This window comes from Streptomyces sp. NBC_01808, assembly GCF_035917395.1.
Taxonomy (GTDB): Bacteria; Actinomycetota; Actinomycetes; order Streptomycetales; family Streptomycetaceae; genus Streptomyces.
This window is the reverse complement of the sequence record NZ_CP109072.1, coordinates 3767406-3822706: the sequence shown is the minus strand read 5'-3', so window position 1 is coordinate 3822706 and position 55301 is coordinate 3767406. Positions and strand designations below refer to the sequence as shown.

Annotated in this window: 57 protein-coding genes and 4 pseudogenes (2 of these 61 cut by a window edge); 34 read left to right on the top strand and 27 right to left on the bottom strand. The window is 73.0% G+C overall.

Annotation, left to right across the window (positions count from 1 at the left end):
- The 5 genes from OG946_RS16520 to OG946_RS16500 all read left to right on the top strand — a co-directional run.
- On the top strand, positions 1-14 hold the final stretch of the coding sequence (locus OG946_RS16520; protein ID WP_326796866.1) for a hypothetical protein. Its footprint begins 271 nt before the window's first position; 14 of the gene's 285 nt are visible here — the last part of the coding sequence; its start codon lies off the left edge, out of view; the stop codon is at positions 12-14.
- 76 nt (positions 15-90) lie between these two features.
- Positions 91-507: an STAS domain-containing protein gene (locus tag OG946_RS16515; RefSeq protein WP_326796865.1), complete on the top strand. Its 417-nt coding sequence runs from the start codon at positions 91-93 to the stop codon at positions 505-507.
- Positions 508-678: 171 nt separating this feature from the next.
- Positions 679-1575 (top strand): SigB/SigF/SigG family RNA polymerase sigma factor, encoded by an 897-nt coding sequence (locus OG946_RS16510; protein WP_326796864.1) that lies wholly within the window; start codon positions 679-681, stop codon positions 1573-1575.
- A 203-nt stretch (positions 1576-1778) separates the two neighbouring features.
- Positions 1779-3320, top strand: a complete 1542-nt coding sequence (locus OG946_RS16505; protein WP_442814626.1) for a bifunctional phosphatase PAP2/diacylglycerol kinase family protein — start codon at positions 1779-1781, stop codon at positions 3318-3320.
- Between the two features lie 20 nt (positions 3321-3340).
- Complete coding sequence (locus OG946_RS16500) at positions 3341-3697, top strand: PRC-barrel domain-containing protein (RefSeq protein ID WP_326796863.1); 357 nt, start codon at positions 3341-3343, stop codon at positions 3695-3697.
- A 38-nt stretch (positions 3698-3735) separates the two neighbouring features.
- Here the strand turns inward: OG946_RS16500 and OG946_RS16495 are convergent, their stop codons facing one another.
- Both OG946_RS16495 and OG946_RS16490 read right to left on the bottom strand, forming a co-directional pair.
- Complete coding sequence (locus OG946_RS16495) at positions 3736-4656, bottom strand: YihY/virulence factor BrkB family protein (protein ID WP_326796862.1); 921 nt, start codon at positions 4654-4656, stop codon at positions 3736-3738.
- A gap of 290 nt (positions 4657-4946) precedes the next feature.
- Positions 4947-5816: an alpha/beta fold hydrolase gene (locus OG946_RS16490; RefSeq protein ID WP_326796861.1), complete on the bottom strand. Its 870-nt coding sequence runs from the start codon at positions 5814-5816 to the stop codon at positions 4947-4949.
- A 133-nt stretch (positions 5817-5949) separates the two neighbouring features.
- Here OG946_RS16490 and OG946_RS16485 point away from each other — a divergent pair, with 133 nt between their 5' ends.
- Together OG946_RS16485 and OG946_RS16480 are read left to right on the top strand one after the other, a co-directional pair.
- The gene (locus OG946_RS16485) at positions 5950-6441 is read left to right on the top strand and encodes an SRPBCC domain-containing protein (RefSeq protein ID WP_326796860.1); all 492 of its coding nucleotides are present in this window, start codon (positions 5950-5952) and stop codon (positions 6439-6441) included.
- Entirely contained in the window at positions 6438-6782 is a 345-nt protein-coding gene (locus OG946_RS16480) for an ArsR/SmtB family transcription factor (protein WP_326796859.1), read from the top strand. Before OG946_RS16485 ends, OG946_RS16480 begins: the two co-directional genes overlap by 4 nt.
- Positions 6783-6830: 48 nt before the next feature.
- On the opposite strand, the gene OG946_RS16475 is transcribed toward OG946_RS16480, so the two are convergent.
- The 3 genes from OG946_RS16475 to OG946_RS16465 are packed head-to-tail and all read right to left on the bottom strand — an operon-like array spanning position 6831 to position 10786.
- Complete coding sequence (locus OG946_RS16475; RefSeq protein WP_326796858.1) at positions 6831-8915, bottom strand: iron ABC transporter permease; 2085 nt, start codon at positions 8913-8915, stop codon at positions 6831-6833.
- Between the two features lie 12 nt (positions 8916-8927).
- On the bottom strand, positions 8928-9929 hold the full coding sequence (locus OG946_RS16470; RefSeq protein WP_326796857.1) for an iron-siderophore ABC transporter substrate-binding protein: 1002 nt from the start codon (positions 9927-9929) through the stop codon (positions 8928-8930).
- Positions 9926-10786, bottom strand: a complete 861-nt coding sequence (locus tag OG946_RS16465; protein WP_326796856.1) for an ABC transporter ATP-binding protein — start codon at positions 10784-10786, stop codon at positions 9926-9928. The genes OG946_RS16470 and OG946_RS16465 overlap by 4 nt, the downstream gene beginning before the upstream one ends.
- A 152-nt stretch (positions 10787-10938) precedes the next feature.
- Between OG946_RS16465 and OG946_RS16460 the strand changes: the two genes are divergently transcribed.
- From OG946_RS16460 to OG946_RS16450, 3 genes are all read left to right on the top strand, one after another.
- Entirely contained in the window at positions 10939-11781 is an 843-nt protein-coding gene (locus tag OG946_RS16460; protein ID WP_326796855.1) for a HEAT repeat domain-containing protein, read from the top strand.
- A 185-nt stretch (positions 11782-11966) separates the two neighbouring features.
- Entirely contained in the window at positions 11967-13655 is a 1689-nt protein-coding gene (lnt, locus tag OG946_RS16455) for an apolipoprotein N-acyltransferase (RefSeq protein ID WP_326796854.1), read from the top strand.
- A 9-nt stretch (positions 13656-13664) separates the two neighbouring features.
- Entirely contained in the window at positions 13665-14945 is a 1281-nt protein-coding gene (locus OG946_RS16450) for an MFS transporter (RefSeq protein WP_326796853.1), read from the top strand.
- Here OG946_RS16450 and OG946_RS16445 read toward each other — a convergent pair.
- A complete protein-coding gene (locus OG946_RS16445; RefSeq protein ID WP_326796852.1) occupies positions 14926-15879 on the bottom strand; it encodes a DUF6528 family protein in 954 nt (317 codons plus the stop codon). The genes OG946_RS16450 and OG946_RS16445 overlap by 20 nt on opposite strands.
- 268 nt (positions 15880-16147) lie before the next feature.
- Between OG946_RS16445 and OG946_RS16440 the strand changes: the two genes are divergently transcribed.
- Together OG946_RS16440 and OG946_RS16435 are read left to right on the top strand one after the other, a co-directional pair.
- Positions 16148-16600 carry a phospholipase gene (locus OG946_RS16440; RefSeq protein ID WP_326796851.1) on the top strand — a complete coding sequence of 151 codons (453 nt, stop codon included), beginning with the start codon at positions 16148-16150 and terminating at the stop codon, positions 16598-16600.
- Positions 16601-16717: 117 nt separating this feature from the next.
- Entirely contained in the window at positions 16718-17185 is a 468-nt protein-coding gene (locus tag OG946_RS16435) for an NUDIX hydrolase (RefSeq protein ID WP_326796850.1), read from the top strand.
- Positions 17186-17219: 34 nt separating this feature from the next.
- On the opposite strand, the gene OG946_RS16430 is transcribed toward OG946_RS16435, so the two are convergent.
- On the bottom strand, positions 17220-17654 hold the full coding sequence (locus OG946_RS16430; RefSeq protein ID WP_326796849.1) for an ATP-binding protein: 435 nt from the start codon (positions 17652-17654) through the stop codon (positions 17220-17222).
- A gap of 209 nt (positions 17655-17863) precedes the next feature.
- On the opposite strand from OG946_RS16430, the gene OG946_RS16425 reads away from it, so the two are divergent.
- The 4 genes from OG946_RS16425 (at position 17864) to OG946_RS16410 (ending at position 21058) form a co-directional block, all read left to right on the top strand.
- Positions 17864-18715 (top strand): helix-turn-helix domain-containing protein, encoded by an 852-nt coding sequence (locus OG946_RS16425; RefSeq protein WP_326796848.1) that lies wholly within the window; start codon positions 17864-17866, stop codon positions 18713-18715.
- A gap of 11 nt (positions 18716-18726) precedes the next feature.
- Entirely contained in the window at positions 18727-18921 is a 195-nt protein-coding gene (locus OG946_RS16420) for a hypothetical protein (RefSeq protein ID WP_326796847.1), read from the top strand.
- A 958-nt stretch (positions 18922-19879) separates the two neighbouring features.
- The gene (locus tag OG946_RS16415; RefSeq protein ID WP_326796846.1) at positions 19880-20032 is read left to right on the top strand and encodes a hypothetical protein; all 153 of its coding nucleotides are present in this window, start codon (positions 19880-19882) and stop codon (positions 20030-20032) included.
- A gap of 150 nt (positions 20033-20182) precedes the next feature.
- A complete protein-coding gene (locus tag OG946_RS16410) occupies positions 20183-21058 on the top strand; it encodes an IS5 family transposase (protein ID WP_326796845.1) in 876 nt (291 codons plus the stop codon).
- Positions 21059-21079: 21 nt separating this feature from the next.
- Here OG946_RS16410 and OG946_RS16405 read toward each other — a convergent pair whose 3' ends face one another.
- The gene (locus tag OG946_RS16405) at positions 21080-21820 is read right to left on the bottom strand and encodes a nitroreductase (RefSeq protein ID WP_326796844.1); all 741 of its coding nucleotides are present in this window, start codon (positions 21818-21820) and stop codon (positions 21080-21082) included.
- 102 nt (positions 21821-21922) lie between these two features.
- Between OG946_RS16405 and OG946_RS16400 the strand changes: the two genes are divergently transcribed.
- Both OG946_RS16400 and OG946_RS16395 read left to right on the top strand, forming a co-directional pair.
- Positions 21923-22516 carry a TetR/AcrR family transcriptional regulator gene (locus OG946_RS16400; RefSeq protein WP_326796843.1) on the top strand — a complete coding sequence of 198 codons (594 nt, stop codon included), beginning with the start codon at positions 21923-21925 and terminating at the stop codon, positions 22514-22516.
- Between the two features lie 201 nt (positions 22517-22717).
- A complete protein-coding gene (locus OG946_RS16395; protein ID WP_326796842.1) occupies positions 22718-23134 on the top strand; it encodes a hypothetical protein in 417 nt (138 codons plus the stop codon).
- Positions 23135-23145: 11 nt separating this feature from the next.
- On the opposite strand, the pseudogene OG946_RS16390 reads toward OG946_RS16395, so the two are convergent.
- A pseudogene (locus tag OG946_RS16390) lies at positions 23146-24006 on the bottom strand (IS5 family transposase).
- 107 nt (positions 24007-24113) lie between these two features.
- Here OG946_RS16390 and OG946_RS16385 point away from each other — a divergent pair.
- Entirely contained in the window at positions 24114-24491 is a 378-nt protein-coding gene (locus OG946_RS16385; RefSeq protein WP_326796841.1) for a nuclear transport factor 2 family protein, read from the top strand.
- A 576-nt stretch (positions 24492-25067) separates the two neighbouring features.
- On the top strand, positions 25068-26330 hold the full coding sequence (locus OG946_RS16380; protein ID WP_326796840.1) for an MFS transporter: 1263 nt from the start codon (positions 25068-25070) through the stop codon (positions 26328-26330).
- A 16-nt stretch (positions 26331-26346) separates the two neighbouring features.
- Here OG946_RS16380 and OG946_RS16375 read toward each other — a convergent pair whose 3' ends face one another.
- On the bottom strand, positions 26347-28404 hold the full coding sequence (locus OG946_RS16375; RefSeq protein WP_326796839.1) for a heavy metal translocating P-type ATPase: 2058 nt from the start codon (positions 28402-28404) through the stop codon (positions 26347-26349).
- Positions 28405-28504: 100 nt separating this feature from the next.
- Here OG946_RS16375 and OG946_RS16370 point away from each other — a divergent pair, with 100 nt between their 5' ends.
- The 3 genes from OG946_RS16370 to OG946_RS16360 all read left to right on the top strand — a co-directional run bounded on the left by OG946_RS16370 (position 28505) and on the right by OG946_RS16360 (position 30372).
- On the top strand, positions 28505-28918 hold the full coding sequence (locus OG946_RS16370; protein ID WP_326796838.1) for an ArsR/SmtB family transcription factor: 414 nt from the start codon (positions 28505-28507) through the stop codon (positions 28916-28918).
- 77 nt (positions 28919-28995) lie between these two features.
- Positions 28996-29616, top strand: coding sequence for a DUF6153 family protein (locus tag OG946_RS16365; protein WP_326796837.1), 621 nt, complete (start codon positions 28996-28998; stop codon positions 29614-29616).
- Between the two features lie 129 nt (positions 29617-29745).
- Positions 29746-30372: a DUF305 domain-containing protein gene (locus OG946_RS16360; protein WP_326796836.1), complete on the top strand. Its 627-nt coding sequence runs from the start codon at positions 29746-29748 to the stop codon at positions 30370-30372.
- 36 nt (positions 30373-30408) lie between these two features.
- Here OG946_RS16360 and OG946_RS16355 read toward each other — a convergent pair whose 3' ends face one another.
- Together OG946_RS16355 and OG946_RS16350 are read right to left on the bottom strand one after the other, a co-directional pair.
- Complete coding sequence (locus OG946_RS16355; RefSeq protein ID WP_326796835.1) at positions 30409-30993, bottom strand: hypothetical protein; 585 nt, start codon at positions 30991-30993, stop codon at positions 30409-30411.
- A 24-nt stretch (positions 30994-31017) separates the two neighbouring features.
- The gene (locus OG946_RS16350; protein ID WP_326796834.1) at positions 31018-32061 is read right to left on the bottom strand and encodes a DUF5685 family protein; all 1044 of its coding nucleotides are present in this window, start codon (positions 32059-32061) and stop codon (positions 31018-31020) included.
- A 139-nt stretch (positions 32062-32200) separates the two neighbouring features.
- Between OG946_RS16350 and OG946_RS16345 the strand changes: the two genes are divergently transcribed.
- Both OG946_RS16345 and OG946_RS16340 read left to right on the top strand, forming a co-directional pair.
- A complete protein-coding gene (locus tag OG946_RS16345) occupies positions 32201-32791 on the top strand; it encodes an RNA polymerase sigma factor (RefSeq protein WP_326796833.1) in 591 nt (196 codons plus the stop codon).
- A gap of 11 nt (positions 32792-32802) precedes the next feature.
- Positions 32803-33423 carry a hypothetical protein gene (locus tag OG946_RS16340; RefSeq protein ID WP_326796832.1) on the top strand — a complete coding sequence of 207 codons (621 nt, stop codon included), beginning with the start codon at positions 32803-32805 and terminating at the stop codon, positions 33421-33423.
- Between the two features lie 125 nt (positions 33424-33548).
- On the opposite strand, the gene OG946_RS16335 is transcribed toward OG946_RS16340, so the two are convergent.
- Positions 33549-33941, bottom strand: coding sequence for a nuclear transport factor 2 family protein (locus OG946_RS16335; protein ID WP_326796831.1), 393 nt, complete (start codon positions 33939-33941; stop codon positions 33549-33551).
- 87 nt (positions 33942-34028) lie between these two features.
- Between OG946_RS16335 and OG946_RS16330 the strand changes: the two genes are divergently transcribed.
- A complete protein-coding gene (locus OG946_RS16330; RefSeq protein ID WP_326796830.1) occupies positions 34029-34805 on the top strand; it encodes a helix-turn-helix domain-containing protein in 777 nt (258 codons plus the stop codon).
- 423 nt (positions 34806-35228) lie between these two features.
- A complete protein-coding gene (locus OG946_RS16325; protein ID WP_047016605.1) occupies positions 35229-35432 on the top strand; it encodes a cold-shock protein in 204 nt (67 codons plus the stop codon).
- A gap of 114 nt (positions 35433-35546) precedes the next feature.
- Here the strand turns inward: OG946_RS16325 and OG946_RS16320 are convergent, their stop codons facing one another.
- Entirely contained in the window at positions 35547-35768 is a 222-nt protein-coding gene (locus OG946_RS16320; RefSeq protein WP_326796829.1) for a hypothetical protein, read from the bottom strand.
- 248 nt (positions 35769-36016) lie between these two features.
- Between OG946_RS16320 and OG946_RS16315 the strand changes: the two genes are divergently transcribed.
- The 3 genes and pseudogenes from OG946_RS16315 (at position 36017) to OG946_RS16305 (ending at position 38386) form a co-directional block, all read left to right on the top strand.
- Positions 36017-37204, top strand: a complete 1188-nt coding sequence (locus OG946_RS16315) for a CE1758 family FMN-dependent luciferase-like monooxygenase (RefSeq protein ID WP_326796828.1) — start codon at positions 36017-36019, stop codon at positions 37202-37204.
- Positions 37204-37449, top strand: a pseudogene (locus OG946_RS16310) (MarR family transcriptional regulator); the annotation flags it as partial. The gene OG946_RS16315 and the pseudogene OG946_RS16310, both read left to right, overlap by 1 nt.
- Positions 37450-37705: 256 nt before the next feature.
- A complete protein-coding gene (locus OG946_RS16305) occupies positions 37706-38386 on the top strand; it encodes a CE1759 family FMN reductase (RefSeq protein ID WP_326796827.1) in 681 nt (226 codons plus the stop codon).
- Between the two features lie 29 nt (positions 38387-38415).
- Here the strand turns inward: OG946_RS16305 and OG946_RS16300 are convergent, their stop codons facing one another.
- From OG946_RS16300 to OG946_RS16270, 7 genes are all read right to left on the bottom strand, one after another.
- Positions 38416-38892 carry an SRPBCC family protein gene (locus OG946_RS16300; RefSeq protein WP_326796826.1) on the bottom strand — a complete coding sequence of 159 codons (477 nt, stop codon included), beginning with the start codon at positions 38890-38892 and terminating at the stop codon, positions 38416-38418.
- Position 38893: 1 nt separating this feature from the next.
- Positions 38894-39145, bottom strand: coding sequence for an acyl carrier protein (locus OG946_RS16295; RefSeq protein ID WP_326796825.1), 252 nt, complete (start codon positions 39143-39145; stop codon positions 38894-38896).
- A gap of 48 nt (positions 39146-39193) precedes the next feature.
- A complete protein-coding gene (locus OG946_RS16290) occupies positions 39194-40513 on the bottom strand; it encodes a beta-ketoacyl synthase N-terminal-like domain-containing protein (protein ID WP_442814384.1) in 1320 nt (439 codons plus the stop codon).
- Complete coding sequence (locus OG946_RS16285; protein ID WP_326796824.1) at positions 40510-41796, bottom strand: beta-ketoacyl-[acyl-carrier-protein] synthase family protein; 1287 nt, start codon at positions 41794-41796, stop codon at positions 40510-40512. The genes OG946_RS16290 and OG946_RS16285 overlap by 4 nt, the downstream gene beginning before the upstream one ends.
- A 1-nt stretch (position 41797) precedes the next feature.
- On the bottom strand, positions 41798-42226 hold the full coding sequence (locus tag OG946_RS16280; protein ID WP_326796823.1) for a cupin domain-containing protein: 429 nt from the start codon (positions 42224-42226) through the stop codon (positions 41798-41800).
- A 327-nt stretch (positions 42227-42553) separates the two neighbouring features.
- A complete protein-coding gene (locus OG946_RS16275) occupies positions 42554-43192 on the bottom strand; it encodes a class I SAM-dependent methyltransferase (protein ID WP_326796822.1) in 639 nt (212 codons plus the stop codon).
- Positions 43193-43223: 31 nt separating this feature from the next.
- Positions 43224-43352 carry a hypothetical protein gene (locus OG946_RS16270; protein ID WP_326796821.1) on the bottom strand — a complete coding sequence of 43 codons (129 nt, stop codon included), beginning with the start codon at positions 43350-43352 and terminating at the stop codon, positions 43224-43226.
- Between the two features lie 167 nt (positions 43353-43519).
- Here OG946_RS16270 and OG946_RS16265 point away from each other — a divergent pair, with 167 nt between their 5' ends.
- Both OG946_RS16265 and OG946_RS16260 read left to right on the top strand, forming a co-directional pair.
- The gene (locus OG946_RS16265; protein WP_442814624.1) at positions 43520-44368 is read left to right on the top strand and encodes an MFS transporter; all 849 of its coding nucleotides are present in this window, start codon (positions 43520-43522) and stop codon (positions 44366-44368) included.
- A gap of 29 nt (positions 44369-44397) precedes the next feature.
- A complete protein-coding gene (locus OG946_RS16260) occupies positions 44398-46560 on the top strand; it encodes an MMPL family transporter (RefSeq protein ID WP_326796820.1) in 2163 nt (720 codons plus the stop codon).
- 153 nt (positions 46561-46713) lie between these two features.
- On the opposite strand, the gene OG946_RS16255 is transcribed toward OG946_RS16260, so the two are convergent.
- Together OG946_RS16255 and OG946_RS16250 are read right to left on the bottom strand one after the other, a co-directional pair.
- A complete protein-coding gene (locus tag OG946_RS16255) occupies positions 46714-47613 on the bottom strand; it encodes a M56 family metallopeptidase (protein WP_326796819.1) in 900 nt (299 codons plus the stop codon).
- Positions 47610-48002: a BlaI/MecI/CopY family transcriptional regulator gene (locus OG946_RS16250; protein WP_326796818.1), complete on the bottom strand. Its 393-nt coding sequence runs from the start codon at positions 48000-48002 to the stop codon at positions 47610-47612. Before OG946_RS16250 ends, OG946_RS16255 begins: the two co-directional genes overlap by 4 nt.
- Before the next feature lie 218 nt (positions 48003-48220).
- Between OG946_RS16250 and OG946_RS16245 the strand changes: the two are divergent.
- Positions 48221-48577 (top strand): annotated as a pseudogene (locus tag OG946_RS16245) (HNH endonuclease); the annotation flags it as partial.
- Between the two features lie 66 nt (positions 48578-48643).
- On the opposite strand, the gene OG946_RS16240 reads toward OG946_RS16245, so the two are convergent.
- Together OG946_RS16240 and OG946_RS16235 are read right to left on the bottom strand one after the other, a co-directional pair.
- The gene (locus OG946_RS16240; protein ID WP_326796816.1) at positions 48644-49459 is read right to left on the bottom strand and encodes a hypothetical protein; all 816 of its coding nucleotides are present in this window, start codon (positions 49457-49459) and stop codon (positions 48644-48646) included.
- Between the two features lie 665 nt (positions 49460-50124).
- A complete protein-coding gene (locus tag OG946_RS16235) occupies positions 50125-50997 on the bottom strand; it encodes an SAM-dependent methyltransferase (RefSeq protein ID WP_326796815.1) in 873 nt (290 codons plus the stop codon).
- Between the two features lie 140 nt (positions 50998-51137).
- On the opposite strand from OG946_RS16235, the gene OG946_RS16230 reads away from it, so the two are divergent.
- Entirely contained in the window at positions 51138-52484 is a 1347-nt protein-coding gene (locus tag OG946_RS16230; RefSeq protein ID WP_326796814.1) for a cytochrome P450, read from the top strand.
- A gap of 326 nt (positions 52485-52810) precedes the next feature.
- Here OG946_RS16230 and OG946_RS16225 read toward each other — a convergent pair.
- Both OG946_RS16225 and OG946_RS16220 read right to left on the bottom strand, forming a co-directional pair.
- Positions 52811-53079: pseudogene (locus OG946_RS16225) on the bottom strand (phosphorothioated DNA-binding restriction endonuclease); the annotation flags it as partial.
- A gap of 64 nt (positions 53080-53143) precedes the next feature.
- On the bottom strand, positions 53144-55301 hold the 3' portion of the coding sequence (locus OG946_RS16220; protein WP_442814623.1) for a helicase-associated domain-containing protein. The gene runs 275 nt beyond the window's last position; 2158 of the gene's 2433 nt are visible here — the last part of the coding sequence; its start codon lies beyond the right edge, outside the window; its stop codon occupies positions 53144-53146.

Here is a 55301-nt window from a genome sequence, read left to right as displayed (position 1 = left end):
TCAAACGGTGGTGACCTGACACCGCGCGTCAGCCGCGGGACCGGAGGCGCAGGACCGCAGTCCGCGGGACCGGAGGACCAGGGAGGGACGATGAGGGGACACCGGCTGTCGCTGTACGTGCTCAGCTCCAGTGCGCAGTGCGCGGTGATCCGCGTCGGCGGCGAACTGGACCACGGGGGCGAGCGGCTGTTCCTCGACACCGTGGGGTCGTGCGTGGACTCCGGGCACCGCTACGTCGTCCTCGACCTCACCACGCTCACCTTCTGCGACTCCCGCGGCCTCAACTGCCTCTTCGCGGTGCGCTGGCTGCTGCGCCGGCAGGGCGGCGAGCTGCTGCTCGCCGCCGTCGGCCGGCGGGTGACGTACCTGCTGGAGCAGACGGGCAGCACCGACATGATCGCCGCGTACCGCAGTGTGCGGGAGGCGCTGGAGCACGTGCCGGAGCCGCTGCGGGCTCGCTGGCCCCCCAGCGCGGTCCCGGGTGCCGCGCGCCCCCCTGCGCCCTGATAGTTGACGCGTGCTGCACATGGCCCAGGGACGGGCGGAAATGCGAGCTGGAAGGGATGTTGTCGGACCATGTTGGTTACGGGTGCAAAGTAACGGTCAGGTATAGCCGCCGTGATGACGGGTAGCTGCACACAACGCCTGTCGAGCAGAAGTCCACATCAGGGGGACACCATGACGACATTCGTGACGCGTGACCACGGACCCGGGACCGGCCCCGGCACGGCCGTCGACACGGGCACCGGCCCGGCCACCGACCCGCTCGCCGGCCTCGACCTGCCGCCGCCGCCCGAGCTGCGCGAGGCGAGTACCGCCGACGCGCGCGCCCTGTCCCGGATCCTCTTCGGCAGGCTGGCGGAGCTGGAGGAGGGCACGTACGCGTACTCGTACGTCCGCAACACCCTCGTCGAGCTGAACCTCGCGCTCGTCCGCTACGCCGTCAGCCGCTTCCGGCTGCGCAGCGAGTCCCGCGAGGACGTCGTGCAGGTCGGCACCGTCGGCCTGATCAAGGCGATCAACCGCTACGACCTCGGTGAGGGCACCGAGTTCCCCACCTTCGCGCTGCCCACGATCACGGGCGAGATCAAGCGCCACTTCCGCGACACCTCCTGGGCGGTGCGGGTGCCGCGGCGGATGCAGGAGCGGCGGCTGACGCTGGCGAAGGCGAGCGCGCGGCTGGAGCAGACGCTGGGCCGCGGCCCGAGCGTCGCGGAGCTGGCGGAGCAGACCGGTCTCGACCCGGACGAGGTCGTCGAGGGGCTGGTCGCCGCCAACGCGTACAAGACGTCGTCGCTCGACTACCACGCCGCCGACGAGGAGGGCGAGTCCTTCCTCGCGCGGCGCACCGGGGTGACGGACCCCGACCTGGAGAAGGTCGAGAACCTGGTGTCGCTCAAACCGCTGGTCGAGGCGCTGCCGGAGCGCGACCGCAAGGTGCTCGACCTGCGGTTCGGCGCCGAGATGACGCAGAGCGAGATCGGCACGGAGCTGGGCATCTCGCAGATGCACGTGTCCCGGCTGCTGTCCTCGATCCTCAGACGCCTGCGCGAGGGACTGACCGAGCCGGCGTGAGCGCGGGCGCGCGCCTGCGGCGGGGCGGGCGAGCCGGGCGCCCCGGCCGCGTACGGCACCGGAAGGCGACCGGGATCGCCGAGGCGGGACGCTCGGCGCGGGCCGCCGCCCGGGCCGCGGCCGAGGGCCTCGCCGCCGCCCGGCGGCCCGGCGGGCCCGGTGTGCGGCGGGCGGCGCGGGTGCTGCGGGGCGTCGGGCGCGGCCTGTACGAGGACGTCGCCGCCGCCCGGCGCGGCGGCCGGCCCACGGTGGCCCGGCGGCTGCGCCGGGCGGACCACGTGCTCTTCGCCCGGGTCGCCGCGACCCGCTGGCCCGGCGCCGAGCCGGTGCTGCCACGGCTGAGCCGGGGCGCCGACCACGGCGTCCTCTGGTTCGGCACCGCCGCGGCCGTCGCCGCGCTCGGCGGCCCGCGCGGACGCCGCGCCGCGCTGCGCGGGCTCGGCTCGCTGGCGCTGGCCTCCGCGACGGCGAACACGGCGGGCAAGGGCGCGTTCCGCCGTGCCCGGCCGGTGCTCGACGCAGTGCCCGTCATCCGGCATCTCACGCGCCAGCCGATCACGTCGTCCTTCCCCTCGGGACACACCGCCTCCGCCGCCGCCTTCGTGTGCGGCGTCGCGATGGAGTCGCCGCGCTGGGGGGCGGCGCTGGCGCCGGTCGCGTGGTCGGTCGGCTTCTCCCGGATCTACACCGGCGTCCACTACCCCAGCGACGTGCTCGCCGGGGCCGCGCTCGGGCTGGGCGCGGCGCTCGTCGTACGCCGCCTGGTGCCGCCCCGCGCCCGCGGGACGCACCCGGCGCCGCCGCCCGCCGGGGCGCCCGCGCTGCCCGCGGGAGCCGGGCTGTACGCCGTGGTCAACCCCGCTTCCGGCGGGCAGCAGTACGCCGACCCGGTACGGCAGCTCGCGGCCGTGCTGCCGGAAGCCCGGGTGGCGGTGGCCGATACTCCGGCCGGGCCCGGGGCGGGACCGCTGCCCGAGTTGCTGGACACCGCGGCGCGGGAGGCGGCGCGGCACGGCGGTGCCCTCGGCGTCTGCGGCGGGGACGGCACGGTGGCCGCGGCGGCGGAGGCCGCCCTGCGGCACGGCGTGCCGCTGGCGGTGCTGCCGGGCGGCACGTTCAACCACTTCGCCGCCGACCTCGGGGTGGCGAGCATCGCCGAGGCCGGCGAGGCGGTGGCGCGCGGCAGCGCCGTCGCCGTGGACGTCGGCCGGCTCCGCCCGGGGGAGCCGGGGAAGCCCGCGGGCCCGCCGGTCCTCTTCCTGAACACCTTCAGCCTCGGCGTCTACCCCGAGCTGGTGCGGTGGCGCGAGCGCTTCTCGCCGCCGCTCGGCGGGCCGCCGGGCACGGTCGCGGCGGTGCTGCGCGTCATGCGTACGGCGGAACCGGTCAGCGCGCGGATCAACGGCCGGCGGCGGGAGGTGTGGCTGCTGTTCGCGGGCGCGGGCGCGTACCACAGCGTGGGCATCGCGCCCGTGCGCCGCGACAACCTCGCCGACGGGGTGCTGGACGTGCGCATCGCCCGCGCGGGGGACTTCGCGCGGGCCCGGCTGCTGGCCACGGCCCTGGCCGGGGGCCTCGCCAGGACCCGGCTGTACGCGGCGGGGCGGCTGCGCCGGATCGTCGTCTCGGGGCTGCCGGAGGGTACGCGGATGGCCTACGACGGGGAGGTCGTCCCCGCGCCGACCGCGTTTGAGCTGGATAAGCTCGAAAGAGCGCTGACCGTCTACCGGCCGGCCAGGAGCTGACGCATCCCCGGGAGGTCCGCATGTTCGAGGCACACGACATCCGCGAGTGGCGCGGCCACCCCGTCCGCGGCGCGGACGGCGGCAAGATCGGCGAGATGGAGTCCGTCTACGTCGACACCCGTACGGACGTACCGTCCTTCGCCACCGTCAAGGCGGGCGTGCCCGGGCGCAAGCGGCTGGTGTTCGTCCCGCTGGACGGCGCGTCCGTCAGCCCCGGGTACGTGACCGTCGCGTACGACAAGGGCCAGGTCAAGTCCGCGCCGTCGATCGACACGGACGGGGAGCTGACGTTCGAGGAGGAGCCGGCGGTCTTCAAGCACTACGAGTTGGCGTACGAGTCGGGCGCGGCGGGCGAACGCCGGCTGGCCCGCCGCTGAACCCGCCCCCGGCCCGGTGCGTCAGGGCGCCGCGGTCCTCACCGCGGTACGGCAGGCACCGCAGGGCGCCGCGGCGGGCGTGCCGCCTCCGGCGTGTCCTCGCCGCGCGCGAGCAGCGCGTTGAACTGCGCACCCGCCAGCAGCGCCAGGTTCGAGAACCACAGCCAGATCAGGAAGACGACGACCCCGGCGAGTGACCCGTACAGCCTGCTGTACGTCCCCGCCGCGTACGACGCGTACATCGCGAACCCCACCGACGCCAGCAGCCACAGCACGCCCGCCAGCAGCCCGCCCGGCACGGCGTGCGACACGGCGCGCGACTCCGGCGGCCCCGAGCGGAAGAGCAGCAGCACCAGCAGCGCCGCCACGAAGACCAGGAACGGCCAGCGCAGGAAGTCCCACAGCGCCGCCGTCTGCTCGCCCATCCCCAGCGGCCGCCCCAGCGCCCGCATGCCGGGCCCCGTGACCACGAGCGTCAGCGCGCCGGACACCAGCAGCGTCAGCAGCAGCAGCGCCATCGCGAGGATCGCGGGCGCGCGGCGCAGCACGGGCCGGCTGTCGGAGGTGCCGTACATCGCGTGCAGGGCGCGGCGGAAGACGGAAAGGAAGCTGCACGCGGACCAGACGGCGCTGGCGGTGCCCACGGTGGTGAGGATCCAGGCGGTGGAGTGGCCGCGGGTGACGTCGTGGAGGGCGTCGTTGAGCGCGGTGTCGGTGCCGGTGGGGGCGAGCCCCGCGATGTAGGCGATGAGGGCTTCGGTGCCGGAGGGGTCGGCGAGGCCGATGACGGTGAGGGTGACGAAGAGCGTGGGCAGGACCGTGAGTATGGCGTAGTACGTGAGGGCGGCGGCCCAGTCGCTGATGTCGTCGTTCCAGAGGGCCACCGGGGTACGGCGCAGGGCGGCGCGGTAGCGCGCCCCGTTCGCCCATCTGCCCCGTGCGTGCACCCCACGCTTCATCGGCCCAGACTCCGATCGTCGCTCGCTCCGCCGACGCCCGCCCGGCTCACCGCCGCGGACCCCTCCTGTCTACCGTGTGCCCGGCGCGGGCCCGTAACAGACGGGGGCGAACAGGGGCGGGAGACCCGTGTGCGCCGGTCGTATGCCCGAACATACGCCGCGGCGCGGGCCGGCCCCGTGTCCGGCCCGCGCCGCGGCTGTCCCGGTGCGGTGGAGGTGAGCGGTGCGGGGTGCGCGAGGGAGGCGCACCGCGCGGTGTAAGTGACGTACGGACATGGCGCGGCGTCTGCTCACGCGCTCGCGTCGAGGACCTCCCGCAGCTTCGCGCCGAACGCCTCCGGCTGGCCCGCGTAGCCGAACTCCGCGTCGAGGAAGCCGCCGTGGTGGCTGGGGAAGACCGTCGCCTCCTGCCCGAGCAGCGCGGCCGTGCTGCGTGCCGTACGGGCCGTGAAGGTGTCGCCGGACTCCTCGCCCACCGCGATGACCACGCGCGTCGGCGCGGCGGCGAGCGCGGCCGGGTCCGGGCGGTAGCCGCTGACGGCCCAGGAGGCGTCCGAGAGCAGCGGGTCGTCGCGGTTGCCGTCGTCGTCGGCGGGCATGCCGAAGGCCGCCGGGTCCGGCGCGGGCTGCGCGAAGTAGGCGTCGGTGAACTCGCCCTCCCAGGCACCGAAGGCCATGAACGCCGCCATGCCGGTGCCCCAGCCCTTGGCGTTGTACGCGTCCGTGATCCCCTGCCGGGCCCGCTCCGCGGCCTCGGCGTCGGGGAGCGCCGGGATGATCGGCGGCTCGTGCGCGACGAGCGTGGTGACGTCCTCCGGGTACGCGGTCACCAGCGCCAGCGCCGTCACCGCGCCGCCGCTGCTGCCGAACAGCTCGACCGGGCCCGCGCCCAGCGCGGCGATGAGGGCGTGCACGTCCTCGGCCTGCGTCTGCGGGCTGTGGTCATGGCGGCCGTCCTTGCGGGTGCTACGGCCCAGACCGCGGGGGTCGTACGTGACGACGGTGCGGTCCGTGAACTGCGCCGCCAGCGCACGGAAGCCGCTGGCGTCCATGGGCTGGCCGATGAGCAGCAGCGGGGGGCGGCCGTCGGCGGTCGGCAGGGGGCCGCGCACGTCGTAGACGAGGTCGGCGCCGGGGAGGTTCAGCGTGTGTGTGTCCATGTCCGTGCAGACGGTCTGGCGGGCGCAAACTCATCGGCGCCGGATGCGACTCGCCTAACTGCAACTCTACGGTTGCAGCAAACCGAGCCCATGTGCAATTCTGTGGTTGCAGATAGACCCACGAGGAGGAACCGTGAACGACATCGCGTACACCGACGCGGAGCTGGCGGAGCTCGACCGGGTCGCCCGCCAGATCGACATCGACGCCCCCGCCGCCCGGGTCTGGGACCTGGTGGTACGCCCCGGCTGGTACATCAACGAGGGCGAGGTCGACCCCGAGCCCGACCTGAGCTACGAGGGGGACGTGGCCGTCGTCCGCGGCGACAGGCTCGGCGAGTTCCGGTTCAGCACCGTGGAGCTGGACAAGCCGCGCTACGCCGCCTTCCGCTGGCTCACCGGCCGGAACCAGCAGGGGGCCAAGGGCTCGACCCTCGTCGAGTTCTGGATCGACGAGCGCCCCGGCGGCGTGACGCTGCGCGTCGTGGAGAGCGGCTTCTCCCGCCTCTTCGACGAGCGGTCCGCCTGGCTCAAGGAGCGCGAGGGCAACGACGTGGGCTGGGCCGAGGAGCTGGCGGCCGGCAAGCGGTACGTCGAGAAGACCGCCGCCGCGGCGCCGCGGTCGTGACCGCGGCCGCCGGCCCCGCCGTCGTGTGTGCCGCGCTCGGCGAGCCGACGCGCTGGACGATACTCACCCGCCTCGGCGAGGGCCCGATGTCGGCGTCCGCGCTGGCCAAGGTCATGCCGGTCAGCCGGCAGGCCATCGGCAAGCACCTCGACGTGCTGCGCGAGGTCGGTCTGGTCGAGTCCGAGCAACGCGGCCGGGAGGTCGTGTACGTGGCCGTGGGCGCCCGCCTCAACGCGCTCGCCCGGGAGCTGGACCGGATCGGCCGGGCCTGGGAGACCCGCCTGCTGCGGATCAAGGAGCTGGCGGAACAGCCCGGCCCCGACCCGCAGCCGCCGAGCTGACTCCAAGCGGAACCCCCTCCCCGGGCAACCGGGGAGGGGGTTCGCGCGTCACCGGGCGGCGCGGCTGCGTACCAGGAGGTACAGGAAGTACGGCGTGCCGATGACCGCCGTCATCAGGCCCGCGCCGAGCTGCGCCGGGGCGATCACCGAGCGGCCGATGACGTCCGCCGTGCACACCAGCACCGCGCCCAGCAGCACCGCGACCGGGACCACCCGGGTGTGCTGCCGGCCCACCAGCGCCCGCGCCGCGTGCGGCGCCACCAGGCCGACGAACCCGATCGTGCCCGCCGCCGACACCGCCGTGCCGGCCAGCACGACGCTCAGGATCAGCAGCCACAGCCGGCTGCGGCCGAGGTCGAGGCCGAGCAGCCGCGGCGTGTCCTCGTCCAGCGAGACGAGGTCCAGCTCCCGGCGGCGTACCAGCGCGATGGCGAGCCCCACGACCAGGACGATCGCCAGCGGTACGACGTCCGGCAGCGTCCGCCCGTACGTCGAGCCGGAGAGCCAGGTCAGCGCCATCGTCGCGTTGAACGGGTCGGTCAGCACGATCAGCAGGCTGATCAGCGCCGTCGAGGCGGTGGCGAAGCCCATGCCGACGAGCACCAGTCGGTTCTGCTGGAACCCGCCGCGGGCGGCGAGCCCGAAGACCCCGACCGAGGTGAGCGCCGCGCCGCCCAGCGCGGCGGCCGACAGGCCCCACGAGTTGGGCACCGACACCGTCGTCACCAGCAGCACCGCGCCGAGCGCCGCGCCGCCTGAGACGCCGAGCACGCCCGGCTCGGCCAGCGGGTTGCGGGTCACGGCCTGCACGATCGTGCCGGAGAGCGCGAGCGCGGCGCCGGCCAGCAGCGCGGCGAGCACCCGCGGGACGCGGGTGTCCAGGACCACCTCGGTGGTCGGCCCCGCCCGGCCCTGCAGCCAGTTGGCGACGTCCCCGAGGAGCAGCTTGGTGTCGCCGACCAGCAGTGCGATGACGGTGACGGCGACCAGCGCCGCCACCAGCACCGCCGTGGTGACCACGAACGTGCGGTGGCTGCGGATGCGCAGCTTGTCGGTGTCGGCCGCGCCCGCGGTGTCCCGCAGCCGGGCGGCCATCACGACGAGGAACACCGCGCCGACGAGGCTCGTGACCACGCCCGTCGGTACGGAGACCGCCGTGTCCGACGGCACCATGGCCCGCAGCAGCACGTCCGAGCCCAGCACCAGCGCCATGCCCAGGAGCGCCGCCAGCGGAATGCCCGCCCGCGTCTTGCCGTACGTACGGAACCTGCGGGCGACCGACCGCACCAGCGCCGGCGCGCACAGCCCCACGAAGCCGATCGGCCCCGCGAGCGTCACCGACGCCGCGGCGAGCAGCACCGCGAGCAGCACCGCCGTGACGCGGGTGGCGCGTACCGGGACGCCGAGCCCGCGGGCGGCGTCGTCGCCGAGGGCCAGGGCGTCGATGCGCCGGGAGAGCAGCAGCAGCCCGGCGAGCCCGGCGACCGCGAGCGGCAGCATCTGCGTGACGCCGTCCCAGCCGCTCTGCGAGATGCTGCCCTGGTGCCACTCGTAGAGGCCCTGCGTCTCCTCGGGGAAGAGCAGCAGCATCCCCTCGGTGACCGCGTACAGGCCGAGTGTCAGCGCGCTGCCGGCGAGCACCAGCCGTACGGTGCCCGTGCCCAGGCCCGAGAGCCCCAGCACCACCGCGGCGGCGGCGAGCCCGCCGGCGAACGCGATGCCGGAGGACGCCAGCAGCGGCAGTGACACCCCGGTGGCGGCGGCCAGCCCCAGCGCGGCGTACGAACCGGCGTTGACGGCGAGCGTGTCCGGCGAGGCCAGCACGTTGCGGCTGACCGCCTGGAGGGCGGTGCCGGCGATCGCCAGCGCCGCGCCGACGACCAGACCTGCGACCATCCGGGGCAGCCGGGACGCGATGACGACGGAGGAGTCGGCCGAGTCCGCCTGGCCGGTGAGCGCCTTCCAGACCTCGGCGGTGCCCGCATCCGAGGTGCCCTGGGTCAGGTCGACGACCGCGAGGGCCGCGACCAGCAGCGCGATTCCGGCGGCCACCACCGCCGCGCCCGTACGGGACCGCACGGTCGGCGGCGGCGGGGCGGGCGCGGCGGCGGTGGCCGGGGCGGTGACGGCCATCGAGGCCACCGACTACTTCGTCAGCGCGCCGACGAGGGCGTCGACGTACTGGTTCATGGATCCGACGCTGCCGAACATCCAGATGCCGTCGTCCAGCCGGTGGACGTCGCCCGCCTTGACGAACGGCAGCGACTTCCAGACGGAGTCGTCCTTCAGCTCGCCGGTGAACGGGGTGCTGGCCTCGTCCTCGTCGTTGCCGATGTAGACGAACTGCGTGTCCGCGGGGAGCTTCGTCAGACCCTCGACGTCGGTCGAGCCGAGGCCGTAGTCCTTGTCGCCCTTGACGTCCCAGGCGTTTTCGAGGCCCAGCCGCTCGTTGACGCCGCCGAGCAGGGAGCCGCTGGTGAAGGGGCGGATGGAGACCTGGTTGGAGACGACGTAGCCGTCGGCGAAGGCGATCTTCCCGCCGCCCAGGCCGGCGTCGCCGAGCGCCTTCCTGCCCTCGTCGAGCTTGGCGTCGAAGTCCTTCTTCAGTTTCTCGGCCCGGTCGGTCGTGCCGGTGGCCTTCGCGATGAGGTCGAGGTTCTCGGTCATCTGGCCGACGGGGTCGGAGGCGTCGGCGGAGCGCAGGGTGAGCACCGGGGTCCGCTCGCTCAACTGCTTGACGGCCGACTCCGGCAGGTCGCTGGTGGCGATGATCAGGTCGGGGTTGAGCGAGGCGATGGTGTCGATGCTCGGCTCGCCGCGGGTGCCGATGTCCTCGGGCTCGCCCTTGAGCGGGACCGCGGAGTCCCAGGTGTTGTAGCCCTTGACGTCGGCGACGCCGACGGGGTCGACGCCCAGCGATATGAGGTTCTCGACCACGTTCCACTCGGTGCCGACGACCTTGGTGGCGGGCCCGTCTTCGAGCGTCACCTTCTTGCCGGTGGAGTCGGTCAGGGTGATCGGCTGCGCGGCGCCCTTGCCGGCGCCGCCCTTGTCGTCGTCGTCCGCGGCGTCTTCCGTGGTGCCGCAGGCGGCCAGGGTGAGCGTCGCGGCGGTGGCGACCGCCGCGGTCAGCAGGAGGCGTGTCATGAGGAAGTGCTGAGCCTTTCGCTTCGCTTGTGGTGCCGGCCGATCGCGCGGGTGCGCAGCCGGCCCGTCAGGGGGTCGTCGTCGACGTCGATGCGGATTCCGTACGCCTTGCTGAGCAGTTCGGGCAGCAGGACGTCCTCCGGGCGGCCGTCGCCGACGATGCGGCCGTCGTCGAGCAGGACCATGCGGTCGGCGACGGCCGCCGCCTGGTCGAGGTCGTGCAGGACGGCGCCCACCGCGATGCGGTGGTCGTCGGCCAGGTCGCGTACCAGGTCGAGGAGTTCGACCTGGTAGCGCAGATCGAGGTGGTTGGTCGGCTCGTCGAGCAGCAGCACGCCGGTGTCCTGCGCGAGGCAGCCGGCCAGCCAGACGCGCTGCAACTGCCCGCCGGACAGGTGCTCGGCGCCGCGCTCGGCGAGTTCGGTGACGCCGGTCATCGCCAGCGCCCGGTCGACGGCCGCGCGCCCGCCGGGGTCGGAGGCGCCCCAGCGGCCGCGGTACGGGTAGCGGCCGAACTCCACGACGTCGCGCACGGTCAGCCCGCTGGGCGTGGGCCGCCCCTGGGTGAGCAGCGCGACGTGCCGGGCGAAGTGCCGGGTGGACATCGCGAACCCGTCGGTCTCCTCGTCGATGACGAGGCTGGCGCGGCGGGCCCGTTGGAGCCGCGCGAGGGTGCGCAGCAGCGTCGACTTGCCACTGCCGTTGGGCCCGACGAGGACGGTCACCTCCCCGGGCCGCAGCCGCAGCGAGGCGTCGTGGACGACGTCGACGCCGTCGTACGCCACGGTGACGTCGGCGGCGGACAGGGCGTGCCCGCGGGCTCCCGCGGCGGTGGGCGTGCTCTCTCCGGCTCTCACGGGAGCTTAGGTTAACCTAACCTCACCCCGCCTCGGCAGTCGGTACGCGAGGGAAGATTGCGCGCCGCCCGCCCGGGGCCGTCCCCCTCGCCTTCCGCGGACCGGCCGCCTACGCTTCCCCGCGCCCCCATCTCCCCGAGGAGGCCCGCCCGGTGAACTGGTGGAAGAAGCTCCGTAGGGCCCTGACAGGTGGCGAAAAGCACACCGGCCCCTGGTGCGACGCCTGCCGCAGACGGGTGCCGGGCCCGGTGACGAAGGCGCCGCCGCCCGGGGTGCTGTCCCCGTTCTACGTGGGTGCGCCGGGCCGGGTCGACTCCACCGTCGTCCGGGAAGCCTGCGACGACTGCTGGCGGCGGCACCGCGAACTCACCGCGGAAGGCGAGGCGGACTACCGCGGGGCGCATCCCGTCGAGAAGTACGTCGCGGCGCTGCGGGACCCCGACCTGTCCGTCCGCGAGGACGCCGCGCGCGTGCTGACGACGCTGCGCGACCCGCGCGCGGTCGCGCCGCTGATCACGGCGATCCGGTCGGAGATGCACCATCCCCGGGTGGAACGGTCGTACTACGTCGGCACCCTGATGTTCGCGCTCGCCGACACCGGCGGCGAGGAGGCCCGTCGTCACCTCGACGCACTGCTGCGCGCGCCCGCGTCCTGGCGGGAGATCCACCGCCCGGACTTCTACCCGCTGATCCCGGCCGTCGACTGGGTCGCCCCGGCGCTCGCCGTCCTGGGCGACACCGTGATGCTCCGCCCCCTGCTGGACCTGCTGGCGGAGGACCGGCCCGTCCCGGTGCGCCGCCGGGCGGCGCAGCACCTGGTCCGCCTCACGAACGGCGGCGCGGGCCGGTGGTCGGTGGACGGTCCTGTGGTGTGCGAGGTCACCGCGGAGGGGCGGAGGACGTTCACCGAGGGGATGCGGGCAGCGGCGGACGACGCGGACGAGACGGTACGCAGGTACGTCAGGAGTGCGCTGGCGCAGGTCGGGGCCTGGTAGCCGGGCCGCTTCCGGGCGTACGCGTGGGGCTTCGGCGGGGCCCGGCGGCGCCGGGAGGCGAACCTCACTGGCGCGCGAGGGGGGTGGCGGGGCGAGAATACGGGTGGGCGGCGTGCGGATGCCGGACCCACACGCGGGCGCGAGGCACCCGCGGCGCCCGCAGACGAGCACATCCTGGAGGCTCCGTGACCGCCGCACCACCGCGTACGACAGCCGCCCCCGTCGGCGGCGGGGAGGCCGCGCCGGCCACCGTGCCGTGGGCCGCCGCCGTGGGGCAGCGGGCGCCGTGGCTGGCGGCGCTGAGCCGCCGGGCGTGGTTCCCGCCCGCGCTGGCCGCGGTCGCCGGGGTGCTGCTCGCGCTGGCCTTCCCGCCCTACGGGCTGTGGCCGCTGGCCGCCGTCGCGCCCGCGGCGCTGTTCGTGCTGCTGCGAGGCGCCCGCCGCAAGCGGGACGCGTTCTGGCTCGGCACGGCCTTCGGCGTCGCGTTCTTCGTCCCCCTGCTGTGGTGGCTGTCCAACCTCGGCATCCTGCCGTGGCTGCTGCTCAGCGTCATCCAGGCGCTGATGCTCGGCGGCCTGTGCCTCGCCGTGCCGCCGCTGGTGCGGCTGCCGGTGTGGTGGCTGTGGGCGGCGGCCTGGTGGGTGGCGGTCGAGGCGGTGCGCTCGCGGGCGCCGCTGGGCGGCTTCCCCTGGGGCCGGCTGGCCTTCAGCCAGGCCGACGCCCCGACGCTCGGCTGGGCGTCGGTCGGCGGCGCCCCGGGGGTCAGCGCCGTCGTCGCCCTCACCGCGGGCGCGCTCGCGGCGCTGGTCACCGCGCGGACCGCGCACCGGGTGGTGCCGGCGGTCGCGCTGGCAGGGGCTGTCGCGCTGGGGGCGTGCGGGATGCTGCTGCTGCCGAGCGCGGGCGACGCGGGCGACGAGCGGGCGACCGTGGCCGTGGTGCAGGGCAACGTGCCGCGGGCGCGCAGCCTGGAGGAGCAGGCCCGGGTCGAGATGGTCGCGGAGAACCACATCGCGGCCACCGAGGAACTGGTCGAGGACATCAGGGCGGGCCGGGCGGAGCGGCCGGACCTGGTGCTGTGGCCGGAGAACGCCACCGACCGCGACCCGCGCAACGACCCCGTCCTCAGCGCCCGGATCTCCCAGGTCGTGGACGACCTCGGCGCCCCCGTCGTCGTCGGCGCCATCCTCGACGCCCCCGGCGACCGCATCCGCAACGCGGGCCTCCTCTGGCTCCCGGGCAGCGGCCCCGGCGAGTACTACGCCAAGCGGCAGCTCGTGCCCTTCGGCGAGTACATCCCGATGCGCTCGCTGCTCGGCGGCTTCGGCGACCTCCAGCTCATCCCGCGCGACTTCGAGCCGGGCGAGGAGGCGGTGCGGCTGGACGCCGGGGCCGTGCGGCTGGCGGAGTCGATCTGCTACGAGGTCGCGTACGACGGCCAGGTCCGCGACCAGGTGCGCACCGGGGCCAACCTGCTGGCCGTACCCACCAACAACGCCACCTATATGCGCGACGGCAACCTCGGCGAGCCCGAGCAGCAGCTCGCGATGTCGCGGCTGCGGGCGGTCGAGCACGACCGCTCGACGCTGGTCGCCTCCACGACGGGCATCAGCGCGATCGTCACGCCGGACGGCGAGACGGTCGACGAGACGGGCCCGTGGCGCCGTGAGGTGCTGACGGCGGAGGTCCCGCTGCGCACCGACGAGACGCTGGCGACGCGGGTGGGCTCGGCCCCGGAGTGGGCGATCGTGGCCCTCGCGGCGGGCGCGGTGGGCACGGCGGTGTACCTGCGCCGTCGCGATGCCGCTCCTGCTGAGGCTGCGGCTTCGGCTGCGGCTTCGGCTTCCGAGGCCCGTACGCCGACGGAGGACTGACCCGCCACCGTGACGGGCCTGGGGGCGGACTTCCGGCGGCTGTGGTTATCCTCCGCGGTCTCCAACCTCGGCGACGGCGTCCGCCTGACCGCCCTGCCCCTGCTGGCCGCCGCCGTGACCCGCGACCCGGTGGCCGTCGCCGCCGTGTCGGTGGCGGCCGAACTCCCCTGGCTGCTGGTCAGCCTCCCCGCCGGCGCCCTGGCCGACCGGGTCGACCGACGCCGGCTGATGGTCGCGGTCCAGCTCGTCCGGATGTGCCTGGCCGCGCTTCTCACGGCGACCGTCCTGGCCGACCGCTCCTCGATCGCGGTGCTCTGCGCCTTCGTGTTCCTGCTGGGGATCGGGGAGGTGGTCTTCGACGCCGCGGCGCCCACGCTCCTGCCGCGGATCGTGCCCCGGGAGCAGCTCACGCGCGGCAACGCGCGGCTGTTCGGCGTGGAGCTGGGCGCCAACGAGTTCGCCGGCCCGCCGCTCGGCGGCTTCCTCTTCCGGCTGGGGCAGGCGGTGCCGTTCGTGCTCGACGCGGTGAGCTTCGCGGCCAGCGCGGCGCTGCTGAGCCGGCTGCGGGGCACCTTCCGGCCCGCCGGGACGGCGGAGGCGCCGAAGGCCGGGGTGGGGCGCGCGATAGGGGAGGGCTTCGGGTGGCTGTGGCGCCATCCGGTGATCCGCACGCTGTCGGTCGTCGTCACCTTCATGAACCTGGCGCGCGCGATGACCATGGCCGTCTTCGTGCTGTACGCCCTGGAGACGCTGCACCTGTCGGCGGTCGGCTACGGGGTGCTGTCCAGCGCCGTCGCGGTCGGCGCGGTCGCCGGGTCCTGGGCCGCCGAGCGCATCCGGCCCGCGGCGGCCGGGCCGTGCCTGGTGGCGGCCGTCCTCGGGCACGGGCTGACGACGGTCGCGATGGGGGCGACCTCGAATCCGTGGGTGGCGGGGGCGAGCAGCGCCGGGTTCGGGTTCGCGACGATGACGTGGAGCGTGCTGACCGCGGCCGTGCGGCAGACCGTCGTGCCGGACCGGCTGCTGGGGCGGATCAGCAGCGTGCACCGGTTCCTGAGCTGGGGCAGCCTGCCGCTGGGTTCGCTGCTGGGCGGGGTGCTGGCGGCGGCGTACGGGCTGCGCGTGCCGTTCGTCGCGGGCGGGGCGGCGGTCGTGCTGGCGGCGCTGGTCGCGGCTCGTACGCTGCTGGGGGTCTCGGCGCTGCTCGCCGGGCCGGGCGGGGCCGACGGGCCCGGCGAGGCCGCTGGGCCCGGCGGCGGTGGCGGTGGGGTCAGTGGAAGCGGGTCGTGACGATGCGGGCCTTGTAGATCTGGGCGCCGGGGCGGGTCTTCGACTGGCCGCCGGAGAAGTAGACGGTCGGGCCGCCCCACGGCGGGTCCGCGGGAGTGGGGTCCAGGGTCCACATCGCCTCGCCGTCGGTGTAACGGACGTACGACTTGACGTAGTTCTCCTCGGAGATGATCGTCACCTTCCGCGTCGCCTTGTCCAGCGAGTACACCCGGCCGCTGTCGGTGACCCACAGCTTGCCGGGGTCGGTGTAGTCGGGCTGGATGTCGTGGCCGTTGCCCGCGAACGCGATGTCCGTACCCGACTTCACCAGCCGGGCCGTGGAGTTGGCGCCCGTGACCCGGTAGGTGCGGATGACCGTGCCGCCGGTGACCCAGAGGAGGTCGTTCACGTCGTCCCAGAGCACCGCATGCGGCTTGGGCATGTCGGTGATCGTCTGCACCTCGCGGAGCGTGGAGTGGTCGCTGTTGGCGCCGCCGTAGACGTGGATGCGGTCGCGGGTGCCGGCGACGACGACGGCGGCGACGTTCGGGATGCGCTCGATGCAGTGCGGGTAACTGGCCACGGACGTCTCCCAGATGAGGTCGCCGCGGTCCAGCCGGTTGCCGTTGCCGGTGACGGCCACGATGCCGGCGCGGCCGTTGCCGGGCTGTCCTGCGGTCATCAGCGCGATCGTGCCGTAGCGGGTGGTCGCGCGGAAGCGGATCTCGAACGGGTCGTCCCAGCCGTTCGTGGTGCCGGGGGTGAAGCTCCAGTTGGACGCCCCGGACCAGTCGCCGGTGCGGTCGAAGACCTGGAAGCTGTTGGTGGCCTGGTCGGTCAGCGCGATGGGGTAATTGGCCACCGCGGCGTTCGCCTTCGACGCGCCGAGGGTGACGGCGGCCGGCGCGGCGACCGCGCCGGCGAGGGCTCCGGTGAGCAGGCTGCGTCGCTTCATCGTCCGTCCATCCGTTCGTCGGCTCGTTGGTGGGGGCTCGGCCCTTTTCCGTTGTAATGCACGGGTAATGCACGCCGGTTGCGCCGCGGTTGCGCGGTCTGGGGGACGTACACCGACTTCATGATCCTGTCAGGGGCATGACTTCCCACGGCCATTCTACGCGCATAGTCTGAGCGCCGGCACGGCCGACTGCCGGCACTCCCGCGGCAGTTGGCGCACACCCCCAGGCCGTGCGCCGCGACCCGGCGCACCTACCCGAGGAGTCCCCATGCGCCCCACCGCAAAGAAGGGTCTGGTCGCCGCCGGCGTCACCGCGGCGGCCCTCCTGGCAACCGCCGCCCCCGCCGAGGCAGCCCCCGCCGACAAGCCCCAGGTGCTCGCGAGCTTCACCCAGACCAGCGCCACGAGCTACAACACCTGGGCCGCCGCCGAGGCGAACCGCGGCGCCTGGTCCGCCTACGCGTTCAACTGGTCGACCGACTACTGCAGCAGCTCCCCCGACAACCCCTTCGGCTTCCCCTTCCAGAAGGCGTGCCAGCGCCACGACTTCGGCTACCGCAACTACAAGGAGATCGGCGGCTTCGACGCCAACAAGTCCCGCCTCGACAGCGCCTTCTACGAGGACCTCAAGCGCGTCTGCAACCGCTACTCGGGCGCCACCAAGACCTCCTGCAACAGCACCGCCTGGGTCTACTACCAGGCCGTCCGCGCCTTCGGCTGACCCCGTCCCCACCCCCGATCCGGCCCCGGCGGTGCCCCCATGCCGCCGGGGCCGGACGCCTGTTCGCCGGCACCTCGATGTGGGGGTTGAATAGGGTCCGGCGGTGGGGGTGCGGGGATGAGTTTCCGGCTGGCGGCGTACGCGGTGTGCATCGAGGACGGGCGGGTGCTGCTCGCCCGTTACGTACCGCCGGAGGGCGAGAGCAACTGGACTCTTCCGGGCGGCAGGGTGGAGCACGGGGAGGATCCGTTCGATGCGGTGATCCGGGAGGTCGCCGAGGAGACAGGCTGCGCCGCGGTGGTCGATCGTCTGCTGGGCGTGGATTCGAGGGTGATCCCCGCGGCCGTCGCACGGGCGGGAGTCGAGCACCAGAACGTCGGCATCTTCTACCGGGTCCGCATCGCGGGCGGCCGCCTCCGGCCCGAACCGGAGGGCGACATCGCGGAGTCGGTGTGGACCGCGGTCCCTGATGTCGCCGGGCTGCGCCGTTCGTCGCTGGTGGACATCGGCCTCGCACTGGCGCAGACCCTTCCGGCGACCGGCCATGTCGCTCCTGTCCGCGTCGGCGGCCTGATCCGGCACTGAGGCGGTCGCCGCGGCCGTCCGCGGCCGTCCGCGGTCACCGGACGCCGAGGGGAAGCCCGGCGACGACGGCTTTGCCGCAGACGCGGCGCGGGACGACGGCCCAGGCGGCGGTGAGCGCGTCGACGAGGAGGAGCCCACGGCCGCCGCAGTCGGCGGCGGCAGGTGCGGTGAGGAAGGGCGTGCCGGGGCCGGGGTCGGAGACGGCGAGCCAGTAGTGGCCGTCGGCGGGCCAGAGGAAGAGCTCGATGAGGTGGTCCGAGTCGGGGCGGGCGCCGTGGCGTACGGCGTTGGTGACGAGTTCGGAGGCGAGGAGCTGGAGGTCATCGCCGAGGCGGGGGTGATGGGGGCGGGGCAGGGCGTCGAGGACGGCCCGGCGGGCGCGGGGGACGGAGAGGGGATGGGCGGGGAAGACGCAGCGGACGGGGAGGGGCGGGATGGTCGGAGTGGGGGCGGAGGGGTGTGGGGGCATGGCGTACTCCCGGGCGGGGGTTGGGCGTTGACTTGCCGGTGGCATGCCTCCCTGGACGCGAGCACGCCCACCCCAGGGAGAGCGGGCATGCTCGCGCGGTGCGCTTCCGGCGTTGCTGTGAGTACCTTTCGCGCAACCGAGAGTAGCCATAGGTTGGCATAATTGCTACCTCCCCTCGGAGAATCTCTCTTGTCGCAGGAGGCACGGACATGGCCGTCAGGAAGACACCCACCCAGCGGCAGCAGCGCCTGGGCAGCGAGGTGCGGAAGATCCGTACGTCAGCCGGGATGTCCACCACGTACGCCGCCGGATTACTGGGACTGGACAGCGGAAAAATTTCCTATATGGAGTCTGGCCAGCGCACGATCAGCGCGGAGCGGCTTCGGACGCTGGCCTGCAACTGCCACTGCACCGACGAGAAGTACGTCGAAGCGCTGGTCGAAATGACGCAGCGCGAGCCGAAGGGCTGGTGGGAGCAGTACCGGGGCGTGCTCCCGCACGGGCTGCTGGACATCGCGGAGTTGGAGGCGCACGCGGTCCGGATGCGTGTCGCGAACACCGTGCACGTCCCCGGCTTGCTGCAGACCTCGGACCACGCCCTGGCCATCTTCCGCAGTGCTGTACCGGCTCTGCCCGAGCACGAGGTGGGCCTCAGGCTGGCTCATCGCGCGAAGCGCCAGGAAGTGCTCGCGCGAGACGACCGCCCCGACTACGTCGCCGTCGTGCACGAAGCCGCACTGCGTATGCAGTTCGGCGGCCGTCGCGTCGCGCAAGCGCAGTTGCACCACCTTCTCGACATGTCCGAACGCGAGAACATCAGCATCCAGGTCATCCCGTTCACCCACGGGGCGTTCCCGGGGGCAGGACAGACCATCCTCTACGCCGACGGGCCGGTCCCACGGCTGGACACCGTGCAAGTCGACAGCGCCCACGGCCCGGACTTCCTTCACGCGGACGGCCAGCTCTCGAAGTACCGTTCGCTGCTGGACCAGATGGAAGAGGTGGCCCTGCCGCCGGAGCAGTCCCGTGACTGCATCCGCAGCATCGCCCGCCAACTGTGAGGAGTGACCGCATGTCCGCCCCCATCGACTGGGAAGACCCCTTCTGCGCCGAGGGCAACTCGTGCTTCCGGATAGGCACGGACGCGGAGGGCAACGCGCACATCGCCGTGGCAGGCAGGGAGGAGCACCGGGTCACCGACTCCGTGGAAGCCCTCCGCACGCTCATCCGGGACATCAAGGCCGGCAAGGCGGACCACCTGCTGTAACGGACCAACCCGGCGTCGGAAGGGGCGGCGTCGGGGGTACCGGCGTCGCTTGGGCACCCCCCGGGCCACCCATCTCCTGATGATGCGGGCCTCCGTCCGGTGTCAAGGGCGCTCCTCTCCGCTTCGCTGCGAGGAGCGTCGCTGCGCGATGGGGCTTCGCCCCACCCTTGACACCGGACTCCGGCCCGTAACGACCGGCGGCTATGAGTGGCCCGGGGGGAGCGGCACCCCGTCGAAGGGCCTACGGAGCGGTGCCCGGCGGACGGGGGCCGACGCCGCCGGGGCGGGGCCACCCCGCTCGCGGACAGGCCCGGCGCCGCCTCGGACCGGAGCCGGGCGACTGGACTGCGGAGGGACCGGGGGCCGAGCTGGGGTGAACGGTGTCGCATGGGGGAGCAACGCCCAACGCCTGCTGCACGACGTGCACCCGCCCGGTGATCGCCCACCGGGGCACTGTCCGTACCGCCGCGGCGGAGAAAATGAGCTGTAACTCGTGGTAACACCCCTGGATCCGGCCCGAATCAGCCCCAGCCGCCGACTTTCACCCACCGGGCCGCACCCACCGGGCCACAGCCCATCCTCCAGTACTCGGATCACGCGGAACGCACGCGACCGAGACGAACTCGCGGTAACCCATGGCAAAAACCGGCCCAAACCGCCCACCGGCCCCGACTTTCGCCCATCGATACACGCGCGGCCGGTTCCGAGGCCGGCCACCGTCGTTCAGGGTGCCTAGTTGTTGTGGGGCGGGAGGTTGACGTCGCGCCGGCCCGATCGTGAATGTATGCGGATCGCATATAGTTCTGGTCATGGAGCCCAACCTTGAAGAAGCGATCAGCGAGTGGCACGCGAGCGTCAACGCCGGCGACCTGCCGCGGTCTGCGCAGGCGGTCGGTGATCCAGTCGTCGTGCTCGGCCCGAAGGGTGCGGGTCCGATCACGCGTGCGCAGTTCGCCGAGTGGGTACATCACTCGCCCCTGCGGGCCGGTTGATGCTGGACCAGGCGCATCGTTGGCAGGAGGAAGTGTTCGCTGAGCTGACCAGAGGCTGGAGCGACAAGAAGCGCCGCGACTTCCAGCAGGCGATGACCGACCTGATGGAGCGCTCCTAGGCGATGGACGCATGAGCCACGCCAACGCCCCGCTCAGCAACGAGGGACGCCGCCGGTTGGTCCAGACTCCGGGCCGGTGTCACCAACGTCCAGCCCTCATACACCTAGGGCGTTTTGCGAAAGTGGATCTTGAGCTGTGATGATCATGGTGTGGCGCGAGGGGACTTGACGGACTGGCAGTGGGCTCGACTGGAGCCGCTGCTGCCGGCGGGGAAGAAGTCGGGGCGGCCACGGACGTGGGCGCGGCGGCAGTTGATCGACGGGATACGGTGGCGGACCCGGGCTGGCACGCCCTGTCGGGACGTCCCCGAGCGGTACGGCCCATGGGACCGGGTCTACGACCTGTTCCGCCGCTGGCAGCGCGACGGCACATGGAAGCGGATCCTGGAACAACTGCAGGTCCAAGCCGATGTACAGGGCCTGATCACCTGGGACGTGAGTGTGGACTCGACCGTCTGCCGTGCCCACCAGTACGCCGCCGGCGCGCGCAAAAAGGGGATCTGCAGCGTGAGCCGCCCGGTGGGGGTCGACACCGAGCCGGACGATCACGGGCTCGGACGCTCCCGCGGCGGCCTGACAACGGAGATCCACCTCGCGGCCGAGCAGGGGCAGAAGCCGCTGTCCCTGCTGGTCACTGCGGGCCACCGTCACGACAGCCCGCAGTTCCAGCCCGTCCTCGAACGCATCCGCGTGCCTCGCACCGGTCCCGGACGCCCACGCACCACGCCGGACAGGGTCCGTGCCGACGAAGCCTACGGATCCCGTGCGAACCGCTCCTACCTGCGCAGGCGCAGGATCGGATGCACCATCCCGGAGAAGGCCGACCAGCTCCGCAACCGCAAGAAGCTCGGCTCCCGAGGAGGTCGGCCACCGGCCTTCGACAAGGACGACTACAAGGAACGCCACACCGTGGAGTGCGGGATCAATCGGCTGAAACGGCACCGCGCAGTGGCCACGAGATACGACGAACTCGCCGTCCGATACGAGGCGACCGTGCTGGTCGCAGCCCTCAACGAGTGGCTGTGACCAGCGCTTTCGGGACCGACTCTAGGTGTGGAATGTGGTGGTTGCCTCCAGGGCCGCCCGGCCGGTCGCGAACCGGTTTACCGGTGCGTCCTCGTCGGCGTAGCCGAAGGAGACGCCCACGAGCAGCTTCCCCTCGTCCACTCCGAGTTGATCGCGGACGGTGTCGGCGTAGAAGCTGAGCATGCCCTGCGGGCAACTGGCCACGCCGTAGCCGGTCATGGCCAGCAGCAGCGTCTGCAGGTAGGCGCCGACGTCGGCGGCCAGTCGCGGCCCGCCGTCGCCGGTGACGAACAGGAACGCGGCATGGGGCGCCCCGTAGAAGCCCATGCTCTCCACGTCGTAGGCCGCGCGGGCCGTGTGGTCATCGGGGCCGATGTCCAGCGCTCCGTACAGACCGGCGCCGAAGGCGGCCCGCCGTTCCTGGTGGACGGGGGCGTATATGTCCTCGGAGTACGGGTAGTCAGCCGTGACAGGTCGCTCACTGTAGGCCGTCCGCAGGGCGTCGGCCAGACGGTCTCGCCGTGCGCCGCCGACCACCTCGACCCGCCACGGCTGCGCGTTGGAATTGGACGGCGCGGCGCCGGCCAGGGAGAACACCGCGCGCAAAACGTCCTCGGGCACCGGGTCGGGACGGAATGCGCGGGTCGCGCGGCGCCCGCGGATCAGCTGCTCGGCGTACTCCGGCGTTCGCGTCCCGCCCGGCTGTGTCCCGCCGGTGGGCGCCTCGCTCGTGCGTGTCCGGGTGAAGACCGGTCCACTCATGGAACTCTCCTCAGGATCACTGAAGTAAACAGAATCGTTTACCTGAAGTCGCACTATAGCCAGCCACCCCCTCCGAAGTAAACAAGAACGTATACTTACGTCATGACCACGATGACGACGGCGTCTCGACGGCCGGGGCGCGGAGGGCGGGAGCGCATCCTGGCCGCCGCGGCCGGACTGTTCGCGGCCCAGGGGATCAACGCGACCGGCATGGAGCAGATCGCGGAGCGGGCGCCGGTGTCCAAGCGCACCCTTTACGCACACTTCAGGACCAAAGACGAGCTGGTCCTCGCCCACCTCAAGGACCTCTCCTCGACGGGACGCACCCTGGAGGGCGTGCTGGCACGCGAGGACATCCCCGCCAAGGAGCGAATCCTCGCACTGTTCGACCCGCCCCCGACCGGCACGGATCCCGTGCGCGGATGCCCGTTCATCGACGCCGCCGCGGAGTTCCCCGACCCCCAGAACGCGGTCCACTCCTACGCCCGCGAACAGAAACTGATGATGGCGCGGCTGGTGACCGACCTGGTAGCGGAACTGGGCTGCCGCGAGCCCGCCGTCCTCGCCGAGCAACTCGTGACCCTCGCGGACGGCGCCGCCAGCCGCGCCATGGTGCTGGGCGAGTCGAACTACGGCCGGCACGCGCGGACAGCGGCGGAGACCCTCCTGGAAAACGCGCTGCCGACCACGATCTGACAGGTCCCACCGGGTTGCTCGGTATGCCTAGCGCCTGATGCAAAGATCCCGCCGCTCGACCGAGAGGAAGGCGGGACTTTCACAACAGGTCCTAGGCCGTTTCGTTCGGATCATCGAACCCTTGGCAGGCGAGCGCGCCTATCGAGTGCGGTGCCTCCGAGGGCCCCTGTAGCCTGGCGCCGCTGATGTTGGGGGGGGACCGTGGAGAACATCCTGTCCGTGGCCATTGGGGCCGCTATCGGCCTCATAGGGGTGCTGTTCGGTTCGTGGTTTACCGCTCGCCGGCAGGACCGCATGTGGCTGCGCGAACAGAAGCTCAAGGCCGGGATCGGCTTCAACACGGCCGTAGTTCAGCTCCTGGACTACCTGAAGGAATCACAGCTGAGTGACGACGGCCCTGGAGCCAACGAATTGGCGAACCGGATGCAGGAAGCACGCTCAGCTCTCTACCTGCTCTGCGCCAGCGACACTGTCGATCTCGCCGATGCTCTCGCGCGTCGGGTGTGGCGCACCCGGCCCACCGACGGCAGGGACGACCGCCGGGCCGAGTTCCGGGAGACGTTGGACCTCCTGCGTCGCTTCACCCGCCAGCTCCGGCAAGAGATCGCCAGCTCGTAGTCCTCGCCAGGTCACCGGGCGGACCAGAGGAAGATGCCTGCGCTGTGTAGCCCGGCCAGGTATACGGTGGCGGTCTTCTCGTAGCGAGTGGCGATGCCCCGCCACTGCTTCAGGCGGTTGATGCACCGCTCGACGGTGTTGCGCTGCTTGTAGGCATCGCGATCGAAGGCCGGTGGTCTGCCGCCTCGACTGCCTCTTCGTAGCCGGTGGCCCTGCCGGTCCGCCGGGACAGGGATCACCGCGCGGATGCCGCGCCTGCGCAGGTGCTCGCGGATCGCGCGGGAGGAGTACGCCTTGTCGGCCAGCACGACCTCGGGCTTGGCACGGGGCCGTCCTCGCGGTCGGGGGACGCGCAGGCGTGACATGACCTTCGTGAAGGCGGGAGCGTCACCGACCTGTCCGGCGGTGACGTGAAAGGCCAGGGGCCGACAGTTGCCGTCGGCAGCGAGGTGGATCTTTGTGGTCATTCCGCCGCGGGAGCGGCCAATGGCATGGTGGTCAGGCTCAGCAGCCGGAGCCCTTTTTTACGGGCCCCGGCCGCGTGCTGGTGAGCACGCACGATGGTGGAGTCCACCGAGACGGCCCAGTTCAGATCCTCGTCCGCATCAGCCTGGGCCAAAAGTGCGGTGAACGCTCGCTCCCAGGTGCCGTCGACATCCCACATCCGCAGTCGGTTGTACGCGCCTCGCCAGTTGCCGTACTTCTCTGGGCAGGTGGACCCATTGCGTTCCGGTCTGGAACTTGAAGACGATCGCGTCGATCACCTCCCGATGATCACGCCACCGGCCACCCCGCTTTGGCGCCCGGTCCTGGAGTAACGGCTCGATCCGCGCCCACTGCGCATCCGTCAACGGCACACCCGGACCAACGATCAGATGATCTAAACGAAACGGCCTAGTGCTGTGACCGGGATGGTTCACCGTGATCGGGAGGTGGCTCGCGGGACGAGCGCACGCGAAACGGCTGATATGACTGAGGCATGCAGGAAGAGATTGCACGCTCCGCGATCGACATGTTCATCTCGGCGTTCAACGCCTCGGACGAGAGCTATGTGACTGCCCTGCTCTCCCAGGCTCTGACCTCGGACGTGGTCTTCTGGGGGCCGTTGGGGCGCAGCGAAGGAATCGAGGTGGTCGAGCGGTTCGTGCTGGACATCCGGCGCCACCCGGCGGGGACCGGCACGATGGTGCGCTGCTCGGCGGTGGACATGCCTGGCGAGTGGGCCCGGTACCAGTGGGTCTTCACCGCGCCGGACGGAGGTCCCCGCCTGGCGGGAACGGACGTCGTCCATCTGCGGCGGAGCCTCATCGACCAGGTCATCGTCTTTGCGGGGGAGATCGAACCGTCCGCTTCCTGAGTCATCCTTCTGCCGCCGTCCTCCTCCTGAACTTGCCCCCTTCGGCGCTCGGGGGCTGCGGTTCATCCCACCGCCACGACCGCCAACCCGTTGGACCTATGCGGTTACGGCACGAGGCGGAGGAATGGGACCGCAACTCGCGGTAACACCCCCACCGAACTGGGGCAAATCGCCCTCATGGGCTGACTTTCGCCCATCGGCGTGCACGCGACCGTTCCGAGGCCCGGTGGCCGTCGTCAACGGCTTTGGAGCGGAGAGATTGGGTCGTAACTCGCGGTAACACCCCTGGATCCGGGCCGAAAAGGGCCCCGGAGCCGGAGTTTCGCCCCGCCGCACGCACCCACCGCCCGGTCGAGTCCGAGGAAGTGTTCCCGCCCCGCCTGCCCCCGCCCCGCCTGGAGGCGGGTGCGGGGTGAAACGCTCCCCCCCCCGCCCGCCAACGCCCCCGCCCGCCGTGACGCTCCCGCCCCCGCCCGGCGAAGTCGCCCCCGTAGATATTCCGTTGACCCCCGCCCGCCCCGGCGCAAGAGTGGTCGTCCGGCAGGGGTCGGTCGGCGGCGTGCCTGGGGCGGTGTGGTGGCTGGTTCGGAGATGGCCCGCAAGCTGCGAGCCGGGGATGCCGGGGATCCGCCTTCCCCCACACCCCTGTGGACGACGGACTTCCGGCTCTTCTTCACCGCCCGCACCACCTCCCTCCTCGGCGACGCCATGCTCCCCGTCGCCATCACCGCCGCCGTCCTGGGCGCCGGCTACGGCGCGAGCGGCGTCGGTTACGCCCTGGCCGCCCTCGTCGCGCCGTTCGCGGCGCTGATCATCTTCGGCGGCGTGCTCTCCGACCGCTTCGGCGCCCGGCGGCTGATGGTCCTCTCGGACGGGGCGCGGCTGGTCTTCCAGATGGCGCTCGCGCTGCTCTTCCTGGTGGGTACGCCCCCGCTGTGGCAGATCCTCGTGCTGCTCGCCTTCGTCGGCGCGGGCAGCGCGCTCTTTCAGCCCGGCGTCGCCAGCATCACGCCGCGGGTCGCCCGGGACGTACAGAAGGCCAACGCCACCCTGCGCATCGCCGAGTCGGTCACCCTCGTGCTCGGCCCGTCGCTCGCCGGGCTGCTGCTGGCCGTCTCCTCGCCCGCCGTCGTCGTCGCCCTGGACGCCGTGACGTACGCGGTCAGCGGCGCCTGTCTCTTCGCTCTCCGCGCCGTCCCCATGGGTCCCGGCAAGGCGCGCGAAGGGGCGCCGTCGTTCCGGGCCGATCTGGTCGAGGGCTGGCGCGAGTTCTCGGCCCGCACCTGGCTGTGGAGCGTCATCGTCGTCTTCATGCTCTGGCAGCTCGCCGGCGCGGGCCCCACCACGACGCTCGGCAACAGCACGCTCGTCACCGACTACGGCGCCTCGACGTTCGGCCTGGTCATGTCGTCCCTCGGGGCGGGCAGCGTGCTGGGCGGGCTGGTCGCGATCCGGCTCCGCCCGCGGCACCCGCTGCGCGCCGGGGCGCTGTCGATGACGGTGTGGGCGCTGATGCCCCTGGGCGTCGGCCTCGGGCTCTCCGCGCCGCTGGTCGCCCTCTGCTACGGGGTGAGCGGTATCGGCGCCGCCTTCTGGATTGTCATGTTCCATACCAGCGTGCAGACGCACGTCCCGCAGGACGTCCTCGGCCGGGTGCACGCCTACGACGCGGCGGGATCGCTGGTGATGAAGCCCGTCGGCCAGGCGGCGGCGGGACCGCTGGCGGGGGTGGTGGGCACGGTGCCGCTGCTGTTCGTCTCCGCCACGATGGCGGTGCTCACCTGCCTCCTGCTCCTGTCCATCCCGGCGGTACGGAACCTGCGGCGAGTCGAAAGCTAGCCGCCGCGGCGCGGGTTCACCGGCCCCCGGCCGCCGCGCGCCGCCACGCCGCGGTGCGCAGCAGCCGCAGTCCGTTGAGGCCGACCAGCACCGTCGAGCCCTCGTGGCCTGCGACGCCCAGCGGCAGCGGCAGGTGCCAGGCCAGGTCCCAGACCACCAGGCCGGCGATGCACACCCCGGCGATGACGAGGTTCTGCACCACCAGGCGGCGGGCCCTGCGGGAGAGCGCGACGACGGCGGGGACGGCGGTGAGTTCGTCGCGTACGACGACGGCGTCGGCGGTCTCCAGCGCGAGGTCGGAGCCCGCCCGGCCCATGGCGACGCCGGTGTGCGCGGTGGCCAGGGCGGGGGCGTCGTTGACGCCGTCGCCGACCAGCAGCACCCGCCGGCCGCCGGACTGCATCGCGCGTACGGTCTCGGCCTTGTCCTGCGGCAGCAGGCCCGCGTGGACGTCGGCGGCGGCGATGCCCACGCCGGCCGCCAGCCGGTGCGCGGCGGGGGCGTTGTCGCCGGTGAGCAGAAGCGGGGGCGCGCCGGTGAGCGCCGCCAGGGCGGCGACGGTGCCGGGGGCGTCGGGGCGGGTGCGGTCGGCGATGCCGAGGACGCCGACGGGCGTGCCGTCGCGGGTGACGACGACGGCGGTACGTCCCTCGCCCTCCAGTTCGCCGGCCGTCTGCCCGGCGGCGGCCACCGCGTCCGGCGGGGAGCCCGGCGAAGCGCCCGGTGCGGGGGCGGAGTCCGGGACCGGGTCCGGGCCCCGGTCCTCGCCGCGCAGTGCCGCCGGGCTGCCGACCATGACGCGGGCGCCCGCGACGGTGGCGGTCACGCCACGGCCGGGGGCGGCGGCGAAGTCCCGTACGGCCGGGACGGGCAGGGCCCGTTCGCGGGCGGCGGCCACGACGGCGCGGGCGAGAGGGTGTTCCGCGGGGTGTTCGGCCGCCGCGGCGAGGGCGAGCAGGTCGTCCTCCGTCATCCCCGAGCCGCCGAGGGGCCGTACGTCGGTGAGGTGCGGCCGGCCCTCCGTCAGGGTGCCGGTCTTGTCCAGCGCCGCCCGGTCGGCCTGGCCCAACTGCTCCATGACGACAGCGGACTTGACCAGCACCCCGTGCCGTCCCGCGTTGGCGATGGCGGAGAGCAGCGGCGGCATCGTGGCCAGCACCACCGCGCACGGCGACGCCACGATCATGAACGTCATCGCCCGCAGCAGCGTGGACTGCAGTTCCGCGCCGAGGAGCAGCGGCACGGCGAACAGCGCCACCGTGGCGGCCACCATGCCGATCGAGTAGCGCTGTTCGATCTTCTCGACGAAGAGCTGCGTGGGCGCCTTGGTCCGCGACGCCTCCTCGACCATGGCGACGATCCGGGCGATCACCGAGTCCGCCGGGTCGCGCTCGACCCGTACCGTCAGTGCGCCGGTGCCGTTCAGGGTGCCGGCGAACACCTCGTCGCCGGGCTCCTTGGGCACCGGCAGCGGTTCGCCCGTGATGGTGGCCTGGTCGGCTTCGCTCGCCCCGTCGAGCACCCGGCCGTCGGCCCCGATGCGGTCCCCCGGCCGGACGAGGATCACGTCGCCCACCCGCAACTGCCCGGTGGGTACGTCCTCTTCCGTGCCGTCGGCCGCGAGGCGGACGGCGATGGCGGGGGCGAGGTCGAGGAGGCCGCGTACGGAGTCGGCGGTGCGGGCGGTGGCGATCGCCTCCAGCGCGCCGGAGGCGGCGAAGATGACGATCAGCAGGCCGCCGTCCAGGAACTGCCCGAGGGCCGCCGCCCCCAGCGCGGCGACGACCATGAGCAGGTCCACGTCGAGCGTCTTGTCCTTCAGCGCCCGCAGCCCCGCCCAGCCGGGCTCCCAGCCGCCGGTGGCGTACGTCAGCGCGTAGAGCGGCCCCCAGGTCCACGCGGGGGCGCCGAGGAGATCGAGCGGCAGGGCGAGGAGGAACAGCGCGAGCGCCGCGGCCGCCCAGCGGGCCTCCGGTACGGAGAGGGGCCCGGGGCGGCGGGGTGGGGCGGCCGGAGCCGGAGTCCGGGCGGCCCGGGCGGTCTGCGGGTCCGGCTGCGTGAGGGTGTGCGGCATCGCGGCGCGATCTCCCTGCGGGTGGCGGAGCTGCCTGACCGCCTCACCATACAGGAATGCATGAAGAGGTATTCATGTGTGGTTTCAGTACGATGACGGCATGGGTCACGGAGCCGCCACCCCGGGCGCGAGCGACGGCGGGCGCGTACGTCTCGACGCCGCCACCGCGCAGAAGGTGGCCGCCACGCTCCAGGCCCTGGCCACCCCCTCCCGGCTGCTGATCCTCGCCCGGCTGCGCGAGGGCCCGCTGCCGGTCTCGGAGCTGGCCGCCGAGGTCGGCATGGAGCAGTCGGCCTGCTCCCACCAACTGCGGCTGCTGCGCAACCTCGGCCTCGTCACCGGCACGCGCCACGGGCGCTCGATCGTCTACGCGCTCTACGACGACCACGTCGCCGAACTGCTCGACCAGGCGCTCCACCACACCGAGCACCTGCGCCTCGGCCTCACGGGCGCCCCCGCGGCCGCCGGGCGCGACGACCTGCGCGACGAGGAGTCGGCCGCGGCGCGGGGGTGACCGGGAGTGGTGCCCGGGACGCGAGGGCTTCCCGGACCGGTGCCCGCGCTGTCGGTGGGGGTGCGTACGCTGGCGGCATGACCGGGAGCATCCGCATCGGACCGCGCAGCCGCCCCGCCGGGCGGCTGTTCGTGCTGCTGGTGCTCGCGGTGCTGGCGGGCGTGCTGGGCATGCACGCGCTGGGTCCCGGCGGTGCGTCCGCCGCGGAGCGGGCGGCGGGCATGAAGACGGGCCACGGCGCGGCGGCGCAGGCCCGGACGGCGGAACGGGCCCCGGCGACCGCGCCGGCCCCCGCGAAGGACCAGGCACCCGCGACGGCGTCGGCCACCGCCGCGCATGCACCCATGACCGCCCGGGCTTCCGCGCCCGCCCCGGCTTCCGCGTCCGCCCCGGCCTCGGCGTCCGCCCCGGCCCTCGCGGCGCAGCACGCGCCCGCAGCGCATCCGCCCGTCGAGCGGGCTCCCGTGGCCGTGCCGACGGGGGATGCCTGTTCGCACACCGACGGAGGCTCCGGCCATCTCGCCCACGCGGACAGCACGTGCGCCGCGGCCGGGACGGCCTCTGCGTACGCGCCGCCGGCTCTCGCCGGCGCCCTACCCGGCGCCCCTGCCGCTGCCGGCATACCGCCCGCCGGGCCGGCGGCGGTGTGGGGCCGGGCGCCGCCCGACCTGTCCGAGCTGCAACTCCTGCGGATATAGAGCCGCCCGCACGGCATCCCCGTACGACGTCGTACGCCCCGCACAGGGGCGGGTGCCGCGCTGCCGCATGCCTTCACATCCGTACGTTCCGCGCGCCGGCACCGGCGTGCGCGAAGGAGTTGCACAGTCATGATCCGCACACGTTCCCTGTTCCGCCGCGGCGCCGCGGTGGCGACCGCCGGCGCGGTCGCCCTCCTGCTTGCCGCCTGCGGCGGCAACGACGACGAGTCGGGAGACCACGGCAAGCACGGCGGCGCTTCCGCGTCCAGCCCCGCCGCCTCCCAGAAGGAGCACAACGCCGCCGACGTCACCTTCGCCAAGGGGATGATCCCCCACCACCGCCAGGCCGTGGAGATGGCCGACCTCGCGCCCGACCGGGCCGCGTCCGACGAGGTGAAGAAGCTCGCCGCGGACATCAAGAAGGCCCAGGATCCGGAGATCGAGACGCTCTCCGGCTGGCTCACCTCCTGGGGCGAGGACGTCCCCGCGGAAGGCGAGATGGACCACTCCATGCACGGCTCCGCCGGCGGCATGATGTCCGCCGAGGACATGAAGAGCCTGGAGAAGGCGAAGGGCGCCGCGTTCGACACCGCCTTCATGGAGATGATGATCGAGCACCACGAGGGTGCCGTCGCCATGGCCGAGACCGAGCAGGCGGACGGTTCGTACGCGCCGGCGAAGGAGATGGCCGGGCAGATCATCAGCTCCCAGGAGGCCGAGATCGACGCGATGAAGTCGATGCTCGACAAGGGCTGACCGCGGTGCGCGCGTAGGGCGGGCGCGGCGCCCGCCCTACGCGTACCGCAGCGCCCGCCGCCGGCCCGACACGATGGCCACCAGCGAGACGCTCAGCGTGAGGACGTACGCCGCGAACGCCCAGGCCGCCGGGGACCACGAGGTGATCGTCAGCAGCGTCACCGTGGCGCCGGTGCCGACGAGGACGTAGAAGAGGAGGTTCTCCGAGGCGGGGTCGCGCCACGCCTTCACGACGGTCGGCAGCGCCGCCGCCGCGTCGGCCACCACGGCGAACACCACGGCCAGCGCCGCCTCGCCGAGCCCCAGCCACACCCCGAGCGCGGCGCAGGCGGCGACCGCGCAGGCGAGGTCGAAGGCCCCGAGCCGCGCGAGGTTCCGCCGGGTGCACACCCCGGTCACCACGACCACCAGCGGCCCGGCCCCCGCCACCAGCGTCTGCACCGCGGGCAGCCCCACGCCGGAGTCGAGCTGCGCGGAGAACGCGATCAGCGGCACCGCGGCCCAGAGCGACCACGTCACGAGGTTCGGCCGCACGGTGCCGCGCACGATGGCGAAGGCGTACCGGACACTGCCCGCCATCCCGAGCACGGCACTGACGAACACCCAGCGCGGATCGATCACCCCGAGCCCCCTCCGCCACCCGGTCTAGCAACTGCAGTCGCAGCAACCGCAGCAGTCACAACAGTCGCCGTCGCAGCCACAGCCGTCGCAGCCGCCGCAGTCGCAGTTGCTGTGCTTCTCCTCCTTCGCTTCCTCCTTCTCCCCCTCCTCGCCCTTGCCCAGCGGTACGAACTCCGGCGGCGGCGGGCCGAACCCGCCGCCCGCGTGGGCGAAGGTGCGGCGGACCGCCCGTTCCAGTTCGCCGACCAGCAGGGCGCGGACCAGCCGGTCGTCGGTGAACTCCGCGTCCGCCAGGGCGAGTGCCACGCCGCGGGTCGCGTCGTCGCACAACTGCCGGACCCGGGCGGGGGGAGTGGCCGTCGCCGTGATCGGGTTCCACGCGCCCGTACGGCGGTCTTCCTCCGCGTCCTGTACGGCGTCCAGCAGGTGCGCGACCCGGCCGAAGAGGCGGCCGGCCTCTTCCAGCGCCGCCGCGTTCCCGGGCCGGCCCGCGAGCTTCGCGGTGTGCGCGAACGCCGCCCCCGTCGCCAGTTCCGTCGGCTCGGTCACCACCAGCACCGACGTGCCGGGCCCCGCCAGCGCCTCCACCTCCCGCTGCCGCTCCACCGCCTCGACGAGCACCCCGGTGTCGAACCCCAGCCCGGCGCCGCCCCGGGCCCCGGCCGCCTCCCAGCCCCCGGCCACCCGCCGCGCCGGGGCGGCCAGCACCGGCCGCGCCAGCGCCCCGTCGCCGTCGGCGACGTGGTCGCGGATCTTCGCCGAGGCCAGCAGCAGCGACACCACCGCCGCCAGCCGCGCCCCGTCCCCGTGCGCCACCTCCGCCCGCCGCATCCGGCGCAGCGGGCACGGCCCCGCGGTGCGCCAGCCGCCGCCGGCCTTGCCCTCCGCCGGGGCGGCCTGCGCGTCGTACAGCACCGATATCAGCAGCCCGTCGTGGTTGGTGGCCGCCCGCGCGACCTGCCCGCCCTGGCCGCGCAGCGCCAGGCACAGTCCGCACAGGTGCCCCAGCCACTCCTTGGCGAGCCCCTTCGGCAGCCGGCAGCGGCACGGCCGAATGATGCCGAACATGCGTCTCCCCTCCCGCAGTCCACGTGTCCAGTGGAAGACGAGGCTACGCGCGGCACGGTTCGCCCGCGGTGGCGCGCGGTAACGCTTTGGGGCCCGCCGGCCAAGTGCGTGATGTAGGCAGGGGTTGAAGGGATCACACATGGTCAGCAGCTCGGGTGAGGCGGTCCGCCGGATCGGCACGGATCCCCAGGCGTTCGAGGCGTTCTACCGCGCGCACGTCGACGCGGTCGAGCGGTTCATCGCACGCCGGGTCGCGGATCCGCATCGTGCCGCGGATCTGACGGCGGAGGTGTTCCTCGCCACGATCGAGTCGGCCGAGGGCTACAAGCCGTCCCGGGGGGCGCCGGTGGCCTGGCTGTACGGCATCGCCCGCAACGTGCTGGCCGGCGACAGGCGGCGCAGCGCGCGCGAGCGCGACGCCGGTCTGCGGCTGGCGGGGCGGCGGCTCGTCGAGGGGGACGACATCGCCAGGCTGCACGAGCGAATAGACGCCGAGGCACAGGCCAGGACGCTCTACGAGGCGATGAGTCGACTGCCCGCCCACGAACGGGCGGTGCTGGAACTCGTCGCGGTCGACGGCCTGAGCGTCAGCGAGGCGGGCAAGGCGCTGGGCATCCGGGCGCCTACCGCGCGGGTCCGGCTGCACCGCGCCCGCCGCCGGGTCCGTGACCACTTCGGAGCCCCCGTCTCACCGCCGGCCGTGTCGGCGGCTTCCGGACCGAGACAGTAGGAGATACCACCATGAGCAAGTCAGAGGGCCCGATGGGCGGCTTCGAGGAGCGGCTGCTCGGTGAGCTGAAGCAGGTCGTCGAAGCGCGCGCCGCGGAGGAGGGCGCGGCGGCCCGGCCGGTGGCCGTGGCCGTACGCGCGCCGCGCCCGCGCCGCCGGATGTGGGCCGGGCTCACCGCCTCGGCGGGCGTGGCGGCGGCGGGCGCCGCGGCGGTGGTCGCCCTGCCGGCGATGGGGGGTTCGGCCGCGTACGCCGTCGAGACGAACGACGACGGGACGGTGACGGCGACCATCAAGGAGTTCACCGATGCCGAGGGGCTGGAGCGGCAGTTGGAGGAGCACGGGGTGCGCGCGGAGGTCGACTATGTGGAGTGGGGACAGGAGTGCCAGTCCGAGCGAGGCGAGAGCGCCACCCGCGACTTCCTGCTCAAGCAGGACTCGCCGCCGCCCGAGGCTGACGGCCCGTACACCTTCACCGTCCGCCCGGCCGACTTCAAGCCGGGGGAGACGCTCGTGCTGGAGACAACCCTTGAGTGGCAGGGCGACGCGATCACCGGCATGGGTTGGGGCTTTCAGTTGGTCACCGGACCCGTGGCACCCTGCAACCCGACGGCCCTTCCTGACGAGGACTAGCCGGTCAGGTGCGCGGGCGGCCTACGGGCGAACGGCGGAAGGAACGGCCAGGCCCTGACCGTCCGGCGCAGCGCGCCGGGCACGGACCAGGCGCCGGGGGGCGCCTGGTCCGTACGACCGGCCGCTCAGCGCCCGGCGGGCGCCTCCCACCACGCCAGATGGGCGGCGGCCTGGGCCACCGGCTCGATGATCTCCCAGCCCTCGGCGATCAGCCCGTCCTCGACGCGAAAGATGTCGACGACCACGATCTCCGGCCCGCCGTCGGGGAGCCATCGCCGGGAGTGCATGACGACGTGGTCGCCGTCGGCCAGCAGGTGGTGGATCTCGACTTGCATGCCGGCGAGCGGGGTGAGCGCGGCGCGCACGGCGGCGAGCCATGCCGCCTTGTCCGAGATGGTCGCATCGGGCCGGTGGTGGACGAAGCCGTCGCTCAGCAGCGGCGCGAGGCCGTCGGTGCCGCCCGTCTCGATCAGCTCGGCGAGTGCCCGTTGCACGAGGGTCTTGTTGTCTGCGGTCATGCGACGAAGTTTTTCCGCGGTCGCGGCGGCTGTCGATGACATGGCATTTCATGGCGTACGACGCCACGGTGCGTACTCTCGGGAACCGTGCACACCATCGGTGACCTCCTGCGGCAGTGGCGGCACCGCCGACGGCTCAGCCAGCTCGACCTCGCGCTCGCCGCCGACGTCTCGGCCCGCCACGTCAGCCTGATCGAGACGGGCAAGACCAACCCCAGCGCCGCCATGGTGCTCCGCCTCGCCGATCAGCTCGCCGTGCCGCTGCGCGACCGCAACCGGCTGCTTCTCGCCGCCGGCTTCGCCCCCCGGTATCCCGAGCGGCCGCTCGACGACGAGGCGCTGGCGGCGGCCGGGGCCGCGGTCGCCCGGGTGCTGCACGCCCACGAGCCGTACCCCGCGGTGGCCTTCGACCGCCGGTGGAACATCCTGCGGACCAACCGCGCGGTCGAGCCGTTCTTCGCCGGCGTCGACCCCGCCCTGCTCCGGCCGCCGGTCAACCTCGTCCGGCTGGGCCTGGACCCGCGCGGCTTCGCCCCGCTGGTGGTCAACCTGGACGACGTACGCACCGTGTTCCGCACCCGGATCCGCCGCCAGCTCGCCCTCGCGCCCGACCCCGAACTCAGTGCGCTCTACGAAGAATTGCTGGAGCCGGGCGCCGCGGACCCGCCGGGCCCGACGGTCGCGTCCGACGTCGTGATCCCGATGATTCTGCGCGTGGACGGGCGGGAGCTGCGGCTGTTCTCCACGATCACCACGTTCGGTACGCCGATGGACATCACGCTGGCCGAGGTCGCGATCGAGTCGTACTACCCGGCGGACGCCGAGACCGCCGCCCACTTCGAGGACCCCCGCACCAGACGGTGACCGACACCGGCCCACCGGTTCCCGCCGGCAAGATCCCGGCCCTCTTCGAACCCTTCCGCCGCCTCACCCCGACCGCACGGCCCCCGCCCCGGGCCACGGCCTGGGCCTCCCCGTCGCCGCCTCCATCGCCGAGGCGCACACGGCCGCCCTGACCGCCACCCCGGGCCCGCAGGGCGGCCTGACGGTCACCCTCCGCTTCCCGCCGCCGCGCTGATCCGAACGGTCGCGGCCGTTCGGATGGGCTGTGTTAGGCTGAATAAGTTGCAGTTGTGGTTCCCATGCGTTTCGCGTGCGCCTGCCGGCTTTGACCTCGGGCGCATTTTTGTTTTTCGGTGCTTGCTCCGGATCGGGAATTCATCACGGCGACGCGGGATCATGCACACGTATGTTCCCGGTATGCCCCCCAAAAAGGAGAAACAAGCCATGGCAAACGGAACCGTGAAGTGGTTCAACAGCGAAAAGGGCTTCGGATTCATCGCCCAGGACGGCGGCGGCGCCGACGTCTTCGCCCACCACTCCAACATCGACGCGCAGGGCTTCCGTGAGCTGGTCGAGGGCCAGCAGGTGGAGTTCGACGTCGTCCAGGGCCAGAAGGGCCTCCAGGCGGAGAACATCCGCATCGTCTGATCCGGATGACGCGGCGCAAGCCGCACCACACGGGGCCGTGCCGCGGGGCACGGCCCCTTGCTGTGCGGTACGCGGTGCCGGTAAGCGGTTCCCGGTCCGCTCAACCGCGCGCCGTCAGAGCTTTTCCATCTGATCGTACGGAGCGGTGACCCGGACTTGGCACGAGCCGAAGTCGACGAGCATCGCGACGCCGTTCTCGGCGGCGACGATCGTGCCCAGGCCGTACCGGTCGTGTGTGACCTTGTCGCCGGGCGCGAAAGTCTTGACCGCGGGGACGACAGGCGCATTGAAGGGGCTGGTGGGCAGGTGGCGCCGAGGCGCGGGTGCTTTTTTCATCGGAAGCCCAGTATGGGCCGCCGAGGCGGCCCGCGTCCCGTCCGTACGTGATCCGTCTGCATCCGCACCGCCTGCTCGTCCCCGGAGAGCGCTGAGCCACGAACCACGATCTCTCTCCGCCGGTCTGCGTGTCGTTGATCCACTGGCCGTCCACAGGAGCCCTCTCGGCCCCGGGGAATACATGAGCAGTCATGTTGTTCAGGGAGGTGTGCGCCCGGGCGGACGCGCAGAGTGAAGAGGAGAGGATCATGCAGTTCGGGATCTTCAGCGTCGGTGACATCGCACCCGACCCGCTGACCGGCCGCACCTACAGCGAGGCCGAGCGGATCGACAACATCGTCCGGGTCGCGAAGCGGGCCGACGAGGTGGGGCTCGACGTGTTCGCGCTGGGCGAGCACCACAACCCCCCCTTCATCCCGTCGTCCCCGCCGACCCTCCTGGCGTACATCGCCGCGCAGACGCAGCGCATCATGCTCAGCACCTCGGTCACGCTGATGACCACGAACGACCCGGTGAAGATCGCCGAGGACTACGCCATGCTCCAGCACGTCGCCAAGGGGCGGCTGGACCTGATGGTGGGGCGCGGCAACACCGTGCCGGTCTATCCGTGGTTCGGGAAGGACATCCGCGAGGGCGTAGGGCTTGCGCTGGAGAACTACAACCTGCTGCACCGGCTGTGGCGCGAGGACGTCGTCGACTGGGAGGGCAAGTACCGCACCCCGCTGCAGGGCTTCACCGCCACGCCGCGACCGCTGGACGACGTACCGCCGTTCGTCTGGCACGGCTCCATCCGCTCGCCGGAGATCGCCGAGCAGGCCGCGTACTACGGGAACGGGTTCTTCGCCAACCACATCCTGGCGCCGAACTTCCACTTCAAGCGGCTGGTCGACCTCTACCGGCAGCGGTACGCGCACTACGAGCACGGCACGCCCGAACAGGCCATCGTCGGCCTGGGCGGGATGTCCTTCATCGCCGGGCGGTCGCAGGACGCGGTGGAGCGCTTCCGCCCGTACTTCGAGAACTACCCGATGTTCCGCGGGTCCCGGCTCGAAGACCACATGGAGGCCACCCCGCTGACCGTGGGCAGCCCGCAGGAGGTCATCGACAAGGTCCTCACCTTCCAGGAGGGCTTCGGCGACTACCAGCGGCAGTTGTTCGCGCTCGACGGCCTCGCGCTGCCGGTCGAGACGGCGCTGGAGCAGGTCGAGCTGCTGGGCACCGAGGTCGTGCCGGTCCTGCGCAAGGAACTGGAGTCGCGCCGGGCGGAGGGCGTGCCGGACGCGCCGACGCACGAGTCGCTCGTCACCGCCAAGTACGGGGACGCGGAACCGCGCCGGCCGCGGCCGAACCCCAACCGCGGGGACAACCTGTCCGGCACCAGGCCGTACCAGGACAGCGACCCGAAGGTGCGGGCGAAGTTCCCCGTGGTGCGGTGATGGCGAACACCACGCAGATCGCGGTCGCGGCCTGGGAGTCGCTGCTACGGGCCCAGGCCACGATCGCCCGCGAGTTCGAGTACACCGGCGACTGGGGCGACGTGCTCCCGCGCGAGTACGCCGTCCTGCATGCCCTGTCCGACGCGGACGACGGGCGCCGGATCACCGAGCTGATGGAGGACGCACTGCTGACCCAGGCCGGCGTCTCGCGCCTGGTCGCCCGGCTGGAGAGCCGGGGGTACGTCGAACGCCGCGACGACCCCGACGACGCCCGCGCCTGCCGCGTCGCGCTCACCGCCCGGGGCCGCGAGACGTACCGCACCCTGGGCCGCGCCCACGCGCGGCAGGTCCGCGAGGTGATGACGCGGGCTCTGGACCCGCAGGCCATGGAAACCCTGCGGGAGCTGACGGAGGCCCTGATCGCCGCCAGCCCCCGCCCCGCCCCCCGCCCCGCCCCCGCCCCGCCCCCCGTCCCGCCCGACCACAGCGAAGGAGACCGGCATGAGCACGGAGCGGAAGATCGTCGTCATCAACGCCGGGGTCAGCGAGGAGTCGTCGACCCGCCGGCTGGCCGGCCGGATCGCGCAGCAGAGCATCGACACCCTGGGCGCGGCCGGCGTCCCGGCCACCGTGACGATGCTCGACCTCGGGCCGCTGGCCACCGAGATCGCGCGCTCCCTCGTCTCCGGTTTCCCCACCGAGGCGGTGAGCGACGCGATCTCCCGGCTGGCCGGGGCCGACGCGGTGATCGCGGCCACGCCGGTCTACAAGGCGGGGATCAGCGGCCTGTTCAAGTCGTTCGCCGACCTGATCGACAACGACCTGCTCATCGCCGTGCCGGTGATCCTCGCGGCCACCGGCGGCACCGCCAGGCACGCGATGGTCACCGACGACCAGCTCCGCCCGCTCTTCGCCTTCCTCCGCGCCCTGCCGGTCCCCACGTCGCTGTACGCGGCACCGGAGGACTGGGGCTCCCCGGAGCTGGGCAAGCGGATCGGCCGGGCGGCGGGCGAACTGGCCGTCCTGCTGCGTACGGACGCGCCCCGCCAGATCGCCGAGGACAACTGGACCGGGTACCGGCACCGGTTCGCCGGGCAGGCCACCCGCTCCGAACAGAGCGCGGCGGACGTCGACTTCACCACCGACCTCATGCGCCTGGCCACCGGCGGCCCGGCGACCTGACCCGCCCGCGGGGGCGCCGGTCCCGGCGGTCAGCCGGCGGGGGCGCCCTCCTGCCGGGTGCGGTGCGCCGTTTCGACGATCTCCTTGATCCGGCCCATGTTGATCTCCGACATCTCGTTGAGATGCGCGGTCATTTGGGCGTTGTCGTACGGGGCGCCGTCCTTCATGTCGAATTCCTGCACCCAGCGCAACTCGGTGCCCTCGCCGGTCACGCGATAGGTCCAGTGCAGCTTCATGTAGACGAAGGGGCCCGTCTCGATCCGGTGCGCCTCGACCGTGAGGGACTCCCGGTCGGGGGCGCGGTGGGACACCCATTCCCACACCCGCCCGTTCGCGTCCGGGCACGTCTTGATCCGGAAGTCGATGCCCTTGTCCGTGGTCCGGAGGATTTCCGTCTCGGCGTAGCCGGCGAAGAGATCGGGCCAGGACTCGACGTCGTTGGTCATGGTCCACACGAGGTCGACCGGGGCGTCGATCACGATGGCGTGTTCGGTGCGTGCTCCCATGTCAGGCTTCCCTTCCGGAGACTGCTTCGTTGATGAGGCTGAGCGTGCCCCCGGGAGTCCGCATGTCGCTTTCCGCGACCTCGACGCCGAGGGTCTGCTTGATGCGGGCGGCCAGTTCCAGCAGGGCGAGCGAGTCGTAGCCGAGTTCGTCGAAGGCCATGTCGGCGATGTCGCCGTTCAGATCGGCCACGTCGGATTCTCCGGCGCAGTCTCTGATCAGTGCGACGAGGTGCGAGAGGGTGAATTCGGACACGGGTGACCTCCTGGGGGTGTGGTGTGTCCGGTACGGGCAGGACCGCGGTCAGCCGTAACGGCTGAGGACCAGCGCCGAGTTGAAGCCGCCGGCGCCGCGGGCGACGACCAGCGCGTGGCGCACCGGCGTCTCGCGGGGCCCGTCGAGTACCAGGTCGAGGCCGAGGCCGGCGGCGGGGGAACGGGTGCCGGCGGTCGGCGGGATGACCGAATCGCGTATGGAGAGCAGGGCCGTCGCCACGTCCAGGGCCGCGCCGCCCGCGTAGAGCCGGCCGGTCAGCGTCTTGGGCGCGGTGACGGGGACGGCCGCCGGGCCGAAGACCCGTACCAGCGCCTCCGCTTCCGCCCGGTCGGCGGCCGGTACGCCGAGGGCGTCGGCGAAGACCACGTCGACGTCCGCCGGATCCAGCCGCGCCTCGCGCAGCGCCCCGGTGATCGCCGCCGCCAGCGCGGGGGGCCGGCCGGAGCCGGGCCGGGGGTCGAACGTCGAGGCGTGTCCCGCGATCCGCCCGTAGATCCCGGCGGCGTTCCGGCGCAGAGCCGTGTCCTCGCGCTCGACCACCAGGAGCGCCCCGCCCTCGCCGGCCGCGTAGCCCGCCGCGTCGGTGTCGAAGGGCAGATAGGCGCGCTCCGGTTCTGCGGAGGTGCTGAGCAGTCCGGTGTGGAGCTGGGCGGCCAGGCCCCACGGGCAGAGGGGGGCGTCGAAGCCGCCGGTCAGGGCGGCGCCGAGGGTGCCCGTACGGAGCAGGCGCGCGGTGTGGGCCGCGGCGTCGAGGGCACCGGCCTGCTCCGAGACGAAGACCGAGCTGTGGCCCCGCAGCCCGTGGCGGATGGAGACCTGGCCGGTGTTGACCGCGTAGAACCAGGCGAACGACTGGTAGGTGCTGACCCGTTCGGGGCCGATCGCCCAGAGTTTCTGCAACTCCCGCTGGCCGAACTCGAAGCCGCCGCACGCGCCGGCCGTCAGCACGCCCAGGTCGTACTTCCCGAGGCCGGCCGCTCCGGGGCCGGACGGGCCCGGGTCCCCCGGGACCAGACCGGCGTCCGCCAGCGCCCAGTCGGCGGCGGCCAGGGCGTAGCGCGTCATGCGGTCGGTCTGCTTCAGCATGCGCTGCGACAGCAGGGCGTCGGCGTCGAAGTCGAGCACCTCGCCGCCGACGCGCACGGGGTAGGCGCGCGCGTCGAAGCGCTGGATGACGCCGATGCCGCTCGCGCCGGCGAGGGTCGCCGCCCAGTACTCGGCGGTGCCGATGCCGTTGGGCGCGACGACGCCGACTCCGGTCACGACGGCGCCCGGCGGCGCGGTGCCGGTTCCCCCGGTGGCCGTCTCCCCGGCCGCGGCGGTCGCCGCGCCGGGTGCCACGGTCACGGCGCCGCCGCCTTCGCCGGCGGCCGGGCGAGCACCGCCGCGCTCTGGAAGCCGCCGAAGCCGCTGCCGACGCTGAGCACGGTGTCCACCCGCTGCTCCCGCGCCACGTTGGGCACGTAGTCCAGGTCGCACTCGGGGTCGGGATTCGCGTAGTTCGCGGTGGGCGGGATCACGCCGTACTCGATGGCCAGCGCGCAGGCCGCCAGCTCCAGCGAGCCGATCGCGCCGAGCGAGTGCCCGATCATCGACTTGATGGAGCTGACGGGCACCTCGTACGCACGCATGCCCAGGCTCCGCTTGAACGCGGCCGTCTCGTGCCGGTCGTTCTGCCGGGTGCCGGAGCCGTGGGCGTTGATGTAGCCGAGGTCGTCCCCCGTGCAGCGCGCCTGCCGCATGGCGGCCCGGATCGCCTCGGCCAGCTCCCGGCCGTCCCGGGTCAGACCCGTCATGTGGTACGCGTTCGACCGCGTCGCGAAGCCGCGGACCTCGGCGTACACGCGTGCCCCGCGGCGGTACGCGGCCGTCAGCTCCTCCAGGACGAACACCGCCGCCCCCTCGCCCAGGACGAAGCCGTCGCGCCGGCGGTCGAAGGGCCGGGACGCGTGTTCCGGGTCGTCGTTGTTCGGCGAGGTCGCCTTGATCGCGTCGAAGCAGGCCACGGTGATGGGGGAGATGGGGGCATCGGTCGCGCCGCAGACGACCACGTCCGCCCGTCCGGTGCGGATGAGGTCGGCCCCGTAGCCCACGGCGTCGAGGCCCGAGGTGCAGCCCGTGGAGATCACGGTGACCGGGCCCTCCGCCCCCGTCTCCCAGGCCACGTCGCGGCCGATGGAGGACGGGATGAAGTAGTCGAAGACCTGCTCCGCCGACCGCGTGTGGTCGACCAGCCAGTGCGCGCCGTTGTCGCTGGCCCGCTGGTAGTTCAGCTCGAGACTGGTGGTGCAGCCGACGGCGGTGCCGATGCTGACGCCGATCCGCCCGGGGTCCGTCCCGGCCGTGTCCAGCCCGCTGCCGCGCACCGCCTCCCGGGTCGCGGCGAGCGCGAGCTGCGTCGCCCTGTCGTACGTCTCCGCCTCCGCGGGCGACAGACCCTCCGCCGCCGGGTCGAAGTCGATCTCCGCGGCGACGCGGGACCGGAACGGGGCCGGGTCGATCAGGGTCATCGTCCGCGTCGCGGTGCGCCCGGAGACCAGCAGCTTCCAGAACGCCTCCGTCCCCACCCCGCCCGGGGCCCGTACGCCGATGCCGGTGATCACCGGGCGTTTCTCCGCGTGCCCGTCCATGTCAGCCGCCCACGCGCGGCGGCACGCACCCGGGATGGGGCACGGGTTCGGTGTCCACATGGCCGAGTTCCGGCCGGGGCGCGAGCGGGGCGATCTGGAATACGGCCTTCAGCACGCAGGACCCGCGGTTCTCGATGCGGTTGCGCTGCCCGCGGGTGATGAGCAGTGCCTGGTCCGATTCCAGCGGTACTTCTTCGCCGTTGACCCGGACGACGGCGGAACCCTCGGTCACGTACAGGAATTTGTCGGAGAACGGGTGGTAGTGCTCTGTGACGAATTCACCCGGTGCCAATTCGAGATGCCCCAGGAACCCGGAGGTCGCGCCGACGGAGGCGGGGGTGAGCAGCGCCCGTATGGCACCCCCCTGCCGACGGTTCGGCGCGACGTCTTCCAGGGTGACCCTGGCGGCCAGTGCCTCATTCTTTGCCACGACTTTGTCCTGCCTTTGCGAAATTCGAGGAAAAGCCGAACTCGGTCCGGTAGCAGCGGAGATGAGTGAATGCCTCCGCCACGCCAGGTGATTTCTCCAGCGTGTCCCGGCGAAAACGACGACGCTCTCCGGGCCACTCAAGTGGGTGTAGTTTTACGATCAGTCCGACCAGCGGCCGACGCGAATATCGCAGGCGGGGACGGAGTGCGGGTGGCGCGGAGGGCGCGCGCCGCCGCCGTGCACTCCTCACCGACTCCCGCGGGCGGCACGGCCGTTCGGCCGGGCCACCCTGGGCTCAGGGGCTCAGGGGCTCAGGGGCTCAGGGGCTCAGGGGCGGGTGGCGGTGCCGATGACGTGGGCGACGCGGGGGGCCAGGGCGGAGAAGGCGAAGCCGAAGCGGTCGACGTCGCCGAGGGCGAACCCGGCGGCGCGGACGGCGGCTTCGGTGTCGCGGTTGGGGCGGCAGCCGCCGGCGGCCCGGCGCCACAGCGGGGTGCCGATGTCCTCCAGCGCGGCGAACAGGCGGCGCCGGGAGCGCACATGCTCGTAGAACCGCAGTTCGCCGCCCGGCCGCAGCACGCGGGCGGCCTCGGCGAGCGCCGCGGGCACGTCGGGCACCGAGCACAGCACCAGCGAGAAGACCACGGCGTCGAACTCCCCGTCGGCGGCCGGCAGTTCCCCGGCGTGCCCGGCGGCCACCCGCACCGGCACGGGCGCGGCGGCGGCGGCCCGCTCGGCGGCGGCGCGCAGGGTGTCGTCCGGCTCGACGGCGACGACCTCGGTGACGGTGCCGGGATAGTGCGGCAGGTTGCGCGCCTGCCCGGCGCCGACCTCCATGACCCGGCCGGTCAGGCCCGCGAGCAGCCGGCGCCGGTGCTCGGCCCCGCCGCGGCGGTCGGCGACGGGGGCCATCTTCAGGTACTGGCGGGCGAAGCGGGGGTGCTGGAGGTCTGACGGCTGGCTCACGGGTGCTCCCTCTGGGGCGGTCGGGCTTCGGTCACAGGGTCCTGCGTACCACCGGATACGGCAGGTACGTACGCCGGCCGGGGCGATCGCCGGCCGGCTCGTCGGCCTGGGAGAAGAACTCCGCGCCGACGCCGAAGACCTCGGCGGTCCGCAGCAGCACGGGCACGGTCAGCGGGCGCCGGCCCTGCGGCGCACGGCTACCGCCCTCCGCCCGCGGCCGGCACCGCGAACCGGCCGCGGCCGCGCGCCGTGCTCCCCGCCCTGTGCGCCACCCAGATCACGAGCTGGGGCATCGTCTACTACGCGTTCCCCGTCCTCAACCCGGCCATCACCGCCGACACCGGCTGGTCGCCGACCGCCACCACGGCGGCCTTCTCCGCCGCCCTGCTGGTCTCCGCCCTCGCCGGGATCCCCCTCGGCCGCGTCCTCGACCGCCGCGGGCCGCGCGCCGTCATGACCGCCGGGTCCGCGCTGGGCGTCACCGCCGGCGCCGCCCTCGCCGCGGCCCCCAACCAGGCGGTCTTCACCGCGGCTTGGCTGCTCGCCGGGATCACCATGGCCGCGACGTTCTACCAGCCCGCCTTCGCGGCCGTCACCCGCTGGTGGGGCGAGGACCGGGTGCGCGCGCTGACGATCGTCACGCTGGCCGGCGGGCTGTCGTCCACCGTCTTCGCCCCGCTGACGGCCGCACTGGCGTCGCACTTCTCCTGGCGTGTCACGTACGCCGTGCTGGCCGCGGTGCTCGCCGTCGTCACCCTCCCCGCCCACGCCCTCGCCCGCCGCGCCCCCTGGCCACCCGCACCCCCGCCGCCCCCGCGGTCCGCCGGCGGCGGGCGGTCCGTGGCCCGCACCCGCCCCTTCGTCACCCTGGCCGCCGCTCTGATGCTGAACAGCTTCGCGATGTACGCCGTCGTCATCGCCCTGGTGCCGCTCCTCACCGAACGCCGAACCGCCCACCGCCCCCTCGATCCCCCGACGAGACCGGGCCCGTACCGGGCGACCGGCAACGACGAGGCCCCGCAGCGGCACGCCGCTGCGGGGCCTCGTCTCGCCGCCGGACGGGACGCATCCCGCTCAGGCCGGATCCGGCGCGTGTCGCCGATTGTTCTACCTCGCGTAGAGCAAGTGGCCGGAGCCCTGCTACGGTGCCGCCCACAGTTGCTCTACAAGACGTAGAGCAAAGTCAGGTACGGAAGGCCCGTCTCATGCTCGTCCGCATCGCCCGCGCCTGCCACCGCCGGCGCTGGACCACCCTCCTCGGCTGGCTGCTTGCCGCCCTGACCCTCGCGTCGGTCGGCGGCATGGCCGGCACGGACTTCGACTCCGAGTACGACCTGCCAGGCACCGACTCCCAGCGCGCGTACGACGTACTGGAGCGGCACTTTCCCGAACAGGCCGCGGGCACCGGCGACATCGTGCTGCACGCCGACGCCGGCCTCGACGCTCCCGGCGTACGGGAGCGGGCGCGGGACGTGCTCGCGGCGGCACGTACCGCCGACCCGGTGGTGGCCGATGTCGTCCCCTTCGACGACGCCGCCCGCGGCGGGCTCGTCAGCGACGACGGCACCACCGCGACGGCGCGGATCGTCTTCACCGTCGGCCGCACCGAGGTGCCCGACGAGGCCGCCGGGGAGATCGAGCGGCGGCTGACCGGCATGTCCGGCGACGGCCTGCAAGTCGAGTTGTCCGGCACCATGTTCGCCCCGAAGCCGAGCACCGGGCTGAGCGAGAGCGTCGGTCTTGGGGCCGCGCTGGTCATCCTGCTCGCCGCGTTCGGGTCGCTGGCGATGGCGGGGCTGCCCGTCCTGGCCGCCCTGACCGGGCTGTTGACCGCCATGGGGCTGGTCATGCTGCTGAGCAAGGCCATGAACGTGCCGGACTTCAGCATGTCGGTGGCCGTGATGATCGTCCTCGGTGTCGCCGTGGACTACGCGCTGTTCATCGCCGTCCGCTACCGCAGTGCCCGCCGCGAAGGACACGACGCTGACCGGGCGGTTGCGCTGGCCGCCGGCACGTCGGGGGCGGCGGTCCTCTTCGCCGGCACCACGGTGATCGTGTCGCTGGGCGGGATGTTCTTCATGGGGGTGCCCTTCGTGTACGGGCTGGCGGTGTCGTGCATGCTCGGTGTCGCTGCGACGCTCGGCCTGGCGCTCACCCTGGTGCCGGCTCTGCTGGGCATCGCCGACCGGTGGCTGACGCCGCGCGGGCGGCTGGAGCGCCGGGGTGCCGGGGCGCGGGGGCCCGGTGCGTACGAACGGGCCCCCGGTCCGTACGAGAAGCTCCTGCGCGGCCGGCCCCTCGCGGTGGTCATCGGCGCCACCGCGCTGCTGCTGGTCCTCTGCGCGCCGCTGGCCGCGATGCGGCTGGGCTCCGCCGACGCCGGCAACGCCCCCGCCTCGGACACCACCCGCCGTGCCCACGAGCTGAAGCAGGAGGCGTTCGGTCCGGGCGCCACCGCGCCGCTGATGGTGGTGGCCGACCTGCGCGGTGCCTCTCCCGGCGACACCGCCGGGCTGGCCGAGCGGCTACGCCGCGCCCCCGGCGTCGCCCACGTCAGCCCGCCGGCCACCAGCCCGGACGGCCGGGCCGGGGTCATCACCGTCGTCCCGCGCACCGACGCGCAGGACGAGGCCACACCCCGCCTCGTACGCGAACTGCGGGAGACGGCGCTGCCGGAGGCCGCGGCCGGTACCCCGATGCGCCTGCACGTGGGCGGGGTGACCGCCACGTTCCAGGACCTCACCGACCGGATGGCCGACCGGCTGGCCGTCTTCATCCTGGCCGTCGTCGTCATCTCCGCGCTGGTGCTCGCGGTGATGTTCCGCTCGCCGGTCGTGTCGGTGCAGGCGGTGGTCCTCACCCTGCTGTCCCTGGGGGTGTCCTACGGGCTGCTGGTCGCGGTCTTCCAGTGGGGCTGGGCGGCGGGCCCGCTCGGCGCCGGCGCCACCGGGCCGTTGGAGAGCTACCTGCCGATGACGCTGATGGCGCTGCTGTTCGGACTCGGAATGGACTACCAGGTGTTCGTCCTCGCCCGGATCCGCGAAGCCCGCCTGCGCGGGGCGGACGCCCGCGACGCCGTGGCCGAGGGCCTGCGGGACTCGCGCCGCGTGGTGCTGGCCGCGGCGCTGATCATGGCCGCGGTCTTCGCCAGTTTCGCGCTCTCTCCCGACCGCATCATGAAGCAGTTCGGACTCGGCCTCGCCGGCGGCGTCCTGGTCGCCGCGGCGGCCGTACTGGTCGTCACCCCCGCGCTGCTCACGTACCTCGGCGACCGCGCCTGGCCGCGCCCGGCCCGGCGCCCCGGCGTCCCGGCCGCCGGGCCGCGGCCGGAAGCCGCTGCCCGGAGCGACGAGCCGACCCGGACGTAGGCGCGCCGCCACCCTCCGAACGCCCGCGCGCAACGCACGTCCCGGGCCGGGTGCCGTCGGCCGTCCGCCCGGGATTCACGGGGGACTTGGTCACCACGGTGGCCCGCGCTCCGCGGGGAAGCCGCACGGCGGGCTGTCGTGCCTTGGCCGTGATCACAGCGGGAGGGCGAACAGGCTCACCGGAGTGGACAGCGCGACCGCGGCGAGTACCAGGACCGCCGTACGGGCGAAAGCCGTGGCCTGCCGCGGTGCCAGCAGCCGGGCGGTCCGGGCGGTGACGGCGGTGTCCGCGGCGGCGAAGCCGCCGGCGGGGGGCGGGACGGTGCCGCCCGCGGCGGTGAACCGGGCCAGAGCGTCGGTCAGGTCGCGCCGCGGCAGGCGGCGGCAGCAGGCGTCGTCCGCGCACATCTCCAGCAACAGCCGGACCGCCGCCACGGATTCGAGCAGCAGCGCACTGTGCGGCAGCAGCCGCCGCCAGGCCAGCAGGGGGAGCAGGACGAGATCGTGGCGCTGGCGCAGGTGGGCGCGCTCGTGGGCGACGACGGCGGCGAGGTGCCGCGGGCCGAGGAGACGCAGGGCGCCGGTGCTGAGCACGACGAGGCCGGGGCGCCCGGGCAGGCAGTACGCGGCCGGGACGGGGTGGTCGAGCACCTCGACACCGGGCAGCGCCTCCCGCGAGCGGGCCACGAGCGTCAGCAGGTGGCGGTGGCGGCGCCGGTGCCGGGCGAGGTCCCGGCAGACCAGCGCCAGGCTCCAGCCCCGGGCGGCGAGATAGGCGGCTCCGAGCGCCAGCGCGGCCGGGGCGAGCGGTCCCGCGGGGGTGCCGCCGGCGCTCGCGAGGTGCAGCAGGCCGGGCACCAGTCCCTGGTTGGCGGGCGCGAACACGGCGGCGAAGACCAGCCCGAGCAGGGACAGTTCCAGCGTGAGGCCGAGGGCCTGCCAGGTGACGAGCGCGGTGCGCGGCATCCGCGTCACCCAGCGGGCCCGGGCCAGCGGCCGCACGGCCGCCAGGCAGCAGGCCAGCATGACGGCGAAGTGCAGCAGATGGCTCATCGGCGGCGCTTGCCCTTGTCGTCGGACCGCTGGTGCTCATCCGCCGCGCGGGCGAGCGCGTCGCGCAGGACGTCGGCCTCCGGGTCGGACACGGAGCGGGCGAAGTGCGCCAGAACGGCGTCGCGGTCCCCGGCCTGGGCGAGGACGTCCATCATCAGGCTGGTGACGTAGGACTCCCTGCTGGCCGCCGGGGTGTAGTGCCAGGACCGGCCGATACGCTCGCGCCGGGCGGTCCCCTTGTGCGCCAGCCGGTCCAGAACCGTGATCACCGTCGTGTACGCCAGCGCGCGGTCCGGCAGCGCGTCGAGCACGTCCTTGGCGGTGCGGGGGCGGCCGGCGTCCCAGAGGACGTCCATGACCGCGCGTTCCAACTCCCCAGAACGCCGCACGTGCCCGCTCCCTCCGACGCGACCGCGGTGGCACCGCACTCTACCCCACGTAGAACAACCCGGGGGAGCCCCGCTCCGGCGCCCCCCGCGCCATGTCTCCCGGGCCGGCACGAGTGATACGAGGACCCCGTGGAAGGCGACCGCGGTGCGCAGGCGGTACCGGGTTCGGGGTGCGTACCCACGCGACGCCTTCCCTCGTAGCGCCCCGGTGGGTGACTGCGTACGCCTGCGCGACGTGCGGCTTCGACGGCGCGCTCGGACGCAACCCGGTGGGACTGGAGGCAGCGCACGTGCGCTGGCACAGCCATGAAGGACCGGACGAGGTCAGCAACGGCATCGCCCTGTGCTCGCTGCACCACACCCTCTTCGACCTGGGCGTCCTCGGCCTCACCTCGGAGCTGCGCATCAGGGTGTCCGAGCTGTACGTCGCCCGCAGCCCGGCCGGCCTCGCCATCGACGACCTCCACGACCGGCCGATGAGTACGCCACGTCCGGGCCGGCCGCCGCTTGACGCCGTTCATCTCCGCTGGCACGGCCTTGAGGTCTTCAAGGGCGACATCGGCACGGCAGCCTGAACCGCACCGGGCTGCGGAGCGCCCGTAGCGGCCCCGGAGAACGAGCGGTCGCACACATCCCGGCGGCTACGCCGGATTCACGAAGGCGCCGATCGCCGAGGCGTCCAACAGCCGACCGCTGCACCAGTCGGCCAGCAACAGATCGAACTCGCGCATCGCCTGCGCGAGGCCGGCGGCCGACTCCGCCGCGGCATCGGGCGAGGGCACGAGGCACAGCGTCGTGACCCGGTCACCCTGTGCCTGGCCGTACACGACGAGGGGATCGGAGGCGATCGCGAACGAGTCGACCACGCGGCCCGGGGCATCACGGAAACGCACGCCCGCGTACGGCCTGCCGCCGCCGGGCAGCAGCTCCGACAGCCGCCGCAGCGAAACCTCGGTGGAGATGGGGGCGGTCGGGGTCCGGCGAAGGTGGATCCTGTCGAAGACCCGCACCGACGACGCATCCTCGCCGATCACCCGCGAATGCTGCCGGAAGATCTCACGGATCGCGCGCATCTCGGCCTCGGCCTGCCCCGCGAGCTGACGGGACACCATCTCGGCCTGCCGCCAGCCGTCCTCGTGGATCACGAAGTGCTCCCCCGGACCGGTCGAGTCCTCAGCCGGCGGCAGCGGGTCGAAGATCGTCGGCAGGGAGTACGTCAACTCCTGCGGGTCCACCGGCTGGATCCGTCTCAGGGTCAGCACGAGGCTGCCGCTCCGAAGGAACTGCGCGGCGGTCGGCGGCTCGGCCCGGACAACGGCCCACGGCTCTCCTCCGAGGTCAAGACGCGTCTCATGCTCGAACGAGTCGGGAAGCTGTCCGGGAGCGAGCTCGGTCCTCGCGAACTCCGCCTCCGTCTCGGCGTCGACGAACACGACCCGCACGGACTCCGCCGCCATGCCATTACCCCCACACCGATCGCGGCCCCTGTCCCGCCGCAGTCATCCATCGTCCCCGTGGACAGTATCGTCGCAGCGGGTCTCGGCCATCGCCCTGATCACGGGTGAGACCGGCCCGCGATCACGCGGACACCGGAGACCGGAGACCGGAGACCGGAGACCGGAGACCGGAGACCCACCGTTGAGCGCCACAGCGACGGGCCCTGCCGACGAACAGCAAGGCCCTTCGTTTTGCCTGCTCAGGCGGGGTGCGGGGGATACGAGATTCGAACTCGAGAGGGTGTGAACCCCACACGCTTTCCCCTTCGCCGTGCGGGTGTCCGGGCGCGGGCGCCGGGGTTCCGACCTGCGGCAGGGCCTCGTAGAGCGCAGCCGGTGGGCGGCGGCGGACTTTGGTGAACGAGAACCAGAACTGAGACCATGCGGCCCGTCCATCCCCGCAATCCACGGGGCGATCTGTACAGCGGCCGGTCTGGACCTCACCGATCTTGAACTCGCCGCGTACGACACGGTGGCTGCACGAGCCGCACCCCCGCGCGGGCTTCACCGAGCCGATGCTGCGGGCCTGCGCATACGCGTGCGCGATGTGCGGCTCCGGCAGGACGCTCGACTTCCGCCACTGGCACGGTCGGCATGCTCGTACCACGTCGCCGCGTCGGCCGCTGTCAGTCGGTCTTTCGTCCGACTCCTGCGCAGACCCACTGGCGTTCGGCACCGGACGGAGCGGTCGGGGCCGGTGTGGTGGACCACGGCGAGACGGGTGCCAGCTCGGGGCGCCATAGCGACACGGTGGTCAGGCCCGGGTCGAGCAGGTCGAAGCCGTCGAACAGCCGCCTGATCTCCGCGTAGCTGCGCAGCGTGAGCGGAGAGCGGGCCTTCTTGTAGACGTCGGCGGCCTTCTGAACCCGGCCGTCGGTGTCGAACTCGGAGGTCGAGTGCGAGATGACCAGATGGCTGCCGGGTGCCATCGCTCCGCGCAGTCGCGCCACGATCCCGGGTGGGTCCGCCTCGTCGTCGATGAAGTGCAGCATTGCCAGCATGACCACGGCGACCGGCCGGTCGAGGTCGATAACGTCACGCAGCTCGGGATCGGCCAGGATGGCCTCGGGGTGCCGGGCGTCGCCGCGGGTGACGGCCACCAGGGGCGATCTGCCGAGTAACGCCCGTCCGTGGCTGACGACGACCGGGTCGATGTCGACGTATGCCACGCGCGAGTCCGGGGCGACCTGCTGGGCGATCTCGTGCAGGTTCTGGTGCCCGCCGCCCTCGACGGGCATACCCGAGCCGATGTCGATGAACTGCCGGATTCCGGACCCGGCCAGGCACTGTACCGCGCGCCGCAGGAACGCGCGGTTCTCCCGCGCCATGAGGGGTGCGTCGGGAACGTGCCGCCGGACTTCCTCCATGACCGCCCGGTCGTGGGCGAAGTTGTCCTTGCCGCCGAGGAAGTAGTCGTAGATGCGTGGGACGGCCGGGGTCCGGAGCTGGAGGGGGTTCTCCTCCTCGCGTCCTCTCCCGTTCGACGACGGTTTGTTCATCGAGTTCTCCCGCCATGCCCCTGCCGCGCTGCAGAATCCGTGGAACCATGCGAGCGTAGCGACCGGCCGACGAAGCCACCCCGGCAACGGCCGTTTTCGGCTGACAACGTTGCCGGGACGTGACCCGAGGAGGAAGTGCCATGCCGGACGACGGCATCGACAGGATTCCCGGCCCGCCCGCGGGCGGTGACGGTGTCAAGGCGATCGTGGCGGCGGGAGGGCTGCACAACTACCAGCTCAAGCTGCACGCCGAGTTCGGTCCGGTAGTGCGCTTCCCCTTACCGGGTGCGGACGTGGCGGTGTCGGTCGCCGATCCGGTGCTGCTGGAGGCCACCGCGGAGATCAACAAGCGGCCGGAGAAGCTGTTCGAGTTCCTGGAGCCCCTCCAGGAGTCGGGCAACGTGCAGACGCTCCCGGCAGACGAACACGTGCCGTGGCGGCGGGTGATGCTCTCCGTGCTGGCTGGACGACCCTCGCACGAAGCGCACTTCGCGCAGTTCACCGCGCTGACGACGTCGATGGCCGACCGGTGGGCGGAGAACGCCGCGCGGGGCCCCGTGGAGCTGCAGAAGGACCTCAGCGAGCTGTCGCTGCGGATGATCTGTGAATACTCGCTGGGCAACGGCCTGGAGTCCGAGGAGGCCGCCGGGCGGGTCGTGTCGGCGTTCGAGGACGTGCTCACCGACTACCTGGCGCGGCTGTACCAGATGGACGTGGGCGGCACGGAGGAGGAGCGCCGCGTACGCTCCGAAGAGGCCCTGGCCTACCTGCGTGCGACCGTCGACGAGGTGCTCACCGCGCACCGCGAACGCGGCACCACCGAGCACGCCGACCGGAGCGACCTGGTCGCGGCTCTGGTCAGGGCAGGCGAGTCGCCGGCGCGGATACGCGACACGGTGCTGACGACCATGATGGCCGCCCACCACACCACCGGTGTCGCCATCTCCTGGACGCTCTACCTGCTGGCCCGGCACCCGGAGATAGCCGAGCGGGCCACCGAGGAGGTCGACCGGGTTCTCGGTGACCGCGCCGCACCCGACTACGGCGACCTCAGGCCGCTTTCGTACCTGGACATGGTGCTCCGGGAGGCCATGCGGCTGTACCCGCCGGGACCGTACGGCGCCCGGGAGGCCACCGAGGACCTCAAGCTCGGCGAGTACACCGTTCCCGCAGGCACGACCATCTTCTATCCCTTCTGGGCCGTGCACATGAACCCCGAGCACTGGCCCGACCCGGAGGTGTTCGACCCGGACCGCTTTACACCCGAGGCGTCCGCCCAGCGCCACCGGTTCGCGTACATCCCGTTCGGGCTCGGGCCCCGCAGTTGTGAAGGCGCCACTCTGGCGATGGTCGAGGCCAAACTCGTCCTGGCGATGCTGCTGAAGCGGTTCCGGTTCCGGATGGCGCCAGGTCAGACGGTCACGCCTGTCGAACGCTTCGTCCTGTGGGCTGCCGAGGACATCCGCATGAACCTCACACCCCGGTAACCCGCCCGAAGCCCCGAGGGCCGGAGCGCGACGAGGCCCCGCAGCGGCATGCCGCTGCGGGGCCTCGTTTCGCCTGGTCAGGCGGGGTGCGGAGGATACGAGATTCGAACTCGTGAGGGTGTGAACCCGACACGCTTTCCCATTCGCCGTGCGTGGGTCCACGGGCGGACGACGGCGTCCTGACCCGTGGCTGAATGCGTTGATGAGCGGTCAGCGGACGGTGCCGGACGGAAGCGGATGAGACCAGAACTGAGACCAAGCCCGTGCGGGGCTCCACTGCCGATCACGAAAGTGCGGCCTGCTGGGGCGCCTGCTGTGGAGGGCCGTGGGCTGCCCGTACCGTACTCGGTGCGCACCTACCCCCCCGTCACCCACCAGGTGCGGGAAGGGGCAGGCCGGCGTAGTCCGGTTGTCGGGGCCCGTACTCGGCGAGCAGCCGCCGCTGGCCCTGCTCCACCGCGCTATACCGCAGCTCGGCGTCGCCGTCCTACTGGAACCGGCGGAGCGCGTACGGGAACAGCAACGGCTTGTGCGGAGCCCGAGCTCCACCCCTCGTCCACTGCCTCAGCCGCGCGGTGTGCTCGACCCGGTCCAAAACCGGCGATCGTAGTGCGGCTCGTCGAACTGCGGTCCGTGTACGGGGTGAGCCACGTCGAGGGCTACGCGGGCATGACACCGAGGATGCGGGAGAGGGTGAAGACCCGTTCGTCCTCGCGCAGATGGCACCAGGCATACAGGTGGGGCGGGTCGAGGTCGAGCTCGCTGAGGGTACGTACGGTCCGGTTGCCCGAGGCGGCGACGTACTCGACCGTGATGGCCGTGCCGGCGTCGACGGCGTGGGCGAGCTGGCGGACATCGGTGTACGTCAGGTTTTTCGCGTACCCCGCGACGATCTCCTCGGTGTCTGTGCCGCAGCGGTCCCCGGTGCCGGACGGGCCGGGGGCCGGACGTGTCGGCGGGGCGTCCTGCAGCCTGGCGGCCAGGGCCACCAGGCCGGCGGCGTCCACCGGGGTCTCCGTCGGTGCAGACCGCCGCCGTTGGCCTGGGAGTGGAGGAGGAGTCGGGGCGGAGGCACGTCGGCGCCGGGTCCTCTCGACGCGTACGGTTCCGTCGGCCTTCTCGGCGACGGGGGCATAGCCGGCGGCCCGGAGCGCGGCGAGGGTCTTGTCGAGCGGAGTACGGCCGACCAGCACGGTCGGTGCCAGTTGGCGCAGACCGAGTTCGGCGAGCCTTTTGTGGGCGGCGAGTTCGGAGAGGAGGGCGGGTTCTTCTCCATGGATCACACAGGCCGCGGGAGCGATGCGCACACGGCCGTGAGCGCGCGCGGTGTCGTGGATCAGATATGACAGCGGCTGGGGGAGTGTGCCGACGGCGACGTCGGCCAGGTCGGCGGCGATGGCGTCGGGTGTACGGCCGGTGTCCAGGGCGGCGCGGACCGTGACCGGGCTGAACCGCCATACGGATGCCGTGCCGACGGCTTCCCGGTCCGCGACGGCGTCCAGCAGGGCGGCCAGGCGGGCTGACGGTGTGCCCGTGACGACGGCGGTGAGATCCGCGCCGAAGCGGGCCGTACTGGTGGCGGTCGGCAGCAGCAGCCGACTGGCTGCGGCCAGTGCTTCGCCGTCATCTGCCTGCAAGGCGGCACCGACGCGGGACAGGGAGCCGCGGGCAATAACACCGAGTAGTTCCGCTTCGCGGATCACGGAGGCGAAGGGCGCGGCGTCCTGGGGGAGTTGATCGGCGAGCGGACGGTGCCAGGCAACGAGCGGCCCCAGTTCTCCGGGGTTCAGCACTCCCTGGTCTGCCGGGAGCCATGCCGCGGCGGTGAGTAGCCCGTCCCGGGCCTGCACACAGCCGCCACAGGGTGGTGTCCCGGCGAGCGCGGGCAGCGCCTTGCCGTCCTCGTCGCGGGCCTGGGTCGGGGTCAGCGGCAGCGTCCGCCACGCCTGGAGAAGCGCTGTGAGCTGCTGTGCCGGTTCCCGCTCCGCCCAGGCGTCGTAGTGTTCCGTCGCCGCGACCCGGTCGCCGTCCCGGGCCAGCAGCCCGGCGTCGTACGCCGTTTCCAGGACGAGGCGTACGACGATGTCGTCGCACTGCGCGGCCCTGCCGATCCGGGACAGCTCACGTGCTCCGACCGCGCCGGACTTCAGCCGGGCCGGGGGAGACGCGGCGCACGCCGCCAGAACGGAGGCGGCGTGGACGGCGAACGCCGTGGCGGCTGCCGCCGCCTCTCGATCCACTTCCGCCGAGGTGACGGACACCGTCTGCACGATGGGCGGGAACGGCTCGAACGGGGCGTGCCAGTCGGCCCCTCGCAGTGCGAGCGCCACCTCGGCCGGCATTCGTGCGGGCCCGTACCCGGAGTACCGGTCCTGGACCAGCAGTCCTCGCTCCAGCGCCCACCGCACACCCGGTTCGGAGTCGGCCCGTGGGGCCCCGGGCATGATGAACCCCGCGTGCGTCTGCGCCTGTACACCCTGGCGACGGACTCGCCGCTCAAGCAGTTTCCGAGTGCCCACAGGCGCCGAAGCGACCACCGCGGCCACCCGCTCGGGATCACTGTGGTGCTTCAGCAGGGCGGCCAGCCGCGCCTTCTTGGTGGTGCCAGGCGCCGGGATGCCCAGGGCCACCAGCGTGCGCCGCAGTTCCTCGGAGGTCGTGTCCGCCAGTAGCCGGGCGAGCGGCGCGTCCAGCCCCAGCGGTGAATCCCACGCCCGCCGCAACGGCGCCGCCATGTGCAGCAGACCCTGGCCGTCCGGCCAGACGAGGGCGTGATCGGCCAGTGTCTCCAGGGCTGCGTCCAGCCCGCGATCGCTC

Coding starts and splice junctions, on each gene's coding strand:
- OG946_RS16515 (WP_326796865.1), top strand. CDS start 91: ATGAGGGGACACCGGCTGTCGCTGTACGTGCTCAGCTCCAGTGCGCAG.
- OG946_RS16510 (WP_326796864.1), top strand. CDS start 679: ATGACGACATTCGTGACGCGTGACCACGGACCCGGGACCGGCCCCGGC.
- OG946_RS16500 (WP_326796863.1), top strand. CDS start 3,341: ATGTTCGAGGCACACGACATCCGCGAGTGGCGCGGCCACCCCGTCCGC.
- OG946_RS16495 (WP_326796862.1), bottom strand. CDS start 4,656: ATGAAGCGTGGGGTGCACGCACGGGGCAGATGGGCGAACGGGGCGCGC.
- OG946_RS16490 (WP_326796861.1), bottom strand. CDS start 5,816: ATGGACACACACACGCTGAACCTCCCCGGCGCCGACCTCGTCTACGAC.
- OG946_RS16475 (WP_326796858.1), bottom strand. CDS start 8,915: ATGGCCGTCACCGCCCCGGCCACCGCCGCCGCGCCCGCCCCGCCGCCG.
- OG946_RS16470 (WP_326796857.1), bottom strand. CDS start 9,929: ATGACACGCCTCCTGCTGACCGCGGCGGTCGCCACCGCCGCGACGCTC.
- OG946_RS16445 (WP_326796852.1), bottom strand. CDS start 15,879: ATGAAGCGACGCAGCCTGCTCACCGGAGCCCTCGCCGGCGCGGTCGCC.
- OG946_RS16440 (WP_326796851.1), top strand. CDS start 16,148: ATGCGCCCCACCGCAAAGAAGGGTCTGGTCGCCGCCGGCGTCACCGCG.
- OG946_RS16435 (WP_326796850.1), top strand. CDS start 16,718: ATGAGTTTCCGGCTGGCGGCGTACGCGGTGTGCATCGAGGACGGGCGG.
- OG946_RS16430 (WP_326796849.1), bottom strand. CDS start 17,654: ATGCCCCCACACCCCTCCGCCCCCACTCCGACCATCCCGCCCCTCCCC.
- OG946_RS16425 (WP_326796848.1), top strand. CDS start 17,864: ATGGCCGTCAGGAAGACACCCACCCAGCGGCAGCAGCGCCTGGGCAGC.
- OG946_RS16420 (WP_326796847.1), top strand. CDS start 18,727: ATGTCCGCCCCCATCGACTGGGAAGACCCCTTCTGCGCCGAGGGCAAC.
- OG946_RS16405 (WP_326796844.1), bottom strand. CDS start 21,820: ATGAGTGGACCGGTCTTCACCCGGACACGCACGAGCGAGGCGCCCACC.
- OG946_RS16400 (WP_326796843.1), top strand. CDS start 21,923: ATGACCACGATGACGACGGCGTCTCGACGGCCGGGGCGCGGAGGGCGG.
- OG946_RS16385 (WP_326796841.1), top strand. CDS start 24,114: ATGCAGGAAGAGATTGCACGCTCCGCGATCGACATGTTCATCTCGGCG.
- OG946_RS16375 (WP_326796839.1), bottom strand. CDS start 28,404: ATGCCGCACACCCTCACGCAGCCGGACCCGCAGACCGCCCGGGCCGCC.
- OG946_RS16370 (WP_326796838.1), top strand. CDS start 28,505: ATGGGTCACGGAGCCGCCACCCCGGGCGCGAGCGACGGCGGGCGCGTA.
- OG946_RS16365 (WP_326796837.1), top strand. CDS start 28,996: ATGACCGGGAGCATCCGCATCGGACCGCGCAGCCGCCCCGCCGGGCGG.
- OG946_RS16360 (WP_326796836.1), top strand. CDS start 29,746: ATGATCCGCACACGTTCCCTGTTCCGCCGCGGCGCCGCGGTGGCGACC.
- OG946_RS16350 (WP_326796834.1), bottom strand. CDS start 32,061: ATGTTCGGCATCATTCGGCCGTGCCGCTGCCGGCTGCCGAAGGGGCTC.
- OG946_RS16345 (WP_326796833.1), top strand. CDS start 32,201: ATGGTCAGCAGCTCGGGTGAGGCGGTCCGCCGGATCGGCACGGATCCC.
- OG946_RS16340 (WP_326796832.1), top strand. CDS start 32,803: ATGAGCAAGTCAGAGGGCCCGATGGGCGGCTTCGAGGAGCGGCTGCTC.
- OG946_RS16335 (WP_326796831.1), bottom strand. CDS start 33,941: ATGACCGCAGACAACAAGACCCTCGTGCAACGGGCACTCGCCGAGCTG.
- OG946_RS16325 (WP_047016605.1), top strand. CDS start 35,229: ATGGCAAACGGAACCGTGAAGTGGTTCAACAGCGAAAAGGGCTTCGGA.
- OG946_RS16320 (WP_326796829.1), bottom strand. CDS start 35,768: ATGAAAAAAGCACCCGCGCCTCGGCGCCACCTGCCCACCAGCCCCTTC.
- OG946_RS16315 (WP_326796828.1), top strand. CDS start 36,017: ATGCAGTTCGGGATCTTCAGCGTCGGTGACATCGCACCCGACCCGCTG.
- OG946_RS16305 (WP_326796827.1), top strand. CDS start 37,706: ATGAGCACGGAGCGGAAGATCGTCGTCATCAACGCCGGGGTCAGCGAG.
- OG946_RS16300 (WP_326796826.1), bottom strand. CDS start 38,892: ATGGGAGCACGCACCGAACACGCCATCGTGATCGACGCCCCGGTCGAC.
- OG946_RS16285 (WP_326796824.1), bottom strand. CDS start 41,796: ATGGACGGGCACGCGGAGAAACGCCCGGTGATCACCGGCATCGGCGTA.
- OG946_RS16260 (WP_326796820.1), top strand. CDS start 44,398: ATGCTCGTCCGCATCGCCCGCGCCTGCCACCGCCGGCGCTGGACCACC.
- OG946_RS16255 (WP_326796819.1), bottom strand. CDS start 47,613: ATGAGCCATCTGCTGCACTTCGCCGTCATGCTGGCCTGCTGCCTGGCG.
- OG946_RS16240 (WP_326796816.1), bottom strand. CDS start 49,459: ATGGCGGCGGAGTCCGTGCGGGTCGTGTTCGTCGACGCCGAGACGGAG.
- OG946_RS16235 (WP_326796815.1), bottom strand. CDS start 50,997: ATGAACAAACCGTCGTCGAACGGGAGAGGACGCGAGGAGGAGAACCCC.
- OG946_RS16230 (WP_326796814.1), top strand. CDS start 51,138: ATGCCGGACGACGGCATCGACAGGATTCCCGGCCCGCCCGCGGGCGGT.